The sequence below is a fragment of the Citrobacter sp. EC_71 genome (genome assembly GCF_019584005.1).
Classification (GTDB): domain Bacteria; phylum Pseudomonadota; class Gammaproteobacteria; order Enterobacterales; family Enterobacteriaceae; genus Citrobacter; species Citrobacter werkmanii.
The window spans coordinates 1-57,671 of the sequence record NZ_VDAY01000009.1; the positions used below are offsets into that span (position 1 = coordinate 1).

Annotated in this window: 54 protein-coding genes, 1 tRNA gene and 1 pseudogene (1 of these 56 running past the window's edge); 20 read left to right on the forward strand and 36 right to left on the reverse strand. The window is 49.6% G+C overall.

Annotation, left to right across the window (positions count from 1 at the left end; all coding sequences use genetic code 11):
• The coding region (locus FHD02_RS24395; RefSeq protein ID WP_039391442.1) for a hypothetical protein at positions 1-92 on the forward strand (92 nt) is incomplete at its 5' end.
• A 285-nt stretch (positions 93-377) separates the two neighbouring features.
• Here FHD02_RS24395 and FHD02_RS11635 read toward each other — a convergent pair.
• From FHD02_RS11635 to uxuA, 5 genes are all read right to left on the reverse strand, one after another.
• On the reverse strand, positions 378-1,385 hold the full coding sequence (locus tag FHD02_RS11635) for a porin (protein WP_220393889.1): 1,008 nt from the start codon (positions 1,383-1,385) through the stop codon (positions 378-380).
• 188 nt (positions 1,386-1,573) lie between these two features.
• Positions 1,574-1,786, reverse strand: coding sequence for a hypothetical protein (locus FHD02_RS11640; protein ID WP_370602398.1), 213 nt, complete (start codon positions 1,784-1,786; stop codon positions 1,574-1,576).
• A 627-nt stretch (positions 1,787-2,413) separates the two neighbouring features.
• Positions 2,414-3,187, reverse strand: coding sequence for a Uxu operon transcriptional regulator (gene uxuR / locus FHD02_RS11645; RefSeq protein WP_137361737.1), 774 nt, complete (start codon positions 3,185-3,187; stop codon positions 2,414-2,416).
• A 133-nt stretch (positions 3,188-3,320) separates the two neighbouring features.
• Positions 3,321-4,796 (reverse strand): fructuronate reductase, encoded by a 1,476-nt coding sequence (locus FHD02_RS11650; protein ID WP_220393890.1) that lies wholly within the window; start codon positions 4,794-4,796, stop codon positions 3,321-3,323.
• An 80-nt stretch (positions 4,797-4,876) separates the two neighbouring features.
• Positions 4,877-6,061 carry a mannonate dehydratase gene (uxuA, locus tag FHD02_RS11655; RefSeq protein ID WP_137361735.1) on the reverse strand — a complete coding sequence of 395 codons (1,185 nt, stop codon included), beginning with the start codon at positions 6,059-6,061 and terminating at the stop codon, positions 4,877-4,879.
• A gap of 261 nt (positions 6,062-6,322) precedes the next feature.
• Here uxuA and gntP point away from each other — a divergent pair, with 261 nt between their 5' ends.
• On the forward strand, positions 6,323-7,666 hold the full coding sequence (gene gntP, locus FHD02_RS11660; protein ID WP_038636883.1) for a gluconate permease GntP: 1,344 nt from the start codon (positions 6,323-6,325) through the stop codon (positions 7,664-7,666).
• Between the two features lie 49 nt (positions 7,667-7,715).
• Here gntP and FHD02_RS11665 read toward each other — a convergent pair whose 3' ends face one another.
• The 3 genes from FHD02_RS11665 to FHD02_RS11675 are packed head-to-tail and all read right to left on the reverse strand — an operon-like array spanning position 7,716 to position 10,561.
• Positions 7,716-8,411, reverse strand: coding sequence for a lactate utilization protein C (locus FHD02_RS11665; protein ID WP_137371428.1), 696 nt, complete (start codon positions 8,409-8,411; stop codon positions 7,716-7,718).
• Positions 8,404-9,831, reverse strand: coding sequence for a LutB/LldF family L-lactate oxidation iron-sulfur protein (locus FHD02_RS11670; protein WP_079225573.1), 1,428 nt, complete (start codon positions 9,829-9,831; stop codon positions 8,404-8,406). Before FHD02_RS11670 ends, FHD02_RS11665 begins: the two co-directional genes overlap by 8 nt.
• Positions 9,832-9,841: 10 nt before the next feature.
• Positions 9,842-10,561, reverse strand: a complete 720-nt coding sequence (locus FHD02_RS11675) for a (Fe-S)-binding protein (protein WP_042312620.1) — start codon at positions 10,559-10,561, stop codon at positions 9,842-9,844.
• A 580-nt stretch (positions 10,562-11,141) separates the two neighbouring features.
• Between FHD02_RS11675 and FHD02_RS11680 the strand changes: the two genes are divergently transcribed.
• A complete protein-coding gene (locus FHD02_RS11680; protein WP_137361091.1) occupies positions 11,142-12,695 on the forward strand; it encodes an L-lactate permease in 1,554 nt (517 codons plus the stop codon).
• Between the two features lie 443 nt (positions 12,696-13,138).
• On the opposite strand, the gene FHD02_RS11685 is transcribed toward FHD02_RS11680, so the two are convergent.
• Positions 13,139-14,404, reverse strand: a complete 1,266-nt coding sequence (locus tag FHD02_RS11685) for an aromatic amino acid transporter (RefSeq protein WP_220393891.1) — start codon at positions 14,402-14,404, stop codon at positions 13,139-13,141.
• A gap of 189 nt (positions 14,405-14,593) precedes the next feature.
• The gene (locus tag FHD02_RS11690; RefSeq protein WP_038636869.1) at positions 14,594-15,964 is read right to left on the reverse strand and encodes a tyrosine phenol-lyase; all 1,371 of its coding nucleotides are present in this window, start codon (positions 15,962-15,964) and stop codon (positions 14,594-14,596) included.
• Between the two features lie 776 nt (positions 15,965-16,740).
• Here FHD02_RS11690 and symE point away from each other — a divergent pair.
• Complete coding sequence (gene symE, locus FHD02_RS11695; RefSeq protein ID WP_220393892.1) at positions 16,741-17,103, forward strand: endoribonuclease SymE; 363 nt, start codon at positions 16,741-16,743, stop codon at positions 17,101-17,103.
• A gap of 46 nt (positions 17,104-17,149) precedes the next feature.
• Here the strand turns inward: symE and FHD02_RS11700 are convergent, their stop codons facing one another.
• Entirely contained in the window at positions 17,150-17,785 is a 636-nt protein-coding gene (locus FHD02_RS11700; protein ID WP_079225577.1) for an HNH endonuclease, read from the reverse strand.
• A gap of 139 nt (positions 17,786-17,924) precedes the next feature.
• Between FHD02_RS11700 and FHD02_RS11705 the strand changes: the two genes are divergently transcribed.
• Positions 17,925-18,797 carry a phosphorothioated DNA-binding restriction endonuclease gene (locus tag FHD02_RS11705; protein ID WP_220393893.1) on the forward strand — a complete coding sequence of 291 codons (873 nt, stop codon included), beginning with the start codon at positions 17,925-17,927 and terminating at the stop codon, positions 18,795-18,797.
• A 128-nt stretch (positions 18,798-18,925) separates the two neighbouring features.
• On the opposite strand, the gene FHD02_RS11710 is transcribed toward FHD02_RS11705, so the two are convergent.
• The 14 genes and pseudogenes from FHD02_RS11710 to FHD02_RS11775 all read right to left on the reverse strand — a co-directional run bounded on the left by FHD02_RS11710 (position 18,926) and on the right by FHD02_RS11775 (position 28,362).
• Complete coding sequence (locus tag FHD02_RS11710) at positions 18,926-19,723, reverse strand: helix-turn-helix transcriptional regulator (RefSeq protein WP_219989955.1); 798 nt, start codon at positions 19,721-19,723, stop codon at positions 18,926-18,928.
• 114 nt (positions 19,724-19,837) lie between these two features.
• Positions 19,838-20,113: a type II toxin-antitoxin system RelE/ParE family toxin gene (locus FHD02_RS11715; protein WP_063929073.1), complete on the reverse strand. Its 276-nt coding sequence runs from the start codon at positions 20,111-20,113 to the stop codon at positions 19,838-19,840.
• Between the two features lie 3 nt (positions 20,114-20,116).
• Positions 20,117-20,365: a CopG family ribbon-helix-helix protein gene (locus FHD02_RS11720; protein WP_063929075.1), complete on the reverse strand. Its 249-nt coding sequence runs from the start codon at positions 20,363-20,365 to the stop codon at positions 20,117-20,119.
• Positions 20,366-20,441: 76 nt separating this feature from the next.
• The gene (locus tag FHD02_RS11725) at positions 20,442-21,275 is read right to left on the reverse strand and encodes a DUF4942 domain-containing protein (protein WP_063929077.1); all 834 of its coding nucleotides are present in this window, start codon (positions 21,273-21,275) and stop codon (positions 20,442-20,444) included.
• A gap of 114 nt (positions 21,276-21,389) precedes the next feature.
• Positions 21,390-21,731, reverse strand: a complete 342-nt coding sequence (locus FHD02_RS11730) for a TA system toxin CbtA family protein (protein ID WP_126814560.1) — start codon at positions 21,729-21,731, stop codon at positions 21,390-21,392.
• 35 nt (positions 21,732-21,766) lie between these two features.
• Positions 21,767-22,111, reverse strand: a pseudogene (locus FHD02_RS11735) (type IV toxin-antitoxin system YeeU family antitoxin).
• A gap of 23 nt (positions 22,112-22,134) precedes the next feature.
• Positions 22,135-22,356 (reverse strand): DUF987 family protein, encoded by a 222-nt coding sequence (locus tag FHD02_RS11740; protein WP_063929081.1) that lies wholly within the window; start codon positions 22,354-22,356, stop codon positions 22,135-22,137.
• A gap of 10 nt (positions 22,357-22,366) precedes the next feature.
• Positions 22,367-22,840 (reverse strand): DNA repair protein RadC, encoded by a 474-nt coding sequence (radC, locus tag FHD02_RS11745; protein WP_063929083.1) that lies wholly within the window; start codon positions 22,838-22,840, stop codon positions 22,367-22,369.
• Positions 22,841-22,908: 68 nt separating this feature from the next.
• Positions 22,909-23,730 (reverse strand): DUF932 domain-containing protein, encoded by an 822-nt coding sequence (locus FHD02_RS11750; RefSeq protein WP_063929084.1) that lies wholly within the window; start codon positions 23,728-23,730, stop codon positions 22,909-22,911.
• Between the two features lie 71 nt (positions 23,731-23,801).
• Entirely contained in the window at positions 23,802-24,251 is a 450-nt protein-coding gene (locus FHD02_RS11755) for a hypothetical protein (RefSeq protein WP_063929086.1), read from the reverse strand.
• A gap of 231 nt (positions 24,252-24,482) precedes the next feature.
• Positions 24,483-25,286, reverse strand: coding sequence for a hypothetical protein (locus tag FHD02_RS11760; RefSeq protein WP_085381269.1), 804 nt, complete (start codon positions 25,284-25,286; stop codon positions 24,483-24,485).
• 19 nt (positions 25,287-25,305) lie between these two features.
• Entirely contained in the window at positions 25,306-25,740 is a 435-nt protein-coding gene (locus FHD02_RS11765) for a hypothetical protein (protein WP_197385323.1), read from the reverse strand.
• Positions 25,741-26,032: 292 nt separating this feature from the next.
• Positions 26,033-26,956, reverse strand: coding sequence for an IS5 family transposase (locus tag FHD02_RS11770; protein ID WP_197385324.1), 924 nt, complete (start codon positions 26,954-26,956; stop codon positions 26,033-26,035).
• Positions 26,957-27,207: 251 nt separating this feature from the next.
• A complete protein-coding gene (locus FHD02_RS11775; RefSeq protein ID WP_243456998.1) occupies positions 27,208-28,362 on the reverse strand; it encodes a hypothetical protein in 1,155 nt (384 codons plus the stop codon).
• 369 nt (positions 28,363-28,731) lie between these two features.
• Between FHD02_RS11775 and FHD02_RS11780 the strand changes: the two genes are divergently transcribed.
• From FHD02_RS11780 to FHD02_RS11790, 3 genes are all read left to right on the forward strand, one after another.
• Complete coding sequence (locus FHD02_RS11780) at positions 28,732-28,938, forward strand: AlpA family transcriptional regulator (protein ID WP_063929094.1); 207 nt, start codon at positions 28,732-28,734, stop codon at positions 28,936-28,938.
• Between the two features lie 250 nt (positions 28,939-29,188).
• Entirely contained in the window at positions 29,189-30,232 is a 1,044-nt protein-coding gene (locus FHD02_RS11785; protein WP_234673761.1) for an inovirus-type Gp2 protein, read from the forward strand.
• A gap of 83 nt (positions 30,233-30,315) precedes the next feature.
• Positions 30,316-30,723, forward strand: coding sequence for a putative zinc ribbon protein (locus FHD02_RS11790; protein ID WP_074171981.1), 408 nt, complete (start codon positions 30,316-30,318; stop codon positions 30,721-30,723).
• Positions 30,724-30,793: 70 nt separating this feature from the next.
• Here the strand turns inward: FHD02_RS11790 and FHD02_RS11795 are convergent, their stop codons facing one another.
• Positions 30,794-31,777 (reverse strand): toll/interleukin-1 receptor domain-containing protein, encoded by a 984-nt coding sequence (locus tag FHD02_RS11795; RefSeq protein WP_197385326.1) that lies wholly within the window; start codon positions 31,775-31,777, stop codon positions 30,794-30,796.
• Positions 31,778-32,002: 225 nt separating this feature from the next.
• Here FHD02_RS11795 and FHD02_RS11800 point away from each other — a divergent pair, with 225 nt between their 5' ends.
• The 3 genes from FHD02_RS11800 to FHD02_RS11810 all read left to right on the forward strand — a co-directional run bounded on the left by FHD02_RS11800 (position 32,003) and on the right by FHD02_RS11810 (position 38,271).
• Positions 32,003-35,416 carry a DEAD/DEAH box helicase family protein gene (locus tag FHD02_RS11800; RefSeq protein ID WP_197385327.1) on the forward strand — a complete coding sequence of 1,138 codons (3,414 nt, stop codon included), beginning with the start codon at positions 32,003-32,005 and terminating at the stop codon, positions 35,414-35,416.
• Positions 35,417-35,479: 63 nt separating this feature from the next.
• Complete coding sequence (locus FHD02_RS11805) at positions 35,480-37,114, forward strand: class I SAM-dependent DNA methyltransferase (RefSeq protein WP_197385328.1); 1,635 nt, start codon at positions 35,480-35,482, stop codon at positions 37,112-37,114.
• The gene (locus tag FHD02_RS11810; RefSeq protein WP_054625930.1) at positions 37,111-38,271 is read left to right on the forward strand and encodes a restriction endonuclease subunit S; all 1,161 of its coding nucleotides are present in this window, start codon (positions 37,111-37,113) and stop codon (positions 38,269-38,271) included. The genes FHD02_RS11805 and FHD02_RS11810 overlap by 4 nt, the downstream gene beginning before the upstream one ends.
• Positions 38,272-38,327: 56 nt before the next feature.
• On the opposite strand, the gene FHD02_RS11815 is transcribed toward FHD02_RS11810, so the two are convergent.
• The 3 genes from FHD02_RS11815 to FHD02_RS11825 all read right to left on the reverse strand — a co-directional run bounded on the left by FHD02_RS11815 (position 38,328) and on the right by FHD02_RS11825 (position 41,867).
• Positions 38,328-39,917: an SIR2 family protein gene (locus FHD02_RS11815; RefSeq protein WP_054625931.1), complete on the reverse strand. Its 1,590-nt coding sequence runs from the start codon at positions 39,915-39,917 to the stop codon at positions 38,328-38,330.
• A gap of 393 nt (positions 39,918-40,310) precedes the next feature.
• Positions 40,311-41,582 carry an integrase arm-type DNA-binding domain-containing protein gene (locus tag FHD02_RS11820; protein WP_054625932.1) on the reverse strand — a complete coding sequence of 424 codons (1,272 nt, stop codon included), beginning with the start codon at positions 41,580-41,582 and terminating at the stop codon, positions 40,311-40,313.
• Between the two features lie 200 nt (positions 41,583-41,782).
• Positions 41,783-41,867 (reverse strand) — tRNA-Leu (locus FHD02_RS11825).
• A 220-nt stretch (positions 41,868-42,087) separates the two neighbouring features.
• On the opposite strand from FHD02_RS11825, the gene FHD02_RS11830 reads away from it, so the two are divergent.
• On the forward strand, positions 42,088-43,107 hold the full coding sequence (locus FHD02_RS11830) for an NAD(P)-dependent alcohol dehydrogenase (protein WP_137360174.1): 1,020 nt from the start codon (positions 42,088-42,090) through the stop codon (positions 43,105-43,107).
• A gap of 136 nt (positions 43,108-43,243) precedes the next feature.
• The gene (locus tag FHD02_RS11835) at positions 43,244-44,746 is read left to right on the forward strand and encodes a helicase HerA-like C-terminal domain-containing protein (RefSeq protein ID WP_220393894.1); all 1,503 of its coding nucleotides are present in this window, start codon (positions 43,244-43,246) and stop codon (positions 44,744-44,746) included.
• A gap of 40 nt (positions 44,747-44,786) precedes the next feature.
• On the opposite strand, the gene lptG is transcribed toward FHD02_RS11835, so the two are convergent.
• The 3 genes from lptG to FHD02_RS11850 form a co-directional block, all read right to left on the reverse strand.
• Positions 44,787-45,869 carry an LPS export ABC transporter permease LptG gene (gene lptG, locus FHD02_RS11840; RefSeq protein WP_042312673.1) on the reverse strand — a complete coding sequence of 361 codons (1,083 nt, stop codon included), beginning with the start codon at positions 45,867-45,869 and terminating at the stop codon, positions 44,787-44,789.
• Positions 45,869-46,969 carry an LPS export ABC transporter permease LptF gene (gene lptF, locus FHD02_RS11845; RefSeq protein WP_042312675.1) on the reverse strand — a complete coding sequence of 367 codons (1,101 nt, stop codon included), beginning with the start codon at positions 46,967-46,969 and terminating at the stop codon, positions 45,869-45,871. The genes lptG and lptF overlap by 1 nt, the downstream gene beginning before the upstream one ends.
• A gap of 62 nt (positions 46,970-47,031) precedes the next feature.
• On the reverse strand, positions 47,032-47,082 hold the full coding sequence (locus FHD02_RS11850) for a hypothetical protein (RefSeq protein ID WP_212723231.1): 51 nt from the start codon (positions 47,080-47,082) through the stop codon (positions 47,032-47,034).
• A 153-nt stretch (positions 47,083-47,235) separates the two neighbouring features.
• Here FHD02_RS11850 and pepA point away from each other — a divergent pair, with 153 nt between their 5' ends.
• From pepA to FHD02_RS11870, 4 genes are all read left to right on the forward strand, one after another.
• Positions 47,236-48,747, forward strand: coding sequence for a leucyl aminopeptidase (pepA, locus tag FHD02_RS11855; protein WP_038636783.1), 1,512 nt, complete (start codon positions 47,236-47,238; stop codon positions 48,745-48,747).
• A 136-nt stretch (positions 48,748-48,883) separates the two neighbouring features.
• A complete protein-coding gene (gene holC / locus FHD02_RS11860) occupies positions 48,884-49,327 on the forward strand; it encodes a DNA polymerase III subunit chi (protein WP_170972899.1) in 444 nt (147 codons plus the stop codon).
• Complete coding sequence (locus FHD02_RS11865; RefSeq protein ID WP_220393895.1) at positions 49,327-52,182, forward strand: valine--tRNA ligase; 2,856 nt, start codon at positions 49,327-49,329, stop codon at positions 52,180-52,182. The genes holC and FHD02_RS11865 overlap by 1 nt, the downstream gene beginning before the upstream one ends.
• A gap of 169 nt (positions 52,183-52,351) precedes the next feature.
• Positions 52,352-52,855, forward strand: a complete 504-nt coding sequence (locus tag FHD02_RS11870; RefSeq protein WP_042312683.1) for a GNAT family N-acetyltransferase — start codon at positions 52,352-52,354, stop codon at positions 52,853-52,855.
• A gap of 26 nt (positions 52,856-52,881) precedes the next feature.
• Here FHD02_RS11870 and FHD02_RS11875 read toward each other — a convergent pair whose 3' ends face one another.
• The 3 genes from FHD02_RS11875 to rraB all read right to left on the reverse strand — a co-directional run bounded on the left by FHD02_RS11875 (position 52,882) and on the right by rraB (position 55,116).
• Positions 52,882-53,712, reverse strand: a complete 831-nt coding sequence (locus FHD02_RS11875) for a hypothetical protein (RefSeq protein WP_042312685.1) — start codon at positions 53,710-53,712, stop codon at positions 52,882-52,884.
• 168 nt (positions 53,713-53,880) lie between these two features.
• Positions 53,881-54,639 carry a tRNA isopentenyl-2-thiomethyl-A-37 hydroxylase MiaE gene (gene miaE, locus FHD02_RS11880; protein ID WP_042312687.1) on the reverse strand — a complete coding sequence of 253 codons (759 nt, stop codon included), beginning with the start codon at positions 54,637-54,639 and terminating at the stop codon, positions 53,881-53,883.
• A gap of 51 nt (positions 54,640-54,690) precedes the next feature.
• The gene (rraB, locus tag FHD02_RS11885) at positions 54,691-55,116 is read right to left on the reverse strand and encodes a ribonuclease E inhibitor RraB (RefSeq protein ID WP_042312689.1); all 426 of its coding nucleotides are present in this window, start codon (positions 55,114-55,116) and stop codon (positions 54,691-54,693) included.
• A gap of 98 nt (positions 55,117-55,214) precedes the next feature.
• Between rraB and FHD02_RS24865 the strand changes: the two genes are divergently transcribed.
• Positions 55,215-55,310, forward strand: a complete 96-nt coding sequence (locus tag FHD02_RS24865; RefSeq protein ID WP_371415456.1) for a hypothetical protein — start codon at positions 55,215-55,217, stop codon at positions 55,308-55,310.
• Positions 55,280-56,287 (forward strand): ornithine carbamoyltransferase, encoded by a 1,008-nt coding sequence (gene argF / locus FHD02_RS11890; RefSeq protein ID WP_220393896.1) that lies wholly within the window; start codon positions 55,280-55,282, stop codon positions 56,285-56,287. Before FHD02_RS24865 ends, argF begins: the two co-directional genes overlap by 31 nt.
• A 104-nt stretch (positions 56,288-56,391) precedes the next feature.
• Here argF and FHD02_RS11895 read toward each other — a convergent pair whose 3' ends face one another.
• The gene (locus FHD02_RS11895) at positions 56,392-56,844 is read right to left on the reverse strand and encodes a YhcH/YjgK/YiaL family protein (RefSeq protein ID WP_137360178.1); all 453 of its coding nucleotides are present in this window, start codon (positions 56,842-56,844) and stop codon (positions 56,392-56,394) included.
• 672 nt (positions 56,845-57,516) lie between these two features.
• Between FHD02_RS11895 and arcA the strand changes: the two genes are divergently transcribed.
• On the forward strand, positions 57,517-57,671 hold the 5' portion of the coding sequence (gene arcA / locus FHD02_RS11900) for an arginine deiminase (RefSeq protein WP_038636756.1). The gene runs 1,066 nt beyond the window's last position; only the first 155 of its 1,221 coding nucleotides appear in the window; its start codon is at positions 57,517-57,519; its stop codon lies beyond the right edge, outside the window.

A 57,671-nucleotide genomic window follows, 5' to 3' on the forward strand; every position in this document is an offset into this window, starting at 1 on the left:
GCTCAATGTGGCAGTTACTGAAAAAGGTCCGCCATTTTATGGAAACCGCCAGCCCATTCCCCGGAGGAAAACATGGCCAGGCAAAAGTGTAGCGGTATTAGGCGCAGCTATTTAGTCCGTTATTTAATGTCAACATTTAATAAATGCATAAATAACCAACAATATACTCATCAGGAAATTTATAAACTCACTTTAAAATGCGTAAAAATGGACATGTTAATTCAACATCAACACCATCTTCAGAAAACACATATATTCTGGTTTAAAAAAATCGCCCACTTTAATAATCCTGATCGGTTTAATTTGATCCATTAAAAGCAGGCAGATGTAAAAAAGGCGTCTTACAAAAGACGCCTTTTACATATTATCACAACAAATTAGAACTGATAGGTCAGACCCGCAACAACCTGGTTGTCGCCGTCAGCGCCATCAAGCAGGTTAATTTTATAACCTACATCAGCAACCATATTTTTGTTGAAGTAGTAGTCCGTACCCAGCGCCACATATTCGGTCAGGTCATTATTATTGTTGTCACGCGTATGGACATAAGCCACGTTCGGACGCAGACCAAAATCAAACACATACGCAGCCATTGCTTCAAAGTGCTCAGCTTTGTCCGCATCCTGAATCAGGTTGTGGGACTCACCATACATCGTCGCTACGTAGATGGCGTTAGCATCATACTTCAGGCCAGCACCCCAGAACTCTGCGTTTTCGCCATCCCAACCATTCTGTTTCTGCTGAGCAGTCACTGAACTGGTGGTGTAGGCCGCAATCGCAGACACGCCGGAATCGGCGATATTATCGTAGCCCAGGGAGAAGCCGTAGCCATTGCCATACTGTTTCGTTGGATCCTTATCGGTATCATCCTGACCCTGATATTGCGCGCCAAGGCTCAGGCCATCAACGGCACCAAACAGATTTTTGGTGCGGAGTGTTGCAACGCCAGAAGTGCGTGTAGTAAGGAAGCGGTCAGTATTTTCATAGGAGTCACCGCCGAACTCTGAAAGAGTGTCAGTGTAAGCTCCCACGTCGTAAGCGATACCGTAGTTACGACCGTAGTCAAAGCTAACGTCATGGCCATAATCCAGACCAGCAAACGCCAGACGTGTATTAACACCATTCTGAGAACCTTCTGCTTTAGCGGCATCAAACTGACTTTCAAACTGACCATAGCCAGTCAGTTGATCGTTGATTTGAGTCTCACCGCGAAAACCCAGACGTGCGTAGGTGCCGTCAGCATCGGTGCCGTCAGTCCAGGAGTGGACCGCTTTCACTTTGCCGTACAAATCAAGTTTGTTGCCATCTTTATTATAAATTTCCGCTGCATGAGCGGAAGTGATGCCTAATGCCATCACTGCTAATACCACTGCTGACTTTTTCATATTTTTACTCACTTTTAATTGTGAATTTTGCTATCAACTTTGTTATGAAGGCAGAAAGTCCTCATAAAAAAGCCCCCTGAATACCAAGGGGAGAAATCAAAAACACACCAATAAAGGCAATAATGAAGTGGCAATAAATAATTCACTACTCAGATTTCATTCAAAATCCGGAATAAGGTCAGCCAGGTTTACTCTTGATTCTCGCCCTGGTTAATAGAGCGATGTAGCATTAACGCCTCAGCGATAATATCTTGTTTACTTTTTCGCGTTTCAAATGCCAGCGTTCGGACATATTCCCACAGAGAATTATCAACACGGGCACTTAAAAGAACCATATCTTTAGATCGGGTACCCCTGGCTTTTCGGATATCGGGATAATCTCGAGAAGGCATCGTCATCATCTCCTGAACGCAATAAGACGCTTATGGCGATGAAATATGCAGTCAGTGTAAAAACATGTCAACGGTAAAAAACATTCACAATCGTAATAAAACTGTTAATAAAGCGAGGTAAAATGGAACGATATTTCAAGTGAAAGATAACTTGTTTATAGAATAATGTGTAATTTTAACTTTACATATATTCATTTTTATTCATTTGATTAAAAACGCATGAGCATTGACACGAATTATTACACTCAATCAAAACATCATTGCAGCCAATAAGTTACATACCGTTATTAATGTCTACTTTTATGCGAACTGCTTGTTTTTATGTACTGTTATGCAAAGCGGTTCTACCCAAACCACTGCCGGAATCACTTTGATTCTCACTTAATGCTGACCTGTTTTGTCTAAAAATAAGCACGAAAAGGTAAAAATAAGGTAAATAACCCATTTTTTCGCATGCAAAATTAAGTTGTTTTTAATTGATATAAATCAATTTACGTCGTGTAAAGACGGCGAAAAAATCCCGGCTGAGGCGCCAGACAAAATTTTTTATGTCCAATTCAGCACGATAAAAGGGGAATAATCACGAGGGAAAGTACCACACGGACCGAAGCTGTCCGTGTGGCTGAAGAAGCAAAATCAGGCGTTAACTTTATCCAGCGGCCAGGACTCGAACAGATAGCCATCAAAGTCGATATCATCGACATTTGAAAATTCCAACAGCCGTTGTTTGACGTTTTCCAGATGCTGCCACATTGCCAGCTTCGCCGCGCGGGCGTCCTTTTTAATTAACGCCGCCAGGATCTGCTTGTGGTCGACCATCCACTCTTTACGGTAATGAGTATCATCGAGGTGGCTATGAAGCTGGATCCACATCGGGTTGTTCTCACGCCACTGCCATGACTGGCGAAATAACTCCACCAGCATGCTGTTATGCGTGGCTTCAGCAATCGCCAGATGAAACTGCATGTCACCGCTTTCTGATCCATTCGGTTCGCTGGAGGCCAGCTCACGCTCTTCCAGTTGCAACGCCTGACGCATTTTCACGATATCTTCGCGAGTGGCCTGCAGCGCAGCAAATTCAGCGATGTTGCTTTCCAGCAACTGGCGTGCCTGCAGCAGTTCAAACGGACCGGCATCGTTGCAGTGATTTGCATCGGTACTGTCGATACTCTGCGCATCCGCATTGTCGAGCACGTAGATTCCGGCACCGCGACGCACGTCCACCAGTCCTTTAATTTCCAGCATGATTAATGCTTCGCGTACCACCGTGCGAGTGACATTAAGCATCTCAGCAATTTCACGCTCCGGCGGTAAACGCTCACCGGGCTGGTACGGCGTCTGGACAATCAGATCGCGGATCATGGCACCCACTTCCTGGTAGGGTCTTTGTTGAGAAGTGTTCGATTTCATCGTGTTATGTCCGTCAGAAGCGTGTAATCAGATACGGTGAATAGGTATCGAACTATAGCATTTGCGGCAGGTCAAAAACAGAAAACGGGTCAACCAAATCAGTATTTTGATTGACCCGTCATAGTTCGGGGAATTAAGCGTCAGCGCTTAGCGCGGCAACACACTCACGCGCGCCCAGCTCACACAGTTGTTGATACATGGCGATAACCGTCTCAACAAAGTCGGCGTTTTCCGCTAAATCATGGCCAAAAATACCGCTCAGCCCCAGCAGCGCCGTCACGCGTTCAGCCCTCTGGTACTGTTGGTTAATACGCTGGAATTCAGCCAGCATTGGGTCAACAACATCAATGGCCTGCCCCTGCTCATCCACGCCGTGGGTATAACGCATCCAGCCCGCAACGCCAAGCGCCAGGTGACGCCAGTCGCTGCCGTTTTGCAAATGCATACGTACCGGATCCAGCAGGCGCTGCGGCAGTTTCTGGCTGCCATCCATCGCAATCTGCCAGGTGCGGTGGCGCAGAGACGGGTTGCTAAAACGCTCGATCAGCAGCGTCGCGTAGGCGTTGAGATCGGTGCCTTCCGGCATCGCCAGCGTCGGCGCCTGTTCCTGCATCATCAGTGCAAACGCCGCTTTGCGGTACGCGGGATTCGTCATGGTATCGGCGATAGTTTCATACCCACCAAGATAGCCCAGATACGCGAGGAAAGAGTGGCTACCGTTAAGCATGCGCAATTTCATCATTTCAAACGGCACCACATCGGCAACGAATTGCGCGCCGACTTTATCCCAGTCCGGACGACCGTTGACGAAATTGTCTTCAATCACCCACTGACGGAACGGCTCACAGGCGATAGCACACGGATCGTAAACGCCCAGCTGGTCGGCAATTTCCTGCAACGTTTCTGGCGTCGCTGCCGGCACAATGCGGTCTACCATGGTGCATGGGAAGGTGGCGTTAGCTGCAATCCACTCCGCTAACTGCGGGTCGCGCGCCTGCGCCAGGCCCAGCACCGCGACTTTCGCCACATGACCATTTTCACGCACGTTATCGCAGGACATCACGGTAAAGGCCGCCAGCCCCTGCTCGCGACGCAGATGCAACGCCTGTACGATGTACCCAATCGCCGATTTCGGCGCGGTTGGGTTTGCCAGATCGTGCTTAATCAGTGGGTTATTGAGATCTAACTGGCCGCTGGCAGCGTCGGTGCAGTACCCTTTTTCCGTGACCGTCAGCGAGACAATCGCCGTCTGCGGGCGCGCCATGGCCTGTAAAATACCGTCGCAACCGTCAAGATCCGGGTGCAGCGCTTCTTTCATCGAGCCAATCACTTTCAGCACGGTGTTGTCCGCGCCCTTTTCCGCCACGGTATACCGCAGTTGCTGCTTGCGCAGATTTTCAATCAGTACGCAGTCGTTACCCGGCATCAGGTTAACTTCACAGATACCCCAATCGCTGTCGGTGGTTTCTAAGAGATGGTGGGTGTACAGCGCCTGATGCGCGCGGTGAAAAGCACCGCATCCCAGGTGAACAATACGGGATTGCAGGCGAGAACTGTCCCACGCCGGACGCGCAACCGGCAGGTTGCTACTGGCAATTGTCGTTGTCATCGTGAACTCCAGAAGCCGTTGGAATACCAACGGAAGAGAAAAGGAAAAAGCCGGTCAGACAGGTGACCGGCAAATCTGCTTTAACGGCTGAAGAAAGCGCGCTGGATAGCCATTTCAACACCGCGTACTTCCGCCAGCCCCTTCAGGCGACCAATCGCGGAGTAGCCGGGGTTGGTTTTCTTTTTCAGATCGTCAAGCATCTGGTGACCATGATCCGGCCGCATGGGGATCAGATCCTCTTTACCCTCAGCTTTACGACGTTGCTCTTCTTCGACGATCGCTTTCACCACTTCGTACATGTCAACGTCGCCGTTAAGATGCGCCGCTTCATGGAAGGTTTTCGGGTTATCTTCACGTAGCGTGGAGCGCAAATGGGTGAAGTAAATGCGCGGACCAAACTGTTTGATCATGTCAACCAGATCGTTGTCCGCACGGACACCGTAGGAGCCAGTGCACATGGTAAAACCGTTCGCCATGCTGCTGACCGTATCTACCATCCACTGCATATCTTCCACGGTGGAAACAATACGCGGCAGGCCGAGGATCGGGCGCGGCGGATCGTCCGGGTGTACCGCCATACGCACACCCACTTCTTCTGCCACCGGAATGATCGCTTTCAGGAAGACGGCAAAATTCTCGCGCAGCGCGGCTTTATCGATATCTTTGTAACGCTCAAGATGCTGACGGAACTGATCGAGGGTATAGCCTTCTTCCGCACCAGGCAGACCGGCGATGATGTTGCGGGTCAGACGCGCTTTGTCTTCCTCGCTCATGGTGGTGAAGCGTTCATTGGCCTGAGCAATCTCTTCGGCGGTGTAGTCTGCTTCCGCGCCCGGACGTTTGAGGATATGCAGCTCGAAGGCGGCAAATTCAATCTGGTCAAAGCGCAACGCTTTGGAGCCGTCCGGCAGGACGTATTCCAGATCGGTACGGGTCCAGTCGAGAACCGGCATAAAGTTGTAGCACACCGTGCGAATGCCGCACTGGGCCAGGTTACGCAGGCTCTGCTGGTAATTGGCGATCCACTGTTGATAGTTGCCAGAACGGGTTTTAATGTCTTCGTGGATCGGCACACTTTCGACGACCGACCAGACCAGGCCCGCCTGCTCAACAATCGCTTTGCGCTTTAGGATCTCATCAACCGTCCACACTTCCCCGTTCGGGATATGGTGCAAGGCGGTGACAACGCCCGTGGCACCCGCCTGACGCACATCCGCTAAGGTGACCGGATCGTTAGGGCCATACCAGCGCCATGTCTGTTCCATGTTTTATTCCTCGTTTACATTATGGACTCGACGATATGGCGCATAAATTCCTCCTTTTGGTATTACATGTCAACCTAAACGACAAAATTGGTTAACCAAATCACACTGAAAGGTGTTGAAATCCTATGTATGGCGCAAAAACACACGGTAAATATGTAAACATGTAACGTAATGTGACATCTATCGCATCAATGGTTAACCAATATATGTAACATCTCAACCAAAATCATAATGGTTCAACCAAAAGAAGGTAGACGTTTTATGCACGTTCTCAATATTCTGTGGGTCGTATTTGGCATCGGTCTGATGCTGGTACTTAATCTAAGATTCAAAATAAACTCGATGGTCGCCCTGCTGCTGGCGGCGCTCTCGGTCGGTATGCTGGCGGGTATGGATTTAATGGAGCTGCTGCACACCATGAAATCCGGTTTCGGCAGTACGCTGGGAGAGCTGGCGATTATCGTGGTGTTCGGGGCGGTCATCGGTAAGCTGATGGTTGATTCCGGGGCGGCGCATCAGATTGCCCATACGCTACTGGCGCGCCTCGGCCTGCGCTATGTGCAGCTGTCGGTGATCATTATTGGTCTGATCTTCGGTCTGGCGATGTTCTATGAAGTGGCGTTTATTATGCTGGCGCCGCTGGTGATCGTCATTGCTGCGGAAGCGAAGATCCCCTTCCTCAAGCTGGCGATTCCCGCCGTTGCCGCCGCGACCACCGCTCACTCCCTGTTCCCACCGCAGCCTGGCCCGGTGGCGCTGGTTAACGCCTACGGCGCTGACATGGGCATGGTCTACATCTACGGTATTCTGGTGACCATTCCGAGCGTGATCTGCGCCGGACTTATCCTGCCGAAATTCCTCGGCAACCTCGATCGTCCGACGCCGTCATTCATGAAAGCCGACGTCCCGGTTGACCAGAACAATCTGCCGTCATTCGGCGTGTCTATTCTGGTGCCGCTGATCCCTGCGATCATCATGATCTCCACCACCATCGCCAATATCTGGCTGGTAAAAGGGACACAAGCGTGGGAAGTGGTCAACTTCCTCGGCTCTTCACCGATTGCGATGTTCATCGCCATGATTGTTGCCTTCGTGCTGTTTGGTACCGCGCGTGGTCACGATATGCAATGGGTCATGAACGCCTTTGAAAACGCGGTGAAAAGTATCGCTATGGTGATCCTGATCATCGGCGCGGGCGGCGTACTGAAGCAGACCATCATCGATACCGGCATTGGCGACACCATCGGTATGCTGATGTCGCACGGCAATATTTCTCCGTACATCATGGCGTGGTTGATAACCGTGCTGATTCGTCTGGCAACCGGCCAGGGCGTGGTCTCAGCCATGACGGCGGCGGGAATTATCAGCGCAGCCATCCTCGACCCGGCAACCGGTCAACTGGTGGGCGTCGATCCGGCGCTACTGGTGCTGGCAACGGCGGCAGGCTCCAACACCCTGACCCACATCAACGATGCCTCGTTCTGGCTGTTCAAAGGCTACTTTGACCTGTCGGTGAAGGATACGCTGAAAACCTGGGGTCTGCTGGAACTGGTGAACTCCGTGGTGGGCCTGATAATCGTGTTGATCATCAGCATGATTGCATAACGTCTGTCCCGCTCTGGCCAGTAGCGCCAGAGCGGTTTTCCATCCCGTCTTAGCAATCCTCAATAATCAGATACACCGCCTTCACCGGGCCATGCACCCCAACCACCTTGATAAGCTCAATATCCGCCGTCGAACTGGGTCCACTGATAATGTTAATGCACGACGGCATACGCTCACCGGCCTGCGCTTTCTGATGCAGTTTTTCTGCCAGTTGCGCCACGCGTGGCAGGATGGTGCTTTTACGCAGCACGAAAATCGATGACTCCGGCAACAGGCTCAGGGAACGCCCACGCTCCGGCGCAGAAAACAGCACCACGCCGCCGGACTCAGTCAGGCCATACTCGGCATAGACCACGCCGACTTTAGCCTGCTCGGCCTGGGTAATATTTTCGCTACCGCGCGCCGGGTCCCAGACCATGGCGTTGCATGCCTGCTGTAAGCGTTCGGTAATGCCCAGTTCCACCAGCCGACTGTCGCCGCTCAGTACCACCGGTTGCGACCCCAGCTCCTCACACAGACGGAGCGCCGCGTCTGCCGCCTGATCCTCGCGGGTCAGTTCGCAGCGGGCCAGCATCACCTCGCTGGCAAACTGGATAAACGCCTCGCAGCGCTGCTCGGGGCTCAGTTCGGTCAGGCGCTCGTTGGCATAGTTGTTAACCGGCGCGGCATCCGCTTGTGGCTCGAAACGCAGCTGACGACCCAACGCCTGGGCGACGGTGTTTAAAAATGCGGTACGGTTATCCATTTTTTTTCTCCTGCGCCTGATGTTTCTTAAACCAACTGCGGAAACTCTCGCCGTCAGCATCAGGCAGATCGCGCGCCTCCATCCAGTCACCAATCGCGCCAACCTTAAGCGGCGTTTTACCGCCATTGATAAACCAGCTTGCCGCGTGGGCCCCGGCCATCATGCCGACCTTCCACAGCCCTGGATGGCTGTTGGCATAAGCGAACATTTTGATCGCCCGTCGCTCGGCTTTCGGGGTAATGCCCTCCTCGGCCATCACCCGGCGATGACGCAGGATCAGTTTTGACAGAGGGATCCGCACCGGACAGACGCTGTCACAGGCCGTGCACAGTGAACAGGCATACGGCAGGTCTTTAAAATCTTTATAGCCGCCGAGCAGCGGAGAGATCACCGCGCCGATGGGGCCTGGATAGATAGAGCCATAGCCGTGCCCGCCGATATGACGATACGCCGGACAGGTGTTCATACAGGCCCCGCACCGGATACAGCGCAGCACATCACGAAACTCTGAACCCAGCACCTGCGAGCGCCCGTTATCGACAATCACCAGATGAAATTCTTCCGGTCCGTCAACGTTATCCGCCTCACGCGGGCCGGTCAGCCAGGTGTTGTAGCCCGTCAGGCGTGCGCCCACGGCGCTGCGCGCCAGCATCGTGATCAGCACATCCACATCGGCAAACGTCGGTGCGATACGCTCCATACCCATTACCGCAATATGCGTTTTCGGCAGCGTGGTGCACATGCGCGCGTTACCTTCGTTGGTCACCAGACACACCGAGCCGGTTTCCGCCACGGCAAAGTTGCAACCGGTAATACCGATTTCGGCACTCAGGAAATCCTCGCGGATCTTCTGGCGAATGAATAAGGTCATGGCTTCCGGCGTTTCCGGGCCGTCGTAGCCCAGACGTTCGTGCAGCACACGGCGGATCTGATAGCGATCTTTATGAATAGCTGGGACCACTACGTGCGAAGGCGGATCCTGATCCAATTGCAGGATGTACTCGCCGAGATCGGTTTCGATCACCTGAATTCCGGCATCCTGCAGCACATGGTTAACGCCGATCTCTTCGGTCACCATCGACTTGGACTTCACCACTTTCTTCGCATTTTTATTCTGCGCGACCTGCAGAATGTAGCGGGTGGCCTCTTCTTTGGTTTTGGCGAAATAGACGTGCCCGCCGTTTTGCGTCACTTTCTCGGAGAGTTGATACAAGTAAGCATCGAGATTGCTCAGAACGTGATCGCGGATCTGGCTGGCACGATCGCGCCAGTCTTCCCAGTGGCCTAACTCATCGACCATTTTCTGTCGATTCGCGCCGATACGCTCCTGCGCATTGGCCACGGCTTTGCGCATGATCGGGTCTTCAATCTGCTGACGAATGCGCAGTTTAAATTCTACATCGCTGGTTTTTATCGACATTTACTTTCCCTCAGCGGCTCATCAGCACTTCAGCAATATGCATCACTTTGACCGGCTGACCTTCCCGTTGCAGTCGACCGCCAATGTTCAGCAGGCAGCTGACGTCTGCGCCAATCAAATATTCCGGCTTCGCATCCATCAGGTGGAAAACTTTCTCTTTCACCATCTCGCCGGATATTTCAGCCATCTTGACCGAGAACGTCCCGCCAAAGCCGCAGCAGGTGTCCTGATCGGCAAACGTCAGCAGTTCCAGCCCGCGCACGTTTTTCAACAGTGTGAGCGGCTCTTCCTTCACCCCCAGCTTGCGGGTCAGGCTACAGGAGGGGTGATATACGGCACGGCCATGCAGACTGGCGCCGACATCCACCACGCCGAGTTTGTTGACGATAAAAGAGGTAAGATCCTGCATACGCGCGGCAACGTTCTCAGCACGGATCGCCCACTCAGGTTCATCGGCCAGATAGGTCGGGTAGCTTTTTACCGCATAGGTGCAGGAGCCTGCCGGAGAGATAATCGGATCGTCGTTATCTTCCAGCGCGGCGATCAGGTTTTTCATCCCGGGGATCGCTTCTTTGATGTAACCGCTGTTGATGGCTGGCTGACCGCAACACCCTTGCTTCTCGGGGAAATTCACGCGACAACCCAGTTTTTCCAGCAGCAATACGGAGTCTCGTGCCATCCGTGATTTCAGTGCGTCACCAATGCAGGTAACAAAGAAATTTACATTCACAATAACTACTCCATTGCTTCATTTCTGTTTATTGCGCTTGATATTGCTATATCAAGCAAAGGTTCAATCGTCTTTCACACCCAGTTTTTCGGTTTGCTCGTTTTACTAATACCTGGGTTCATAATGATGCTCAGATCGTTTTCCTTTGATGGCGACTCTCCATTTCTTATATCAGGACAATCGCAAATGTCTGCATTTTCATTTGTATGACAAAACAAAATAATCCCCTAATCGACTCGGACATGCAATACCCAGGTTTATTTATTTCGGCATCGCTCACATTTTTATATTTAAAATCACAGCATTATTAACACCTTAACAATAGTTTCAGGGGATAACTATTCTCGTCACTACCATTATCAAAGAGGTTGTTAAATAACTACTTATGGGTATTCAGCTTGATCTTAAGTATATTTACACGGCGCTAATTCTTAATTAAAAGATTACAATAGTTACAAAACCACAAATCATAATTACTTTATCCACTGAAGCGATTCAGTTTACAGCTTTTATTAATTCAGCAAGGTAGCCTCCCCGCCATAAATATAAATCAGGTTTAATGAACCAATCGGGAATAGCAATGAACGAATATTTTATGTTTGCCCTGGCACTCTCTCCGTTACTACTAATGGTATTTTTAATATTAAAATTGAAAATGCCCATCCATTATTCTGTGCTAATCTCTTTAGTATTCACCGCCGCGCTATCGGCACTATTCTGGGAAATGCCCGTACAGAATTTGAAAGCCGCGATAGGCTATGGCGCACTGAAGGGATTATGGCCGATCGTGATTGTGATCCTCGGCGCTATCTTCAGTTATAACGTCATGCAGGCGACCAAAGCGCTGGATATTCTGCGCGACATTCTCGCCAGCATTAGCGAAGATAAGCGTATTCAGGTGCTGCTGATTTCATGGTGCTTTGGCGGATTTCTTGAAGCCGCGGCAGGTTATGGCACGGCGGTCGCCATCCCGATCGGCATTCTTATTGCGCTCGGATTCAACCCGCTGAAGGCGGCGATCGCCTCTCTGGTGGCAAATACCGTTCCCACCGCATTCGGCGCGGTCGGGATCCCGGTTTCTATTCTGGCGGAACAGGTTAATCTGCCGGTTTATACCTTAGGCGGAACCATTATTTTGCAGCTGGCGCTGTTTAATATCCTGCTGCCGTTTGTCATTGTCTGCATAATTGGCGGTGGCCTGAAAGCCATTCGCGGCGTATTTCTGATCACGCTGATGTGTGGCATCACCACGCTGGTTCCGCAATATTTTGTCGCTATCCATCTTGGCGCGGAACTGCCCGCCTTTGCCGGGAGCCTGGTCAGCCTGCTTGCCGTCGCGATGGTCAGCCGCCTGCGCAAAGGGAAAACCGATCCCGAATGGCGCATTGAGGTCAGCCATACCCGCGAAACCACGCCGCGCTCGGCAAAAGTGTTGTTCCGCGTGGGCTCTATCTATCTGTTTATTTTTGTCTTTATCCTGCTGTGTTCGCCGCTGTTCCCGACGATAAAAGCTGTGGCGTCACAACTGGCCTCGGTACTGCATTTCACGCTCGCCGACGGCAAAACGCTGGCGCTGAAAGTTGAATGGGTGACCACGCCGGGGATGCTGATCATCTTTGCGACCATTATCGGCGGTTTTATTCAGGGAGCATCGGCACGTGGGATGCTGGAAGTGTTTATCAAAACTATTTTCCAGCTTAAAAATTCCATTGTGGCGATTATGGCGATCGTCGCGCTGGCCACGGTGATGGATCTCAGTGGGATTATCTCCACGCTGGCCCAGTCGATTGTTGATTTGACCGGCAGCTCATATGTTTTCCTCGCCCCGGTGATTGGCGCGCTGGGCACATTTGTCACCGGCAGCGATACCAACTCGAACATTCTGTTCGGTAAACTGCAAACCATTGCCGCCAGTAAGCTGCATATCGATCCCAACTGGCTGGCGGCGGCCAACACCTCCGGCGCAACGGGCGGAAAAATGATTTCACCACAGAGCATCGCCATCGCAGTTTCGGCCACCAAAATGGACGGTCAGGCCAACCAGATAATGTCTGGCACCATGAAATACTGCTGCGCCTACATTGTGATCCTCGGCCTGAAAGTCGGTCTCTTTTATTACTGGTTTATGGCGTAACCCGTTGTCAACCCCGCCAAATTCGCGGCAATCGTATTTGACGAAGCGGTGACCATAAAGGTTTACACCGCCCCGGGATCGGAACGAGGTGACAGGCTTTACGATTTGTCGGCGCTGACTAAAATAGCGCCGATGTTTCAAATCGAGGATTGTTGTTATGTTGTTCTGGAAAAAGATGGTGAAGAAGTTCGACGCCTTTTCTGCGTTGATCCCACCACGCTACTTCCGCGTGTAATGCCTGATGGCGATTCGCTTATCAGGCCTGCGTTTCACGCTCATTTGTCGGCCGGATAAGGCGCAAGCGCCGCATCCGGCAACTAGCCCCCTTTCACTTGCGCAGCCCGCACGCCCTTAACACCCTGACCCACAGACGAAGCCACGCAAAACGGTAAACCAGCGGATGCTGAAATCGTAGCAATGTCATAAACATAACGCCTCCTGCGCTAGCGAAACGTTGGCAGCAGACCAAATACGTCCAGAACCACCGTCAGATAGACAACCGCCCCACAAATAATCACCAGATTGAGCACGGTGTTATTACACGGCGCGGTATAGCTGGCGGTCGGAAAACGTTTCCGCGCGGCCTTCACCAGGAACGGCGGCAGGATCACGCTCCAGATGGTAAAGGCCAGACCGGCGTAGCCAATCGCGTGCACAAAACCGTTTGGGAAGAAGAAGCACACGGCGGCTGGCGGGAAGTAGGTAACCAGCGCGGTTTTCAGGCGGCCCATGCCGTCATCCGGGAAGTGAAACAGGTCGGCGATATAATCGAACAAGCCAAGCGTCGCCGCCAGCAGAGAACTGGCTACTGCGAAGTTGCCGAAGAAGGTCAGGATCAGATCCATATACCGGCTGGTGAACAGCTCGCTGATGGCCTCGACAAACACATCGATATTGCCGCCTTTGGCGATAATTGGCGGGAATGCGGAACGGCTGATGTTACCCATCGTGACACCCAGCCAGAAGATATACAGTAGCAGGGCAAACAGCGTACCGATGATAATCGAACGCGTGATATTTGGGACTCCACTCTTGCCATAGAGCTTGACCAGGCTCGGCACGTTACCGTGAAAACCAAACGAGATAATGCAAAACGGCAGCGTCATCAGGATATACGGCAGATACTGCGAATTAGGCAGCGCCACCGCTACGCTGTCGACAAGTTTTGCCACTTCGATATGGCCTACCAGTCCGGAGAAGGTGGCAAAGAACGCTACAAACTTACCGATAATCAGCACGGTAGTGATGCGTCCAACCAGCAATGAGCTGTACCAGGCAATTGCCCCAACCAGCATACTGACGATAATCACCGAGATATTTGCCGGAAAACGTACACCACTGTATTTGAATACGGTTTGCGCCATCACTGCCGATGAACCGGAGATATAGGCATAGGTCAGAATATACAGCACAAAACCGAAAGCGATACCGACCACGATATTCCACTTACGGCCTAATAAATCCTGGGTAAAGGTATTAAAACTGGCACCAGCGCCATAATGCAGGTTAACTTCAACCAGCATCAGGCCGGTTAATAACATCATGATGGCAATAAAAAGAAGAATAACCGACGCACCGGGGAACCATACGCCGGCCATCGCAATCGGCAGGGAAAACATTCCGCCACCCACTACGGTCGCGATAACCAACATGGTTCCGCTAATCAGTCCGGGGGTACTACTCTGTCGCTCAATGGCATTAATATCCATGATAAATGTTCCTGTAGACTATTCGTTATAATTACAGCTGTCATTTGTACATCATGCGGATAATAAAAATGTCGGAGTCAGGGTTTACTTTTTATAGTTATGTCACGGTAACGGACACCGCAAAGGCTTCCTGTTCATGGAAAAAGAAGACAAAAAAGCCCCATCGCCAGATGGGGCCATAATAATTATTTAGATATAATCAAAGCGTGCGGTAAAGAAACGCAACTGCTTCGGCTCGTAAATAAACTTCAGCCCGCGAATATCTTCTTTGTGCTGGTAAAGTTTAATAATACCGTCAGCCACCACATCCATATGCGCGTAGGTATAAACGCGGCGTGGAATCGTCAGACGCACGGTTTCCAGTTTCGGTCTGTGGTGTTCGCCGGTCACGTTATTACGGCCCGCAGAGATAATACCGCGCTCCATACTACGTACACCAGTTTCCACATAGATGCTGGCAGCCAGGCTTTGCGCCGGGAACTCGTCCTGCGTCAGGTGCTCGCAGAAGCGACGCGCATCGAGGAATACCGCGTGACCACCCACCGGTTCAACAATCGGTACGCCAGCAGCTTTCAGCTTGTCGCCCAGGTAGCGAACCTGCTTCACGCGGTGCTCAATGTACTCATACTGCATGGCTTCGCGCAGGCCAATCGCCATGGCTTCCATATCGCGTCCGGCCAGGCCGCCGTAGGATGGCATCCCTTCGTAGACCACGACTAACTCTTTGGCAGCAGAGAACATTTCGTCATCATTCATGCACAGGAAACCGCCGATATTCACCAGACAGTCTTTTTTACCACTCATGGTACAACCGTCGGCGTAGCTGAACATCTCATGCACGATCTCTGCAATGCTCTTGTTCTCAAAGCCCTGCTCTTGCTCTTTGATAAAGTAGGCGTTTTCTACGCAGCGGGTAGCGTCGTAGAATACTTTAATGCCGTGTGCTTTTGTCAGTTCACGTACCGCACGCATGTTTGCCATCGATACCGGCTGCCCGCCCGCGAGGTTAACCGTCACCGCCAGGCAGATATAGGCAATATTCTCGGCGCCTTTTTCGTCAATCAGCTTTTGTAATTTTTTAAGATCGATATCACCTTTAAACGCAATATTCAGACCGGCATCGTGCGCTTCGTCACGAACAATATCAACAAATACCGCACCATTTTTTTCCTGGTGATAACGGGTAGTGGTGAAATACATATTCCCGGCAACATATTGCCCTGGTTTAATTGCCAACTGCGATAACAGGTTTTCAGCACCGCGTCCCTGGTGAGTCGGAACAATATGTTTAAAGCCAAACAGTTCCTGAACCGTTCTTTCCAGATGATAGAAGTTTTCGCTGCCCGCGTACGCTTCATCACCCATCATCATTCCGGCCCACTGCTTGTCGCTCATTGCGTTGGTGCCACTGTCGGTCAGCAGGTCAATATAAATATCTTTCGAATTTAACAGGAAAGTATTGTAACCCGCTTCCTGCATTTTCTTAAGGCGTTCATCACGCGGGATCATAGATACAGTTTCAACGCTTTTAATACGGAAGGGTTCTGCCGGATAATTCATTTTGTTTCTCCAGTAACAGTGGTCATGTACGTATTAATGTGAAGTAAAGCATACCTGGTTCATCAATAAAGTCTGATGAAATATAACTATTCGCCTCCTGCGTCAGGGGGTGAAATAATGTGCAGGCACTATGCAAGATTTAATTGATTATGGAAATAGTCCGAGCAACATTAATCACTGGCAATAATTCAAAAAGCTGTAAATGTGAGTGATGCAAATCACACGTCATTTTTTTAACTATTCATATTCAACAAGTTTTTTTTGCATGTTGTTTTGTCGTTCGCTGTTGAGCGTTATCTGCGACCAGAAATACTGAAAACTTTACTTTCCAGGCTGTTCTCATTTTGTATTGGTGAATGAGTACACCCCATTTTGTGAGAGTCGGATCACTTCGCGGGTCACTATTTGTGATTCACATCACTAAAAGTGTAAAGCAAAGTGTACAAATCAGTGTTGTTTCAGAGTTTGCTATTTGCTTCAGTGAGTTAGATCGCATTTTTGGCCAGATGCCTACAGGCGTTGTTTTCTGGAGCATGGGGATATTCAGGAGTGTGAAAGATAATGAGTAAGTACGATGAATAATACCGGATTTATTGGGATGAAGGCGTTTTCTATTTATTCCGAAAGCGTGCTATTCGCGCTTATTTCATCTTATTTACATCTGGACTTCGCCCAAGATACTGGGGTAATTTACAGGGGTTTTATTAGCGCGATGCGAAGGTGCGCCAACACCTGCGCATCGCTAATCACAGTAACTATTAAAGGGAATAGTCACCATGACTGATACGCATTGTATTGCAGTTTCATTTGATCCAGAAGTGCACGCCGCAGATAACCGTTACCTGAAAGTGGGTTATGCGAGCCGTTATCCTGATTACAGCCGTTTGCCGGTGAAGTACGTCCAGTTTCCATCCATAGTGATGAAGGGCCTGTGGCTGAAAGCCGCCGGATTCGACACCGGCACCAGCGTCGATGTACGCGTAATGCAAGGCTGCATCGTGCTCACCGCCCGCGCCGCCGAACCCGAAGAGTCAGAACTGATGAAATCCCTGCGCGCCGTGGAAAAGCTCTCCGCGCGCAAGCAAAAGCAGGTACTGGAGTTTATCGGGGTGATTGCGGGGAAAGGGTCGAAGGGGTGAGAGTGTGATTGTCATTGAGGCGCCTGCGGGCGCCTTTATTGAGCTTTCAGCACAGCATATTTTTCAGTTCTTCTGGGGTATACGGCGGCATGCGCCGGTGCAACATAGCATGACAATTTGGACACACGGGGATCAGGTCATTGATGGGATCAAGGCGGTAGTCTTCTTTAATTACCGATAGAGGGACCAGGTGATGAACATGGATAAACCCTTCGGCAATCTTACCGTAGACCTTTGACATATCGATGCCACACACTTTGCACTGATAGCCGTGGTGGCGAAGCGCTGCCTGTCGGGCATTGCGGTCGCGCTCATAGCGATTCACAGTCACCAGAGTCGCTGCCCCTTCTATATATTCAGTTTGCGCCTCAAGTTCTTCAGGGAAGATCGTGTCGCTCACCGCAGCAGCACGATTTTTATCCTGAACAATATGAAAACCTTGCTCAGTCAATAATCTGACGCATTTCGAACTGATACCGCCGGAGAAATCCTGCGGGGTAAACGCTTTGCCCGTCAAAAGCGTCGCCGCAATTCCAGCAATAGCTTTTGATGGATAGCGACGCCCCTGAAATTCCAGCTCATAAAGCCGCGCCTCTTTGAAACGATGCGAGAAGCCCGAGTCATAGGCGTGAATGGCCTTGATGATGTACTCGCGCGGCAGCGTGTCAGGTAGTTCATTCATGGGTCAGGTTCCTTAACTAAAGGCTTTCTGAAATAACGGCATTCGATAAAGTGACGTCGATAGTGTATCGGCCTCACTCCTCTTGATCAGGTGATATTTTGCGAGCATCATCGCAATTATTTACCTGATAATGAAATCAATGAGTTCCAGTAAAACCCTGCAACAGGCAATTGCCGACATCACCATCTGGCGTAAAGGCGAGCAGCGCGCGCCGCACAAGCCCCTGCTGCTGCTTCATGTGCTGGCGGGTTATCAGCAGGGTCACGGTCGCCTGTTTGACTACGGTACGGAAGTTCGCGACCCGTTGCATAGCCTGCTGGAACGATTTGGACCACAGCGTGCGCAGTACCGCCCGGATATGCCCTTCTGGCGCTTACAGGGAGATGGATTCTGGGAGCTACAAAACGCCGAGCATTGTTCAACATCCGGCAGCAGCAAACAGCCCCCTGCCGGCGAACTGGTGACGCATAACGTTGCCGGTGGCTTTGATGAACAACATTTTGCCTTGCTGAAAAAGAGCAAGAATCTCATTAATGCCCTGGCCCAGCAAATCCTCGAGGCGCACTTCACCGAAAGCATTCAGGAAGAGATCGCGGATGAACTGGGATTTGATATCCTGCAAATCCGCAAACAGCGGGACCCGTTGTTCCGCCAGCAGGTTCTGCGTGCCTATAATTATGAGTGCGCCATTTGTGGCTTCAATATGCGCCACGACAGCACCTCTGTCGCCCTGGAAGCTGCCCATATCAAATGGAAACAGCACGGCGGCCCGTGCGAGATTTCAAACGGCCTGGCGCTGTGCGCAATCCACCATAAAGCCTTTGATAAAGGTTCGATTGGGCTGGATGAGAGTATGCGGGTACGGGTGTCACCCGCAGTGAATGGCAGCGGCATGGTGGGCAGACTGTTCTGGGATTTCGACGGTAAATCGATAGCGCTGCCGATGATGCGCGAGAATTATCCAAAAGATGGGTTTGTGGAGTGGCACAGGAAAGAGGTATTTAGAGGGTGAGTGCGAAGGCCGCACCGCGATTTCAACCTCAACAATATGAAATCAATGGATTTTTAAAAATGCGAAGTTACTTTGTATACTCACATGTATACTCAGTACCATTTCTTAAGAAATCAATTCATTCAATACTACTCATCATCGTCTTCCACTGGTTCCAGCACATCAAGCGCAACTCGCACCATAGCGATAGAACCAATACGGATAAAAGCGTCTTCACCATCCTCGTCGGTTATCATAAAACGATCCGTGGTTTCAGGCTCACAATCCAGCGTGTCAAAAAAAGCATTCAACTGTCCGATATCATCCGTCTCTTCGTTTTGCGGCGCATCTGGCTCAACACTCAGTGGAATCACTGGTCCGCCGTTTACCAGCGTGATATGGACATTAAAATAATCGTCTTCGTAGGCATCATCCTCTTCGTCAACGATTGGCCGCAGACCATCAGAAAGGAACTGATGAAATACCACTTCACGCATATTTAACGCATAACGATACTCGGAAGAATCAAAAACGAAGAAGCGTTCTATGTTTGGGGTGTTTTTTTCCTGAAAATAATAATAAAACCTCCGCTTATCCGCTGCTGAAATGGGCAACAGCAAATAGTCCTGCTGCCCCTGTAGCCAAATTTTTACGGTCCAGAGACCGCTATCCATTTCAATGCCGCTTGTGGCTATAGCCTCAAGATCTTCATCAGTTTTACGACGCTTTTTGCGGAAGTCGTTTATCAACCGATCACTTTCCGGGAACACTACGTTTAGAGGCTTATCCAGAGCATTGCATATTGCCTGTGCGAGACCCAGCTTTGCAGCAACCTTCCCGGTTTCGATACGCTGAATTTGTTGCTGGCTGGTGCCGACCATAAACGCCAGCTCGCGCTGGGTGATAGATAGCAGGGTACGGAGTTGTTTGATGTTGTTCTGTAACATGGCATCCATCCTTCAGAAGGAGTAGAAAGTGCCATTAAAACACAAAATCGAGTATAAACACATAACCGTGTTTATACTCACTAATCAACACTCATGGACTAAAAGAAAATCTTTTCATCGTTCTTCTTTGGTATGCCAGAGATCCACGATATAGATGTCATTATCGCGAAGTTCGTAGTGAACCTCGTAATCATCGAATAATACTTTTCGGACCTCACGAGGTTCATACCGAGTCTGCTGTACGCCAATAGCCGGATGCGCTGTAAGACCAGCACAGCTAGTAATCAGGCGATCCAAAACGTCATCGGCGTGCAGGCGGCTGTACTGAAGGGCAAAACGATAGATACGTTCCAGGTCATCCTGAGCTTTAAGCGTCCAGTAAATTTCCATTTATCAGGATTTCTTTAAGCGATTAGCAAAATCCACCATGTCCGTGTGGCTCATTACACGACCGGCATCCACATCCGCAAGACCGGCTTGGATGCTCTGGTGACGCCGTTCTCTTTCGGCCAGCATACTGGTCAACGCTTCCTTAATAATCCAGCTTTTAGAACGATCTAACTCAATTGCCAGATTCTCAACAGCAGCGGCCAATTCAATCGGTATCTGTGCGCTGATGGTTTGTTTAGTAAGCGAACCCATAGGGATTACCTCGTTTAATAACATTTAATAACTCCTATTAATATTAGCATAGAGGTGCCTATAAAAACATCACATCTCATTTCGCAGGTAACATCCCCGGAAAGTGCTTCGCCACGATATCATTCATCTTATCCACCAGATCCAGTCGCTTGAATGTGATATGCCCACTGCCCTTCTGAAAGTAGCGAATAGTGAACAACTCATCTTCGAAAATTTGCTGATGCGGATTATCGCGCACAAAATCCATAAACCGGATGGAGACATCATGTCGGTTATCGGGAATGGTTTTACCATCCAGCAGGTAGAGCATTCGCTCCAAATCGGCTAATTGGTCGCGCCGCCAGCCCCAGTTCAGACTGAAGCCCCATCTGTCATGCTTCACCAGATTGTTGACGATAATCTTCTTACCGAAGTAACAGGGATTATTGGTTTTGTAGTCCCAGCTTAACCCTTTAAATACATTGATAATCCCACGTTCGAAAACATCCTGTTTATTGTGGTGGAGTTGTTCAAAGGTACTTAGGATGTTGGCTTCACTGATGGCCGGAAGATCGCCCTCTTCGAGGTTTCTAGCCCACTGGCTGCGGGCTTCGGCATCCATCAGAGTCAACATCCCGGACTTCAGCATGAGATCGCGCCAGATACTGCGATCGATATTTCGGGTGATCACCGGCATGGCTTTGTCGGTTGGTTGCATCAGCCAGCAGTCAAAGGAATGTCCCTGTCGCATCGCCCAATGCTCCGCCACATCACCACCGATGCTGGAAGTTAGCCGTGAGATATCATCAAGCTTATGGATCAGGATTTCTATCAGGCTCAGCGCAGCATCACGCCCTGTGACGATGCGTTCTATACTGGTTGAGCAAATTAGCTCATTATGATCGGTTAAAACTTCAGCTTCTGTTTGCATGATATTTTGTCCGTAAAAAGCAAACACGCCCGCCGGGAGTGGCAGGCGCATTATGCAATGAGTAAATAAGGAAGACAGATCGGGAATTTAATTCGAGAAGGAGGCTCGCAAGATTCAGCGTGTCGAAAGATTATGGCCTTGTCGTAACAACCCCATTGCCTGTCGCGCCCGCAAGATGTCTACAGCCCGCAGATAAGGCGATTGTTCCTGCCAGCTAAATCCCCTGCGATCGATACGAATCAGTTCGTACTTTTCCACCAGAAAGTTAACGGCATCAGCCAGTGTGATACCGGCGTTAATATGTTCCTGAATGACTGTTTCATCGCAGAATGGCGTGTCGCTCAGGGTCAGGCCATAGTGCTGCGCAAGTAGACGGGTAAGTAACATCTGCCAGACGGCCACAGGCGACGGGCATGGCTTCGCCACCCGCTGATTTATTGCAGGAGAGGTGTTCATGATGTTGTTCTCGTAGAAGTGGAAGTTAAAATCGGTCAGCGTTGAGTGGGGTAAATGGTGATGTAAACGTAGCCACAGGAGCCGAGCGTATCGGCTTCACAGGTAATCTCTTCGCATACAGCGTGACGCAGCGCTGGTGTCGGGGATTAAGTTTTCCACTTGTGAGCATGAGTTCCATTTGCTTCACCAGCAAAAGGAACGGCCTGATTGAGATGGTGTAAATCTGCTTTGCTGAACTGACCAATTATGCTGGCCCGATCGGCGAGGTAATGCAGGCGGTTGCCTTCCTGCACCAGACGGGCCCCGAAATGTGGTGTGATGTCGCATTTCAGTCCCCATCGCAGCATATCCACTACTTCGTTGGCTGTGCCTTCTTTCATATTTGTGTTCCTTTTACTGACGGTTAATTGAAGCTAATGCAGCGCAGGATGATATGAGGTCCCTGACGGTCCTGTCGGCGCTCAGCAAAAACAGCCAGCACACCGCGAATATCCTGCACTTCCCGACCGTAGTAATGGCAGACGCTGCCGGACCAGCGATATTTGCCAGTACAGAAGCGAGACAACCGGGATTCAGAATGCTGGCGGTATATCGCCATTGCCTGACGTTTGCTTATGATTTTCATCAATATTCTCCTACAGCCAGCCTCTTTCCGCGAACGACAACGCATCACCATCACCGATGATGAAATGATCCAGCACCCGGATATCCACCAGAGTCAGTGCATTCACTATCCGGGAAGTAATCGTTCGGTCTGCTTTACTGGCATCCGTTATTCCCGATGGATGGTTATGAGCGAGGATCACCGCTGCCGCGTTGTGGCGTAGTGCAGATTTCACAATTTCACGGGGATGGACTTCGGTGTGGTTAATCGTGCCAAGGAATAGCGTTTCATGTTCCAGCAGACGATGCTGGTTATCGAGATAGAGCACGACAAAAACCTCACGTTCCTGCCGTCCCAGATGCAGTTGCAGCCAGCTTTTCGTACAACTCGTGTCAAGGAACTGCTCGCCAGGCTGGCGCTGGTATTTCTCCAGCAGTCGCATAGCGCGACGGATAATACGTTGCTCATTCGCTGGAAAAGCCGGAGGTAATATCAGTTCAGACATGGAAAATCCTTAAAATAAAAAGCCCCATAGCAACAAGCTACAGGGCTATAAACGAGATGAGTTGTGGTTCATGAGGCGAGTTGCAGCATATTCTCTGCCATCACCCACAGCGCACGATTTAGCTTTACATCGCCATCGATCCCCTTAATAGCGCGGGTATGTGTGCGTCCTCCTTTCGCATTGCGCCCGTACAGACCACCTTTAATCAGGTTTTCCTGAATGCGCTGATAGGTTGTCCAGAGGTCACCGGACTCATCCTGCCAGCGACGGGGACCCAGTAGCTGAGATTCCGTCACCGGCTGATGCTCTTCGCCAAAACGATACGTCAGCGCGGCTTTTGCCAGCGCCGCCTGTGCTGGTGGAGGTAGCATGAGTGATTGCATGGCATCGCGCTTTTCTTCCACGCGGTCAAATATCCCCAGCACTTCGTAAGCCCCTTCAATGACCTTCTCTACTACGTTGCCTTTATGCGGGACACGCACCTCCCCGAACGACTCGCCGCAAATCAACCCATTTTGGCAAACAGATCTGAATAAACCCGGCAGCATTTGATATGAACTGGAGCCGTCATGGCTGTTAAGCAGGATGATTTCTGGCACTTGTTTGCCAGTAATCTGGCCTTCGCGACGTAGGCGCAACATGTGCTTTGTATGCTCACGTTTGCTTTCATCGCGAACGCGAGTCTGGCAGGCAAAGAACGGGCGAAATCCCTCATGCTGGAGATTATCCAGCAGGGTAATGGTCGGTATGTAGGTGTAACGTTCACTTCTGGACTCGTGCTTGTCTTCACTGAAGACGCTGGGCACATAGTGCGCCAGTTCCTCGCGGGTTAACGGGCGATCACGGCGCACATGATTGGTCGCACCAAAACGGCTGGCTAAACGGGTCATAGGCGACTCCTTTAACAAATGGGCATAAAAAAGCCACCCCGAAGGATGGCCTGGATTGAAAGGCTGGATTATTAAGGTGAAACAGAAGGGTGTATCTGCGATGCAGTCTTTTCTGAATCTGGTATCGGCAATGCAGATAGTTCGGCAGGACTAAGCTTTCCCGCGCGGTAAAGTTGCAGTTTCACCAGAATCGGCGCTTTTTGCGACTGAAGGTAATTCAGGCACCATTCCCGCTTCAGGACGATCCTGACCGGGGCAGGCAAAAGCTCATATGCTTTGCTGAAAACAACTTCAACAAAAGCATCATCACTAAGTTTATCCTCGGCAATATTCAGCAAGCCATTGATGACAATATTCTCCAGTAACAGTCTGTATTTGTCAGCGCCACTTACCGGAGGTTTAGCCGTGCTTTCCGGTAAACGTTCAGAAGATATATCTTGGTTTTCGGCAGATGCTTTCCTGCGTGGGAAATTCAGCTTTTCTGTAAGGCTGCGAAGTTTTCCTGTGCTATTTTCAGACATCGTATTTTTATCCTGTGACCTCCGCTTCTTGCCATCAGGCAAGTACGGCGAGTTTTTTTATCGCTTTTATCAGGCTAAAGGTGGTCAAACCTGCCCCCAGAGCCCTGACCGTGACCGAATGGCTTCGCATCAACGTAATCCCCGTTACGCACAGGACAAGTTGCCACGTACAATCAGGCCATGGGAGCATGTTCGTAACCACTTCGCTTTGACTATGCACGGAACACACCTCTACTTATAGCCATTAGGAAGCCATTGGCCCTGTTTGCGAATATCCGTAATAATGCCTCCCTCTTTGACAGAAATGGTACGCCAGCCGGGTTCTTTGCTGGATGCATTCCCATAGGTGTACCCGACAGTCATTGTCAGGTTTTCGCCTGAAGTTGTGGTGAGATCAGCCTCATACTTAGCTTCGGTATTTTGTTTGCGAATAAAACGCACGGTGTTGATTGCAGAACAGCGAATACTGCTTTTCGCATATTCAAAGGAATTGTTAGCCATTTGGCATCCGTCGTTTTTAATTTCATCCGTCAGGTTTGCAGAAGCATTAAAGTTCTTAGGTGCAGGGGCAAATTTAGCCATGTCGTTTCGCATAGTCGGTGGATCTGTCTGAAGCACAAGATAAACAGGACAATCTGATTTGCCTACTTCACACGCTTTTGCCACGTAATCACGTACTGGCCATCCAGCATTACCGAAATATTCCGCACCACTTTCATCTTTGCATTGTGACCAGGTAGCTTTTTTCCCCATCATAATGCCGTCTACCAGCACACAGGTGACGGCTTTTACAGGCTCACCATCCCACCGGACTGCATCAAAGGGCTGAATGCCTGTATGGTTCACGTCAAGCGTGTAGGCCTGTGGATTCCTGGCTAGTCGATCATTCGCCTGTTTTAGTTGGCTACTGCCTTCTTGGGTCAGGAAAAATGTATAACGTTCGGGATGTATATCTCCGTGAATTGTCAATGCAGAAGATATAGATGGAATAAGCAGAGCGACTGAACTGAGCGATAAAACAATTAATTTATGCATTATATTTCCCTTTGATTAATTAGTGATTAATACAGTCCTGCCATGAGGTATCAGCCAGCGCTTCATTCAGCCCTTTAGCACTGAATTTTTTAGAGATAGCTGAATTCATAGAGGTTATTTTTATTACGTCTTTTTCACCCGCAGATTTGAGTGCAGCAAAGGCTGTTTCATCCAGAGAATGATTTGTACCGTTAACGCTGATACCCGGTTCTGCAAGTCCTGTCAGGGAAGAAACGCGATAGTCTTCTGCGGGAACGCTATAAACAACAGCTAACTTTCCGCTTGTACAGGTCAGTGTGAGCACTTCACCTGAGTTGTTTTGGGTATTGATTTCAAACTCCATTGCACTGATGTTACCGAACCAGTTCCCCCATTGCTGGTCCTGGATAACGGCGTGTGCAGTGGTACTGAATAAAGCAGCGCTGAAAAGCAAGGTAGAGGTAGTCTTCAACATAGTTGTTCCTTACCGAGTGTTTTATAAAAGAAAAATGGCCTTCAGTTGTACAAAAGGCCATCTGATCGTATGCATTTGTGAGGGGGTGGGATAATCGTTAATACAGATCAGTTTCAAGAAATTGATCGTTAATACCTATGACCAAAACGATCAATCAATCAATATTGATAGTTTATATCTATTAAGATTACGAGTATCGATCGGTGTGACAGATCGGTGAGTTAGAACCACTTCGGGGCTTTGTTGAATAAATCAGAGTCAGCCGACAGGATGGCTACCGCTGGCACACCTGTTATGCGATCCGGACGCTGTCCGGCATACCCAACAACGTCATTCTGTTCAGCGCTTTGACCATTGCCATCGCTTCACCCACCTGCGCGTCATAGCCCCGCAGGCTCAGATGCCCGCCCAGCAAGGTTTTGATACGGAACATCGCCGTTTCCGCCACTGAACGACGGTGATAGCCCACTTTCTTTTTCCAGACCTCATTGCTGCCGCTCAGATGCTGATTCGCCACCGCGTGGTTACGCTCATGGTACTTATCAGGCCAGTATTGCGCACCGCTTCGCGGCGGGATAAGCGGCCTGATTTTTTTCCTCAGCAACGTATCATGACAGTAGCGAGTATCATAAGCGCCGTCAGCCGAGGCTACCCTGATTTTCCGCTGGGTCTGGCTCATCAGCCCCGGCAGAGCCTGCGCATCCGTCGTTCCGCTGAGCGATAAATCGGCACAGATAATCTCATGCGTCGCACTGTCTGCGGCAAGATGAAGCTTGCGCCATACCCTGCGTCTGTCAGCCCCGTGCAGCCTGACTTTCCATTCGCCTTCGCCGAAGACTTTCAGGCCTGTACTGTCGATGACGAGGTGCGAAATTTCACCACGGGTTGGCGTTTTTATGCTGATACTGACGCTTTTTGCCCGTTTGCTGACCAGAGAGTAGTCCGGACTGCGCAACGGCAGAAACATCATATTAAAAATGGAGTCAACGAAGCCCTGTAGTGCCCGGAGCGGCAGGTTGAACACGCGCTTCATCATCAGGACCGTGGTAATAGCCATATCGGTGTAGTGAAGCGGTCGGCCACGACCTTCAGGCTGTGCACTCTCAGTCCATGCAGCAATGGCAGACTCATCAAGCCAGAGCGTCAGCGAACCGCGCTGCCTGAGCGCCTTGTTGTAGGCTGACCAGTTGGTGATTTTAAACTTTTGCTTTGCCATGGGGATCCGATGCTGAGACGACTGTAGTGATCAGATCCGCCAATCTCCTGAAAGTTCGATTTATTCAACAAAGCCCCACTTCGGTGGAGATATGACGTATTGATTCATTCTGATGATATAGAATTGAAAAAATCTGGGGTTCAATTTTCTAATCCTTTGTGGCTAAAGTTAGTGGTGAATATCAGACCAATATATTAATGAAATAAATTAATCTGGCATGAAAATAAAAATATTCACCACTTTTCTTTTAGTCAGAAAAAAGGCCAGCCATTGCTACTTAAATCTAGAGGAGTATCGCTATCCTTTTCTGATGATAGTTCTGAGTTTCTGGTTTTGATGTTCTTCATTATCTCATGTGCTTTCTCTCTCATGAGCTCTTTATCAGTTTTAGCTATTTCTTTTTCAGTATTATCAGTAGAATCGGATGGAGTGTCATTGCCGTCAAGTTCTCTTTTCGTTAACTTTAAGATTTTGTTCTTATTTTTCTTTTTTGCTTTACGAAAGGATGTTAATTCCCAGGCTTTTTTAAATCTGGGTATAAATTTTTTATCATAATAGTACATGGAAATGTAAATGCAACGTAGTGCCAGATATTTCTCAGTCGTTGTTGATGGTCTAAAGAGGCTGAGGAAATGAGGTTGATGAATATATCCTTCAATGCTCGATTTATATATTTCATCAAGAACTGCTTGTGAAACCTGTCCTGTCTCGTCAGTCTTACTCTTTTCAATTAATTTTTCTTGTGCTCTTTTTATCGAACCATTGATATAATTTATTTTATCTTTGGAGATATAGTCCCATGCCCAGTTTATTTTTCCCTTGTCACTTTTCTTCAACGGCAATATATCTGCTAACTGAGAATGTCTGTCCCACGCATCCCTTATACTTAACATAATGGATAACTTAGATGAAAGATCCATTGGTGATCTATCAAAGAAATCCTCTATACACTCAATGCGCTCACGGTGACTTACTGGATGTTCAATTCTAATAAAACGACGATAAGGTGTTCTGGTATAAATAGAAAATGAGTCATTCCCACCAACGTTTGCCAAAGAACTATTTTTTTTACTAAAAACCCTGATATATGCCCATGCAAAATAACAGGCATCATTGCTACGTTTAAACCAACCAAACTCTTTTATTGGTAATAATGCTTCTTTCGCCTTTTTAAATCTATAGGCGTATGAGAATAACTCGTCTGAATTCTTATAAAGAATCCGAAAAGCCTCGTTTATTGCCAGCGCTGCTAAATTACAGTCTTCACCATATATGTGATTCAGGTGGTATGTTTTCATTTCCTTTGTTTGCCGGTAATTTTCAATAGCAACATCGTTTCCTACCATCCATAAAAACAATCTTACATCACGTTTTGTTTTTATATCTATCCACATTTTTCCATTCAAGATTAGCTATCCTTTTACATTCAACTTTATATGATCTTAAAAGGATACTTCACAGTGAAAATCATAGCAATATTCATAGTTAAAAACATAGTGTAAAACGTAGGTGTAAAACCTCATGTAGAGCTTGTTATAAGGCATTTTTCACATGAAAAATGACACTTTCATTGACGTGAAATCATAAGCAAAAAACCACACGCTATGCAAACCCGCCAGCAGAGGAATCCCGGAGGTTGTCAGGGCATGCTTTATATAGAGACTTAAAGCCTTAACAAAGCACTGAGTGGATGGATAGTAAAGGCGTACATATACGATCTATGACATGAAAGGATGCCGCCCGGTGTCCTCCTGATACATTCCCGGAGTCCTCTCATGAGTACGATTGATATTCACAGCGACCAGATGGTTGATATGGCATTTATTGTTCGTTTTACTGGTATGACTGACAAATGGTTTTATAAATTGATTCAGGAAGGAAAGTTTCCAAAGCCAATTAAAATGGGACGCAGTTCTCGCTGGCTGGAAAGTGAAGTAGTTCTGTGGTTTAAAGATAAAATTAACGAATCCCGCATTGAGTAAATTTACTCTTTTATCCTGAAATAATAATCACTAACTTTATACATACCTTTTAGTCTGTCAGGGCTTACTCTTCTTGGGTGAATGTCTTATTTAAATTAAGGTTCTTATTTTATTGGTGTTATCATTATTCACCCATCATTCATATCACCAGTAAAGTAACAGGAAGATTCCAGTGTGTATAAGTACGCTTTAATCCTTAAAGCCACAATACATATCGATGTATTGTGGCTATATTACGAATGTGAAAAAGATGAGTAAAACAGAGGATATCTTCCAGAACTGTGCTGAGATTCATAACGAAAACAATTCAATAATAATGTCCGTAACAGACAACAGCATTAATATTGAAAAACTCCATCACACTTATGCGTTACTGAAAAAGATAATACGTAAAAAAACCTTCCCCTTTAGCATCTTGCTTAATAAATCAGGATACAAGCAAACCAGTCGAACTAATGAGGTTCTGGAGGTTATGCATCTGCTTGACCAGATACCTGATATGTTCCTGCAGTTTCGTAAACTTCATCCACTAATCACCCGTTTCCAGCAAGTACGTAAGCGGTATGATTTTTATTGCAGAATTTACAATGGTGCAATGATTAATTCAGATTCAACTAATACCGCTATCATGCTGAATAAGCTGGTCAGTGAATATCGTGACGAGGTGAGTAAATCTGACTTTAAACAAGACCTCAGAAAATACCAACGAAATTCAATGAAGAATCTGAAAGGCGTGACGAATTATATTCAGCATCTCTTTAACCAACATGCAAGGCTGCTGGTAATACGTCTGGACCTAGCCTGGGGGAAAACGCATTCGAGCAGCATTACTCCTGAGATAGCGAAACAACATCGTCAACAACTACTGCGTAACATGAAACGAAACCGGATATTCAGGCACGTTCTGGGCACGGTATGGAAACTGGAATACGGGCCTGACAGAGGCTTCCATTACCATACCTTATTCTTCCTTGATGGCAATAAATCCCGCAGTGGGATCAATATCTGCGAGCAGTTTGGAGAGTATTGGGTTTCGGCTATTACAGAAGGGAAAGGCACGTACTTCAACTGTAATGCCAGACCTGAACGTTATGAGAAACCTGGCGTCGGGATGGTTAAGTATGACGACATCCTGAAGCAAGAAGGGCTAAAGCGTGCTGTGGAGTATCTGACCAAAATAGATACCTTTGCGCGCCTGGCGTTACCTGGCAACGTGAGAACCTTTGGGCGGAGCGAAATTAAAACATGCTCTCCGAAGGGCAAACGTGGCAGGAAACGCACTCAGCCATCGTAACCCCCTTCAAATCAAAATATTCTGCACTACCGCATGACGCCTGTGTTTCTCGCAGGCATTTTTCATTCATCCCGGAGTTAATTATGTATAAACCTGTCTATGCGCCTTTTGCCGTTACGTATCATGGCGAATGGGTCGAACCGGAAACAGCGGCACAAGAAGATTACGATATCCTGTTCTGCGAATTCTGTAGACTGAAAATCAGCGTTGTTATTGACGAACTTACCGGTGTAAAAAGCTTTGTTCATACGCCACTATGTCTGGAAACTGCAAAGCTTCTTGCAACCTGCCCCTACAGCAAACCAGTAAGCAAGTTCGCAGTAGGGCAGAAAACAGAGTTCGGCCCTTTACAACCAGCAAAATTCCGTCAACTTCCCTGTAAAACGACGAAACAAAACTGGCTCTGCTGCTGGTGCCATATCTGTTGGAATGGTGAAAAGATATGTCCGCAATGTGGTGAATGGATTTATGCACTTGAAGATAATCATTAAAAAATGGTCATTTTTAAACAGCAAATGCTCAAAAGGGCGTTACGAACCATGGAATAACGCCCCGGCTATGTTAACGTGCCCGCTGTTTTATCGGCTCAAAAAACATATCCCATAGATGCTCAGCCATACCTTCGTTAGTGAGCAAGGTCTCCCTTGAGTAGCCAGCACTATAGACTCCCATTGATGGGCGGAAACCGAGGATCTGACCGTTGTTGTCAATGGTTAAGATTTCATTGTAGGCATTTCCAATTACGCCATCCTGGCTATAACCGATATCGCCCATACCCATATTGCGCCCGCTATTACGCCAGATTGCGCATTGACCGACTTTGCTCCCGCCCATGTAGACCGCACAAGTGAAGGCGTCTGCATCACGCTGGTGAAAATCGACCTCTAACCCGGCATGGCGTTTTTTGAGTTCAGTCAGCGATCCTTCAAAGTAACGGGCGACATATTCAAAACCATCACGGCAGGCACGATCCTTATCAAGGTCGGTAAAACACTTTGGCAGCGAAAGATTGCTGGAGCGTGGTGTAAAAACGTTATCCGTTGCCTGAAGCATTGGGTTTACTGACGCAGGAGAGGAAACATAAGCACTCTGCTGTGGTTTCTTCGCTTCCATATTAGCAATGGCGCGGGAGACTGCGTTGACGACCTGAACGTAGCCTTCATCATGGCTGGCAAACTTGGTTATGGGTTTACCATCAACGGTCGCCGCCATAATGCTGCCGAACGGTAGCTGATGCCAGGCACATTCTCTTAAGATCACCGGAATGACCACCGCCTCGCCCCGTTTATGCCGTTCCAGAGCGTTGGTCATTTCTACCTGATAGCAATAATCAGAAGCGATGAAATCACTGCTAATTAACAACAGGATGATATCTGCCTGCGAAAAGTAGTGGTCTATTTGGTTCTCGAACTCTTGCCCTGGAACGATGCGGCGATCGTGCCATGTGCTGATCTTGCCCATGCGCTTCAGGGGGGAAAGATGCTTCTCAAGCTCATTGCGTAGGGCTTCATCTGCATGGGAGTATGAAAAAACGAGAGTGGTCATAAAGGTGAAATGCTCCTGAACCGTTACTGTATTTAGGGCTATTCTGTGCTCACGGTATAAAAAAATCACGCTATTGACTGTGATTATTAGATGCTTGATCTCTTTAAAGTTGTAACGGTAGCCAATTCATAGCCCCCATATGCCATCAGTCTCACTTCATCAGCCAAATTAGTGTGATATTCTTTCAAGAAATGCTGTTGTATCCATGACATAAGGCGATGATTGATGGAGCAGTCTCTCAATTTTGAAATGTTGCGCAGCCAGTGGCCGGAACTGGCAGAACTCGCGTGTATGGCGGAATGCTATGTTCACTCCGATCCGGAAAGCTGTCTGGTCAAGCTGCGCAACTACACCGAATTGATGGTGCGTTGGTTATACCGTCAGGAACGGCTGCCTGAAGGCATCAAAGCAAATCTGTATGATTTAATGAACGCAGATGTCTTCACCAGCATGATGCCGGAAGCCATCATCATGAAAATGGATGCACTGCGTATACACGGTAACCGCGCCGCGCACGGCGGACGTATCAAAGCTAAAGATACTTACTGGCTGTTAAAGGAAGCGTATTTACTGGGAGTTTGGCTGTATGTTCGTTACGCCCACGGTAATGTTGATAACTGCCCCAAATTTTCTCTTCCTCCGTTAACACAATCTTCAGGTCGTGCAGATGAAAAACGTCTGGAAGATGCAATCAGGGCTCAAGATGAAAGCCGTGAGCGCGAACTGGCGTTACAACGCGCACTACAGCAGGAGCTGGAAAAGGCCGAACACCTCACTCAGCGCCTGAACGAAGCCAGGGCGCGTAACCAGCATGTTGCCGATATCCTCTCTATTGATGAAGCGGAAACCCGCCGCCGTCTGATTGATTCTCGCCTGCTTGCTGCTGACTGGAATGTAGGTGAAGAACTTAAGAATACCGATCAGGTTACGCAGGAACACCCGGTTAAAGAACAACCTACTACAACTGGCGACGGTTATGCGGATTATGTCTTGTGGGATGAGGCGCACAAACCGCTGGCGGTAGTGGAAGCAAAAAAAACCAGCGTCAACGCCGAGCAGGGGAGAATTCAGGCCCGGTTGTATGCGGACTGGCTGGAGAAAGAATATGGTCAGCGTCCGGTCATTTTCTACACCAACGGCTACGATATCTGGCTGTGGGACGACCATAAAACTCATGGTTATCCTCCGCGTCGAGTATTCGGCTTCTACAGCAAGGAAAGCCTGCAATATCTTATTCAGCAGCGTGAAACCCGTCTGCCGCTGAACAGTGTGCCGCATGTTAAAGATAACGAAGGTAAGGCCGTTGCCGGACGTTTGTATCAGCTTGAAACCATTGCCCGCGTCAGCGAACGGTTTACCAATAAATATCGTCAGTCATTAATCGTTCAGGCCACTGGCACTGGTAAAACCCGTGTAGCGATTGCACTGAGCAAACTGATGATTGATACCCGTTGGGTAAAACGCGTTCTGTTCCTTTGCGACCGTAAAGAGCTGCGCAAACAGGCGGCGAATGCTTTCAATCAATTCACCAATGAGCCGCTGTATGTGGTCGGGAAATCGAAAAAAGCAGATAGGCAAAACGCTAGGATCTACATTGCCACTTATCCCGGCATGATGAAAATCATGGACCATTTTGATGTCGGTTATTTCGATCTGATCATCGCCGATGAATCCCATCGTTCTATCTACAACGTATACGGCGATCTGTTTAAGTATTTTGATGCCCTCCAGATTGGCCTAACGGCCACGCCAATCGACATGGTGAGCAAAACCACTTTCGGCCTGTTTGGTTGTGAAGGACGTATACCTACCGCCAACTACAGCCTAGAAGATGCCATCGCCGATAACAATCTGGTTCCCTATGAGGTTGTCACACACACCACTGAATTCCTGCGCGAAGGTATCAAACGGGAGAAATTAAGCGACGCACAAATCCGTGAGCTGGAAGAACAGGGTATCGATCCCAATACGCTGGAATTTGATGGCAAGGCGCTGGATGAGGCAATTTACAACAAAGACACCAACCGCTATATCCTGCGTAACCTGATGGAAAATGGCCTGAAAGATCGGGACGGCCAACTCCCCGGTAAAACCATCATTTTTGCCCGTAACCACAAACACGCGCTGTTGCTAAATGAGTTGTTCGACGACATGTACCCGCAGTTTGCCGGACGCTTCTGCCAGGTCATCGACAACTACGATCCCCGCGCCGAGCAACTGATTGACGATTTTAAAGGGCTGGATGAAAGCACCAACAAAGAGCTGACCATCGCTATCTCTGTAGATATGCTCGACACTGGTATTGATGTCCCGGAGATTGTGAATCTGGTCTTTGCCAAACCAGTCAAATCGAAAGTGAAGTTCTGGCAGATGATTGGCCGTGGCACGCGCCTCTGTTCGGGACTCTACGGCTACGATGAAAACGGCAAACCGCTGGATAAACAGAAATTCCGCATCTTCGATCACTGGGGCAACTTTGAGTATCACGAGCTGCATACCGAAGAGGCCGAAGTCACAGCGACAAAATCGCTGGCGCAAAAACGCTTCGAAGCGTGGGTTATGCTGGGGGCCGCTGCGCAGCGTAAGTTCGACAAACAGGCGGTGGATTTAGTCGCTCACCAACTCCGCGAGCAAATCAACGCGCTGGATGAAAAGTCGATTGCTGTGCAGGAAAAGTGGCAGCAAAAAGCGCAGTACAGCGATGAAAAAGTGCTGCGCCAGCTTTCCCCGAAAACACAGCAGGATCTGCTATCTGTCCTGGCCCCTCTGATGCAGTGGCTGGACGTTCGCGGGCAAAGCGATGCCATGCGCTTTGATATGGATATTCTGGCGGCGCAAACTGCCCGTTATACCAACCCGGAAGAACTGGATGTGCTCTGGCCGGTCATCATCGAGAAAGTGGAACGTCTGCCGCCGCATCTGACTCAGGTGCAGCAACAGGGACAACGGATTAATCAACTTCGTGATTTAGGCTGGTGGAAGCAAGCCAGCCTGGAAGAGCTGGAGGATATCCGCATTCATCTGCGCGGTATAATGCACCTGATGGAGAAAGATGCGACGCCAAAATTTGGTTCGATACAGGTGGATATTACCGAAGATGCGAACCTGATCCAGACGGAGACCCGCAAAACCAACATCCGCTCAATTGATTTCAAACTGTATCGTCAGCAGGTTCAGGGAGCGCTGGAGCCGCTGTTCCAGCAAAATCCGGTGCTGAAGAAAATCCGCAATGGCGAGCCGGTGACGCAAAGCGAGCTGGATGAACTGGCTAAGCTGGTGCTGATCCAGAACCCTAACGTTGATATCCGGGCGCTGAAAGAGTTCTACCCGCAAGCGACCGCCAGCCTGGATAAACTTTTGCGTACCATTATCGGGATGGACAGCGATGCGGTTGAAGTGCGCTTTGCCCAGTTCGCCGCTGACAACAGCCTGACCAGCCAGCAACTGCGCTTCCTGTCATTGCTGAAAAACCACATCCGCGATTACGGCACCATTGAAATGCGACAGCTCTTTGAACAGCCGTTTACGCATATCCACAACGAAGGCGTTACTGGCGTATTCCCGGATCTAGAGCAGATCGCCCGCTTGCAGAAGATAGTTGAAGAGTTAGGTGTTGTGACCGACGCAGCGACGGTATAATACGTGCATGACAAGCCCCGACAACGGGGCTTTTGTATTTATAACAGGGTATAGACGTTAACAATGATTACCGGTGACTTAAAAAGTAAAATCGACGGACTATGGGAAGATTTCTGGGTGGGTGGCATCACTAACCCGCTGACCGTAATCGAACAAATCACTTACCTGATGTACTCCCGGATGCTGGATACCCAGGAACAACGAGACGAGAAGCGTAAACAAATCGCGGGTATTGATTTTAAACCTCGCTTTACGCCTGAACAGCAAGAGTTCCGCTTCAGTCACTACAGCAACCTCGGCTCGGATGAAATGATGGAAGTAGTGCGCGACGGCGTATTCCAGCACTTCCGTCAGCTCGGCCAGGCCGATGCGTCGAAGGTGACGCTACTGGGCAACTTTATGAAAGATGCTCGTCTGGAGATCGTCAAACCGTCACTACTGACTAAAGCCGTGGAAGTGATCAAAAATCTGCCGCTGGATCGCGGTGACACCAAAGGCGATCTTTACGAATACCTGTTAAGCAAGCTGACCACTGCCGGGATCAACGGTCAGTTCCGCACGCCACGTCACATTATCCGCACAATGGTTGAAATGATGGAGCCAAACCCGGCACGTGGTGAAACGATCTGCGATCCGGCCTGTGGTACGGGCGGTTTTCTGGCAACCAGTTATGAGTACCTGCTGGAGAAATTCAGTTCACTGGAGTCCATTCATACCGAGATTGGCACCAACGAACGCGGCGAATTAGAAGAACAAAAAATCTTTACCGGCGATCTGCTGACGCCGTGGCGTGACCATGTGGATAACAAAATGTTCCACGGTTACGACTTTGATACCACCATGCTGCGTATTGCCGCCATGAACCTGATTATGCACGGCGTGGAAGAGCCGGATATTCACTATCAGGACACCATGAGCCAAAGCTTCAGCACCAATTTCCCGCAGGCCAGTAAAAACGCATTCAACCTAATTCTGGCGAACCCGCCGTTTACTGGTTCTCTGGATGAGGAAGATATTGACGCAACGCTGTCGGCAATGGTGAAAACCAAAAAAACCGAGTTACTATTCCTGGCTCGTATTCTGCAAATGTTAAAAGTAGGCGGGCGCAGTGCAACCATCGTTCCGCAGGGCGTGCTGTTTGGCTCCAGTAAGGCGCACCAGTCGCTGCGTAAAACGTTGGTGGAAGATAACCAATTGGAAGCGGTGATCAACCTGCCTTCCGGTGTATTCAAGCCTTATGCGGGCGTAGCGACGGCGATCCTGATCTTTACCAAAGGCGGCCAGACGGATGATGTCTGGTTCTACGATTTACAAAATGATGGCTATAGCCTGGATGACAAGCGTAATCCGATAAAAGACAACGATTTGCCGCACTTACTAGCAAGCTGGAAGCATTACCGTACTTTGCGCGGGCTACCGGTTGATAACTTTATGGGAGAGAAATCAGCTTCATTGCTGAAACAACAGTATCCGGAAGGGATTGATGCTGGTATTAATTTTAAAGATCGCACCCAAGCGGCGTTTGTGGTGCCGAAAGAGGATATTGCGGCGCAGAAATACGATCTCTCTATTAATCGTTATAAAGAGGTGGTATATCAGGCGGAGGAATATGAAGATCCGAAAGTGATACTGAAACGGTTAAAAGATCTGGAAAATGAGATTCTGGCGGATCTGAATGAGCTGGAGGGAATGCTGTGATTTCTATTTCAGATTTGGTAGAAAAAGTAGAAAAGATCAATCCAAATAATAAATATGGTTCTTGGAAATATATAGATATTGCTTCTGTAGATAGGTTTCAGAAAAAAATAGTATTAGAGAGTGTCTCAGACATTACACCTGACTCTGCACCTAGTAGAGCAAGGCAACTGGTTTTTGCTGGTGATATCATCATTTCAACTGTTAGGCCGAATCTCAATACCGTTGCTATTATCCCTAAAGAATTGGATGGAGCAATTGCATCAACAGGGTTTTGCGTTTTACGTCCTAATAAGTTAAAAGTTGATACAAAATATCTTTTTCATTATGTAAAATCAGAAGCTTTTGTTAATAGTTTAGTTAAACTAGCTACAGGAGCTAATTATCCCGCAGTTTCAGATAAGATAATTAAAGAACAACAGTTAAAGGCAATATCATTATGCGAACAAAAAGAAATTGCGGCTACTCTTGATAAGGCTGAGAACATCCTCCATAAACGTGAGCAGGCGATCAAATTAGCTGATGATTTTTTGCGTGCTAATTTTCTTAAGCTGTTTGGCGATCCCATTAGCAATCCAAAAAATTGGGAATTGAGAAAATTAGGTGAGATCGCCGATTGTCAGCTTGGGAAAATGTTATCAAAAAAATCAAAAACTGGATTATCGCCAAAAAAATATTTAAGAAATGCCAACATCAGGTGGAGAAAAATAGATGTTAGCGATCTTCTTGAAATGGATTTCAATGAAAAAGAATTATCTAAATTTGAACTCAAGCAGGGAGATCTACTTGTTTGCGAGGGAGGTGAGATAGGCCGGTGTGCAATTTGGGATAATCAAATCCAAGACTGTTACTACCAGAAAGCTCTGCATAGAGTGCGTCCTGACTATAATGTCCTTACATCTGTATATTTGCAAGAGTATTTTTATTCAATGGCTAAAGGAAATGCATTTTCTGAATTCGTTTCAGAAGTAACTTTCAGCCACTTGACTGCCGAAAAGCTTAAGAATTTACTTATACCAATACCGGAAATATCAATTCAGAGAAAATTTGAAATGATATATAATAAATTAAATACATTAATTTACGACAAATATAGTGATGAAATCTCACTGACTTTGCTGTCTAATGCTATTAACAAAAAATTAATTAATCATTTATAAGAAAAAATATATTAATTTTTATTGTAGGTGTCGTTAATTTATACGACACCTTATTCTTAAATCCTATTGCTATTTTTTATATAATCGTACACGCAGACTAATCGACAAAAATTACTGGACAAAGTTTGGGCGCTCATTGCTTCATCAATATGTTTTTTCAAAATTTTCAGAAGTTCTTCTATATCACGCTTGATTAAACCCGGTTCCATATATGGCATCATTCTTAAAAAGAAACCGAAATCATAAGCAAGATATAACTCATTTACACCAATTCTAACTTCAGGAACGGTTTCAGAACGTCGTTTATCCCATCCTTGGGATTGAAAACTTACTGGAGTAATTTTTAATCGTGATAGTACTCCACCTGAGAGTTCTGTTTCATTAATTATACTCCCATCGTGATTAATTAAATTAGCGTGATTTAAGAAGTGAAAAACAGGAATGCGCGCATTGCCTTTGCATATATTTGGCAGAACATCATTAACAACACATTCCCAATCATAATGTCCATTTTCAAAAACAACTTCCCGGATAAGATCTACACGTTCCAGTCCAACCAATCCTTTAGCTGCCATCGATTCCGATTTTTTTACCATCGAAATAGCACCATATCCCACAACAAACTCCGTTGTACTGACCCCTTCTTCAATTTTCTCTGAATCTCTCACATATAATTTTCCTTTCGGATCATCAGTTAAGACTAACTCATAAAGCTCATCTTTTATCATTCGAAATAAATGTGCTGGAATCCTTTTTTTAGTTTCACTCAGCACCTCAAATATTTCTTTATAAGATGGTGCCTGAACATATTTTACTGGTATTTTTTTATGAATAACAGAGTCACTAATGTCAGCCTCTCCAAGTTCAGGTTTCCATTCAACAAACAATAATTTATTCTGTAAAAAATCCAAACTGGCATCAGGAAAACAACTAACTATATCTTCCAGGATTTCAGCTATATGTTCATCTGTTAAAGAGTAGCCTAAGAAAATAACAGGCCTCTCTATAAACATAGTTAATAACTTAGATGATAGGTAAGGGTTTTTCTTTCTATATTTATCATAGTCACTTGATGTTAAAATCAATGAGTTAGGCTCAGTGCAGCAACCATGTATTTTATATATTTCAGCAATACCGTGGCTCCTGCCAGTAATCAATCCATCCTGACCTATAAAGGTTGTAAATTTCGGGAAAAGGCTTTCTAGAAAAACATCCCAGTTTGTGGTAATAACCCCATCAATATTTGCTTTCGCAAAAAGAGAAATTTCGTGTTTTAACTCATCATTATCTATAATATTTTTATGTGCATTCTCAATATATTTAGATATTGACAATTTCAAAGGAGACTGTTCGTTAATGAAAGTTTTCTCCTGTTCTTTTTCACTTAATGCTAATTGTCCTTCTTCAGTATCCCACCATTTCTCAGCGTATGCCGACACCAATAATTGTGCATATTCGGGTAAATCACCATTAGATTTTGTTTTTAATTTTATATGATTTTCCCCAATCGCCTCAGCAAAATGCTTCAAAAGGTCTTGCCAACATGGCACACCAAGGTAACGACGAGACACTCCGGAGCCAACAAATAACACTGGGGATGCTTCGAACTGCTTAAAATGCTCTTCGAGTTTTTTCTTAAAATTCATACTGATACTCTCTTTACAAGAAATCAAACCCCTTTATACCGATAACATTAAGGTATTGCTTCTTTCATCACCAGTACATTTATCAATTTTACGCAAGAAATCTAATCATTTATATTCAAGTAGTTATCAGATTAAAACTTGAGGAACAGCATTTCACTCCTGATGGTAGCCGAATTGTTGTACTTTCATTACGAAGGGCCCAATCAAGAGCCCATTCCCGTTTTCTCAGTAATCGTGACTTTAGATTTAGGCTTACATGGCGCATTCCTGCCGCTTAGGCCCAATGGAAAGTGTTGCCTCAGTGAAAACTCGGCTATTTGACCCTACCGACCAACTCCTCATTTGATAAGTCAGCAGCTTTAATTTAGGCTCGAATGTCCACTTTCAAACAACTCAATCTCCATTACCCCGGTTGATCTTCGCATAGTCAAACGGCGTAACCCCCTTCTCCCTGTTCGCATCCAGAAAATCAGCCCACCACTGCAACATCAGCTTGCGTTCGTCCAGATGTTCCGCTTTATGGATATACGCCGCCCGCACCGAATTGCGTTCCATATGGCTCATCTGACGTTCGACCGCATCCTTCGACCATAGCCCTGACTCAATTAACGAACTACAAGCCATTGTACGGAAGCCGTGGCCGCAAACCTCAACTTTAGTGTCATAGCCCATCCCCCGCAGAGCACTGTTTACGGTGTTTTCACTCATTGGCTTACGCGGATCGTGATCGCCAATAAAAATCAGCTCATGCTTATCACCACAAAACTGTTTTATCTGCTTCAGGATCGCCAGTGCCTGCTTTGAAAGCGGCACCAGATGCGGTGTACGCATCTTTGATCCCCGCTGAGAATGTTTCACGCCGGGAATAGGCTCTCGCTCAGGCGGGATGGTCCACATTGACGTTTCAAAATCGATCTCTGACCAACGAGCAAAACGCAGCTCACTGGAACGAATAAAAATAAGCAGAGTGAGTTCCGTTGCCCAGCGGGTTAGCGGCCTGCCGGTATAGCCGTCTATTTTCTCAAGTAACTCAGGGATGCGCTTTAACTCCAGTGCCGGACGATGCTGCCGATTACTGGAAGCTACCGCCCCCGCCATCTCCTGCGCCGGGTTGTAATCAATTAACCCGCTTTGCACTGCATAACGCATGATGGCCGTGGTGCGCTGTTGAAGACGGGAAGCCACCTCAAGACGTCCAGATACCTCTACGGCTTTGATGGGAATCAACAAATCGCGGGTACCCAGTTCAGCAATATTGCGAGTACCAATTGCCGGGAAGATATTGTCCTCAAGGCTCCTTTTTACGCGATTAGCATGATCTTCCGACCATTTCTGATTGGTAGTGAGCCACTCTCTGGCAACCTTCTCGAAAGTAATAATCTCTTTCGCCTGCTCTTCTTTCACAGCACGTTTATGCTCACGAGGATCGATACCAGCAGCTACCAGCTTTCTGGCCTCTTCCCTTTTCTTCCTGGCATCAGCCAGCGAAACATCCGGGTAAACGCCGAACGCCATCAAATGCTGTTTACCACCGAAGCGAAAGCGGAAACGCCAATATTTTGAGCCATTGGGGTGAATCAGCAAAAACATGCCATCACCATCAACAAGTGAATACTCTTTTTCCTCAGATTTAGCAGAACGAACCTTAGTATCTGTCAGTGCCATAGCGGCTATCCTTCCATAGTACTGCCGTGAGTATATAAGCAATATCGAACCAGCATATATACTCGGTTCTATACTCACAAGCATGTTGATGTGGGGTAACTCAGATTGACTTCAGTTGAGGTGAAAATCGTGGAAAGTCTTGTGCTACGCGGATTTCAGGCATAAAAAAAGACCTCAGTTGAGGTCCATTTACATGCTTTTGGTGCCGAAGGCCGGACTCGAACCGGCACGTATTTCTACGGTTGATTTTGAATCAACTGCGTCTACCGATTTCGCCACTCCGGCACGGAAGGGATGCGGAAAACGTTGTGGATTATACCTGTCATGCGCCACCATGCAAGCACCAGCATGTGTCTGGCTCGCTAAGTGTTGAAAATTTCAGCATTACCTTTCTTAGCTGTAACCATCATCACAGTTTGCCACCTCCTTAATCCCCCCTTCTGCGAAGCGTCCGGTTTCCCCATGCTCTACACTTCCAGTTCAACACCACACTGAGGGAAACACGATGTCGATGATAAAAAGCTACGCCGTAAAAGCGGCGGGCAGCGAACTCGAACTCTATGAATATGATGCGGGCGAGCTTAAGCCGGAAGATGTCGAGGTACAGGTCGATTACTGCGGTATCTGCCATTCCGATTTGTCGATGATCGACAACGAATGGGGGTTCTCTCAGTATCCGCTGGTTGCCGGGCATGAGGTGATTGGTCGCGTGGCGGCGCTCGGCAGCGCGGCGCAGAATAAGGGTCTGAAAGTTGGTCAGCGCGTCGGCGTTGGCTGGACGGCACGCAGTTGCGGGCATTGCGACGCCTGTATCAGCGGTAATCAGATTAACTGCCTGCAAGGTTCCGTTCCCACGATTCTCAATCGCGGTGGCTTTGCCGAGAAGCTGCGGGCCGACTGGCAGTGGGTGATCCCGCTGCCGGAGAGCATCGATCTGGCGGCAGCTGGCCCATTGCTGTGCGGCGGCATCACGGTGTTCAAACCGCTACTGATGCACCACATCACTGCCATCAGCCGCGTCGGGGTGATCGGCATAGGCGGCCTGGGGCATATAGCCATTAAGCTGTTACACGCGATGGGCTGCGAGGTGACCGCGTTCAGCTCTAATCCGGCGAAAGAGCAGGAGGTGCTGGCGATGGGAGCGGATAAGGTGGTCAACAGCCGCGATCCGGATGCGCTAAAAGCGCTGGCAGGCCAGTTCGATCTCATCATTAACACGGTTAACGTCGACCTCGACTGGCAGCCCTATTTTGAAGCGCTGGCCTACGGCGGTAACTTCCATACCGTCGGCGCGGTGCTGAAGCCGCTGCCGGTGCCGGCGTTCACTTTGATAGCCGGCGATCGCAGCATCTCTGGTTCGGCGACAGGTACGCCGTTCGAACTGCGCAAGCTGATGAAGTTCGCCGGGCGCAGCAAGGTATCGCCGACCACCGAACTGTACCCAATGTCGAAAATTAACGAAGCTATCCAGCACGTGCGCGACGGCAAGGCCCGCTACCGCGTGGTGCTGAAAGCCGACTTCTGATTATCTCTGCCGGGGGGAGTAAACCTCCCGGTTATTCCCGCCACTTTGGAATTCTCCTCGCAATCTCCACAATTTGGCGGTGAAGAGTGCGTCACGGTTGCCTATACTCCAGGCAGGATAAATGGAGGAAATCTCAATGAGCGCACCCCTGCTAATCGCCCGCACGCCGGACACCGAACTGTTTTTACTCCCAGGCATGGCCAACCGTCACGGGCTGATTACCGGCGCGACCGGGACCGGTAAAACCGTCACGCTACAGAAACTGGCCGAATCGCTGTCTGAGATTGGCGTGCCGGTATTTATGGCCGACGTAAAAGGTGACTTAACCGGCGTAGCGCAGGAAGGACAAGCCTCTGAAAAGCTGCTCGCCCGCCTGAAAAACATCGGCATTACCGACTGGCAACCGCATGCTAATCCGGTCACGGTGTGGGATATCTTCGGCGAAAAAGGCCACCCGGTGCGGGCCACGGTGTCTGACCTCGGGCCGCTGCTGCTGGCGCGTCTGCTGAACCTCAACGATGTGCAGTCCGGCGTACTGGATATTATCTTCCGTATTGCCGATGACCAGGGTCTGTTGCTGCTGGATTTCAAAGATCTGCGGGCCATTACGCAGTACATTGGCGATAACGCTAAATCGTTCCAGAACCAGTACGGCAACATCAGTAGCGCCTCGGTGGGCGCTATCCAGCGCGGACTGTTGTCACTGGAACAACAGGGAGCGGCGCACTTCTTTGGCGAACCGATGCTGGATATCAAAGACTGGATGCGAACCGATGCCAGCGGTAAAGGGATGATCAACATCCTCAGCGCCGAAAAGCTGTACCAGATGCCCAAACTGTACGCCGCCAGCCTGTTGTGGATGCTCTCCGAGCTGTATGAACAATTACCGGAAGCCGGCGATCTGGAAAAACCGAAGCTGGTGTTCTTCTTCGATGAAGCCCACCTGCTGTTCAACGACGCTCCGCAGGTGCTGCTGGATAAAATTGGACAGGTGATCCGCCTGATCCGCTCGAAAGGGGTCGGAGTGTGGTTCGTTTCGCAAAACCCGTCCGATATTCCGGACAACGTACTCGGCCAGTTGGGGAACCGCGTGCAACATGCCCTGCGCGCCTTCACGCCGAAAGATCAGAAAGCGGTGAAAACCGCAGCGCAAACTATGCGCGCCAACCCAGCCTTTGATACGGAAAAAGCCATTCAGGAGCTGGGCACCGGCGAAGCGCTAATTTCCTTCCTCGATGCCAAAGGTAGCCCGTCAGTGGTGGAACGGGCGATGGTGATTGCGCCGTGCTCGCGCATGGGACCGGTAACCGACGACGAGCGCAACGGGCTGATTAATCACTCCTCGTTGTACGGAAAATATGAGGAAGAGGTCGACCGTGAGTCCGCCTATGAGCGTTTACAGCAAGGCGTACAGGCCAGCACCGAGCAGCAAAATACGCCTCCCGCCAACGGTAAAGCGATCGACGTGGATGGCGGTATTCTCGGGGGGTTGAAAGATATTCTGTTTGGCAGCACCGGACCACGCGGCGGTAAGCGCGATGGCGTAGTACAGAGCGTGGCGAAAAGCGCGGCGCGACAGGTCACTAATCAGATAATTCGCGGCATGTTGGGAAGTTTGATGGGCAGCAGAAAACGCTAGCAGTGAAACTGCCCCTCCCGCACTACGGGAGGGGCGGATATTATGACTTACGCAGCATCAGCCACAGGCTTATCAGGAAGAAGCTGGCGCTAGGCAGCAGCGCGCCGATAATCGGCGGAATGCCGTACACCAGCGTTAATGGGCCAAAGATTTGGTCCAGCACATAGAACACAAAACCGAAGCTAATCCCTGTCACCACGCGCACGCCCATCGGGACGCTACGCAGCGGGCCAAAGATAAACGACAGCGCCATCAGCATCATGACCGCCACTGATAGCGGCTGGAAGACTTTGCTCCACATATTGAGCTGGTAGCGTCCGGCGTCCTGGCCGCTCGACTTCAGGTACTTCACGTAGTTATGCAGACCGCTAATCGAGAGCGCATCAGGGTCCAGCGCGACGACGCCGAGCTTGTCCGGCGTAAGGTTGGTTTTCCAGGTCCCGCTAACCATCTGCGAACCGGTGATTTGCTTTGGATTGGTCAGGTTAGATTCATCCACCTGCGACAGACGCCAGACCTTCTGCTCCGGGTCAAACGTCGCGCTCGCAGCATAGCGAACGGACTGCAAACGACGCTTATCGTTAAAGGAGTAGATGCTAATCCCGCCTAATTCGGCGTCGCCTTTCACCCGCTCGATGTAGACAAAGCTGTCACCATCTTTCGCCCACAGACCCTGCTGGGTAGAGAGCAGCGAGCCACCGTACATCTGCTGCGCACGGTAGTTACGCGCCATCTGTTCGCCCTGCGGCGCCACCCATTCACCGATGGCCATCGTCAACAGCACCAGCGGAATCGCGGTTTTCATCACCGACAGCGCCACCTGCATACGGGTAAAGCCGGAAGCCTGCATCACCACCAGTTCACTACGCTGAGCCAACATGCCCAGCCCCAACAACGCGCCGAGCAGCGCCGCCATCGGGAAGAAAATCTGGATATCTTTTGGTGCGCTGAGCAGGGTATACAGCCCGGCGCCCATCGCATCGTAGCTCCCCTGCCCGGCTTTTTTCAGCTGGTCGACAAACTTGATGATCCCGGAGAGCGACACCAGCATGAACAACGTCATCATGATGGTGGTGAAAATGGTTTTACCGATATAGCGGTCAAGTACACCAAAGGGCTGCATTATACCGCTCCTTTACGCATAAAACGGGCACGCAAGCGGCGCATCGGCACCGTATCCCAAAGGTTAAGTACAATCGCCAGCGCCAGATACGCCAGGTTAACCGCCCACATCCAGAACACCGGATCCAGCTTACCTTTGCCGCCATTCGACTTCAGCGATGTCTGGACCAGGAAGAACAGCAAATAGAGCAGCATTGCGGGCAGCATCGACAGTACGCGCCCCTGACGTGGGTTCACCACGCTCAGCGGTACGACCATCAGCGCCATCATAAATACAGTGAATACTAATGTGATACGCCAGGTCAGCTCCGCGCGGGCACGATCGTTGTCGGTCGTCCACAGCGTACGCATATCCATCTGGTCGGTATCGTTTGGATCCAGCGCCACGGCCTGATGGCCAATAATCGCCTGATAATCCTGGAAGTCAGTGATGCGGAAATCACGCAGCAGCGCGGTCCCTTCAAAGCGCGTACCCTGGTTCAGCGTCACGACCTGGGAGCCATCGCGCATCTGGGTAAGATGTCCGGAATCAGCCACCACCACCGAAGGACGGGCATTACCTTTCGGGCGGATTTGCGCGAGGAACACATCTTTGAAGTTGCTGCCATCAACGCTTTCGATAAACAGCACCGAACCGCCGTTAGTCGCCTGCTGGAATTGCCCCTGAGCAAGCGCAGCCATGCCGGGGTTAGCTTTCGCTTCCGCCAGCACTTCGTCCTGATGCCTGGAGGACCATGGTCCGGCCCACATCACGTTAACCGCCGCAATAATACTGGTAAACAACGCCAGCACCATCGCCGCTTTCACGAGCACAGCCTTGCTCAGCCCACAGGCGTGCATGACCGTAATTTCACTTTCGGTATACAGTTTGCCCAGCGTCATCAGCAGCCCGAGGAACAGGCTTAAGGGCAAGATAAGTTGCGCCATTTCTGGCACGCCCAGCCCCAGCAGCGAGAGCACCAGATTCGCCGGGATATCACCGTCAACCGCCGCACCAAGGATCCTGACTAACTTTTGACAAAAGAAGATCAAAAGCAGGATGAATAGGATCGCAAGTTGGCTTTTGAGCGTTTCCCGAACCAGATATCTTATGATTATCACTTTAAATACGCCCGTAAAAACCCGTCTTTTGCCGGAATTTAGCTTGTTTCATGGCTTAAACGTCATTTATTCTCTTGAGTCGTCGAAATCGTCGCTAAGATCATTATACTCAACGGATCCACCTCTCAGAAATTGTTCTGACGTGCCAATGCCGTAATAACGTTAAGATTAACACGAAGTCACCGCAACAGCGGGAATGAGTTACGAAAGCTTGCAATTCTATCCGTAGCCACCGCCGTTGTCTTTAAGATTCAGGAGCGTAGTGCATGGAGTTCAGTGTAAAAAGCGGTAGCCCGGAGAAACAGCGGAGTGCCTGCATCGTCGTGGGCGTCTTTGAACCACGCCGCCTCTCTCCGATTGCAGAGCAGCTCGACAAGATCAGCGATGGGTACATCAGCGCACTGCTGCGTCGTGGCGAACTGGAAGGCAAACCAGGTCAAACCCTGTTGCTGCACCATGTTCCTAACGTCCTGTCTGAGCGAATTCTCCTCATCGGTTGTGGTAAAGAGCGTGAGCTTGATGAACGTCAGTATAAGCAGGTCATTCAGAAAACTATAAATACCCTGAATGATACAGGCTCAATGGAAGCCGTCTGCTTCCTGACTGAGCTACACGTTAAAGGTCGCAATAACTACTGGAAAGTACGTCAAGCCGTTGAGACGGCACAGGAAACGCTGTACAGCTTTGATCAGTTGAAGACTAACAAAAGCGAACCACGTCGTCCGCTGCGTAAAATGGTCTTTAACGTACCGACCCGCCGCGAATTGACCAGCGGTGAACGTGCCATTCAGCACGGCCTGGCGATTGCCGCCGGGATCAAAGCGGCAAAAGATCTCGGCAACATGCCGCCGAATATCTGTAACGCCGCCTACCTGGCCTCTCAGGCGCGTCAGTTGGCTGATAGCTATAGCAAAAATGTTGTCACCCGCGTCATCGGTGAGCAGCAGATGAAAGAGCTGGGCATGCACTCCTATCTTGCGGTCGGCAATGGTTCGCAAAACGAGTCGCTGATGTCGGTGATTGAGTATAAAGGTGTCGAATCCGAAGACGTACGCCCGATCGTGTTGGTGGGTAAAGGGTTAACCTTTGACTCCGGCGGTATCTCCATCAAACCTGCCGAAGGCATGGATGAGATGAAATACGATATGTGCGGCGCGGCAGCTGTGTATGGCGTGATGCGCATGGTGGCAGAGCTACAGTTGCCAATCAACGTCGTCGGCGTACTGGCGGGCTGTGAAAACATGCCGGGTGGTCGCGCGTATCGCCCGGGCGATGTGCTGACGACCATGTCTGGTCAAACCGTTGAAGTGCTGAACACCGATGCTGAAGGCCGTCTGGTGCTGTGCGACGTGTTAACCTACGTCGAGCGTTTTGAACCGGAAGCGGTCATTGACGTGGCAACGCTGACCGGCGCGTGCGTGATTGCCCTGGGCCATCACATCACCGGCCTGATGTCGAACCACAATCCGCTGGCGCACGAGCTTATTGGCGCGTCTGAGCAGGCGGGCGACCGCGCGTGGCGTCTGCCGTTGGGTGATGAATTCCAGGAACAACTGGAGTCCAACTTTGCGGATATGGCTAACATCGGCGGCCGTCCTGGTGGTGCTATCACCGCGGGCTGCTTCCTGTCGCGCTTTACCCGTAAATATAACTGGGCGCACCTGGATATCGCGGGTACCGCATGGCGTTCCGGTAAAGCCAAAGGCGCCACCGGTCGTCCGGTAGCGCTGCTGTCGCAGTTCCTGCTTAATCGCGCCGGATTTAACGGCGACGAGTAAGTTTGAGATTACCCCGTAGGCCGGATAAGCGCCGCGCCATCCGGCAAAATGCCTGATGACGGCGCTAATGCGCCTTATCAGGCCTACGGGGTGCATCATGGCAACGCATTTAAATTCACCACAAGAAGCCCCATATATGAAGAATGCGACGTTCTATCTTCTGGATAATGACACTACCGTTGATGGCTTAAGCGCCGTCGAGCTACTGGTGTGTGAAATTGCCGCAGAACGTTGGCGTGCTGGCAAGCGCGTGCTGATCGCCTGCGAAAACGAAAAGCAGGCCTTTCGCCTTGATGAAGCCCTGTGGGCAAGACCGGCAGAAAGCTTCGTGCCGCATAATCTGGCGGGTGAAGGTCCCAGAGGCGGCGCACCGGTAGAGATTGCCTGGCCGGAAAAACGCAACAGCAGCCCGCGCGACCTGCTCATCAGTTTACGCGTTGGCTTTGCAGATTTTGCCACCGCTTTCACAGAAGTGATAGACTTCGTCCCTTACGAAGATTCTTTGAAACAATCGGCACGCGATCGCTACAAAGCTTACCGCGTGGCTGGTTTTAACCTGAATACGGCAACCTGGAAATAATGGAAAAGACATATAACCCACAAGATATCGAACAGCCGCTTTACGAGCACTGGGAAAAGCAGGGCTATTTCAAACCTAACGGCGATGAAAGCAAAGAGTCCTTCTGCATCATGATCCCGCCGCCGAACGTCACCGGCAGTTTGCATATGGGTCATGCTTTCCAGCAAACCATCATGGACACCATGATTCGCTACCAGCGCATGCAGGGCAAAAACACTCTGTGGCAGGCCGGTACCGACCACGCGGGTATCGCTACCCAGATGGTGGTTGAGCGTAAGATTGCCGCTGAAGAAGGTAAAACTCGTCACGACTACGGTCGCGATGCGTTCATCGACAAAATCTGGCAGTGGAAAGCGGAATCCGGCGGCACCATTACCCGTCAGATGCGCCGTCTCGGCAACTCCGTTGACTGGGAGCGCGAGCGCTTCACCATGGACGAAGGTCTTTCCAATGCCGTGAAAGAAGTCTTCGTTCGCCTGTACAAAGAAGACCTGATTTACCGCGGCAAGCGCCTGGTGAACTGGGACCCGAAACTGCGCACCGCCATCTCTGACCTGGAAGTGGAAAACCGCGAGTCCAAAGGCTCGATGTGGCACATCCGCTATCCGCTGGCCGACGGCGCGAAAACCGCAGATGGTAAAGATTATCTGGTCGTCGCCACTACCCGTCCGGAAACCATTCTCGGCGATACTGGCGTGGCTGTGAACCCGGAAGATCCGCGTTATAAAGATCTGATCGGCAAATTCGTGATGCTGCCGCTGGTTGACCGCCGTATTCCAATCGTTGGCGACGAACACGCCGATATGGAAAAAGGCACCGGCTGCGTGAAGATCACCCCGGCGCACGACTTTAACGACTACGAAGTCGGGAAACGTCACGCCCTGCCGATGATCAACATTCTGACCTTTGACGGCGACATCCGCGAAACCGCGGAAGTGTACGACACCAAAGGCGAAGAGTCTGACGTTTACTCCAACGCGATTCCGGCTGAATTCCAGAAGCTGGAACGCTTTGCTGCCCGTAAAGCGATCGTCGCTGCCGTTGACGCCCTGGGCCTGCTGGAAGAAATTAAACCGCACGACCTGACCGTCCCTTATGGCGACCGTGGCGGCGTGGTTATCGAACCGATGCTGACCGACCAGTGGTACGTGCGTGCTGACGTGCTGGCGAAACCAGCGGTTGAAGCCGTTGAAAACGGCAGCATTCAGTTCGTGCCGAAGCAGTACGAAAACATGTACTTCTCCTGGATGCGCGATATTCAGGACTGGTGTATCTCCCGTCAGCTGTGGTGGGGTCACCGTATCCCGGCATGGTACGACAACGACGGCAACGTCTACGTTGGCCGTACAGAAGACGAAGTGCGTCAGGAAAACAACCTCGGCGCCGACGTTGCGCTTCGTCAGGACGAAGACGTTCTCGATACCTGGTTCTCCTCCGCGCTGTGGACTTTCTCCACCCTCGGCTGGCCGGAAAACACCGACGCCCTGCGTCAGTTCCACCCGACCAGCGTGATGGTTTCCGGCTTCGACATCATCTTCTTCTGGATTGCCCGCATGATCATGATGACCATGCACTTCATCAAAGATGAAAACGGCAAGCCGCAGGTTCCGTTCCATACCGTCTACATGACCGGTCTGATTCGCGACGACGAAGGCCAGAAGATGTCCAAATCCAAGGGTAACGTTATTGACCCGCTGGATATGGTCGACGGCATCTCCCTGCCGGAGCTGCTGGAAAAACGTACCGGCAACATGATGCAGCCGCAACTGGCTGAGAAGATTGCCAAGCGTACCGAGAAGCAGTTCCCGAACGGCATCGAGCCGCACGGCACCGACGCCCTGCGCTTTACCCTGGCGGCGCTGGCTTCGACCGGCCGCGATATCAACTGGGATATGAAGCGTCTGGAAGGTTACCGTAACTTCTGTAACAAGCTGTGGAACGCCAGCCGCTTTGTGCTGATGAACACTGAAGAGCAGGATTGCGGCTTCAACGGCGGCGAAATGACCCTGTCGCTGGCGGACCGCTGGATCCTGGCTGAATTCAACCAGACCGTGAAAGCGTACCGCGAAGCGCTGGATAACTTCCGCTTCGACATCGCCGCGGGCATTCTGTATGAATTCACCTGGAACCAGTTCTGCGACTGGTATCTGGAACTGACCAAGCCGGTAATGACCGGGGGTTCCGAGTCTGAACTGCGCGGTACCCGCAATACGCTGGTTACCGTGCTGGAAGGTCTGCTGCGCCTGGCGCACCCGATCATCCCGTTCATCACCGAAACCATCTGGCAGCGCGTGAAGGTCATTTGCGGTATTACCGCCGATACCATCATGCTGCAGCCGTTCCCGGAATATAACGCCGCGCAGGTTGATGAAGCCGCGCTGGCTGATACCGAATGGCTGAAGCAGGCGATCGTTGCCGTGCGTAACATTCGTGCGGAAATGAACATCGCCCCGGGTAAACCGCTGGAGCTGCTGCTGCGTGGTTGCAGCAAAGATGCGGAGCGTCGTGTGAACGACAACCGCAGCTTCCTGCTGAACCTGGCGCGTCTGGAAAGCATCACCGTGCTGCCTGCCGATAACAAAGGTCCGGTTTCCGTGACCAAAATCATCGACGGCGCTGAACTGTTGATCCCAATGGCTGGCCTCATCAACAAAGAAGATGAGCTGGCGCGTCTGGCGAAAGAAGTGGCGAAAATCGAAGGTGAGATTGCCCGTATCGAAGGCAAACTCTCCAACGAAGGTTTCGTCGCTCGCGCACCGGAAGCGGTGATCGCCAAAGAGCGTGAGAAGTTAGACGGTTACGCAGAAGCCAAAGCGAAGCTGATTGAGCAGCAGGCGGTCATCGCCGCGCTGTAATCATCGAGCCCGTAGGTCGGATAAGCGTAGCGCATCCGACACTACTGACGATTAAAAAGCCTCTGGCGTCCTCGCTCAGAGGCTTTTTATTGAATTATCCTCGCTTGCGCTTCCCCTCACCGCAGTGGTATTAACTGCATATGTTCCACATTTATGTCATGAGTTCGCTATGAGTGTCACTACCCCTGCCTTTGCGACGCTGCGTCGTCTTACCGCCGACGATAACGCCGCCATCGCCCGCGTTATTCGCCAGGTTTCCGCCGAATACGGGCTTACCGCTGATAAAGGCTATACCGTCGCCGACCCTAATCTGGATGAGCTGTTCCAGGTTTACAGCCAGCCGGGCGCGGCCTATTGGGTCGTTGAGCAGAATGGTCAGGTGGTGGGCGGCGGCGGCGTCGCGCCGTTAGGCTGTAGCGAGCCGGACATTTGCGAGCTGCAGAAGATGTATTTCCTGTCGAGCGTACGCGGCCAGGGGCTGGCGAAAAAGCTGGCGCTGATGGCGCTGGATCACGCCCGTGAGCAGGGTTTTAAGCAGTGCTATCTGGAAACGACCGCGTTTCTGACCGAGGCTATTCGCCTGTATGAACATTTAGGCTTTGAGCATATCAGCGAAGCGCTGGGCTGCACCGGGCACGTGGATTGTGAAGTACGGATGTTAAAGCCCCTCTGACCTTACGCTGAGGGGCTATGGCAACCTTACTGCATCTCAGCTGAAAGCATCAGACGAATCACGCCGGCCGAACGCGCGGTCGGCAGCTTCAACACCTGTGACCAGAGATCCTGCACTATCTCACAGGCAATCTTCTCTTTGCCGACAGCTTTAGTCGGATCGGCCATGATTTGAATATCCGGTCCATAGCGCTGTACTAGTCCTGGACTTATTGCTTGCAGATCCTGCAACGCCAGCTGTTTCTCTTCTGCCGTGACCGTATGTTTGTTCGGACCATAGGCAGCACGCATCATACTCATATCACTCGCCATACGACGGTTCATGATCTCATGCGGAACCAGACGTGCCGGGTTAATCCCCCCTTTTACTGCCGGAAACAGGAAGCGGAAGCATTCGTCATCACCTATTTTGGCCACGGCGGCGATCTGCTCAAGATTAATTTTCATATATTCAATGACATTGGCATCAGGAGCTTGCTGCAATCGTGCCATCTGCAACTGAAGAATCTGCGGCTGTATCGCGTCGATAACCTGCTGTTCGCTGCTCCCCGCTTTCTTCATCTGCGCTGCCTGGCTGATAATTTTTTGTGTCAGCGCGGGCTCCTGTTCCTTAATCACCTGAAACGCCGGATTAGAGAGCATCGCCTTTTCAAACTGCTGCTCTTCGGTCAGACCATAATCCGGGTTTTCACGTGGGATCAGGTAGTGCACATCAAACAGATTCCACGCAATAATCGCCACCACAAAGACCACCGCGCCTGAGATCTTGCCCAGCCAGCCTTTTTTACGAAACATGCCAACGACGATGGCAATCACCACCCCGATATAGCCCGCTAACCATACGTGTGCCCAGTTCATTAACCATCCTTATGCAAAACAATCTCTGGTAAGGGGATATATTTCCCCCTTCGTGTGTTTTGATTATTACGGCAGCGGCGAGCGATTTCCAGCCACCAGATTTTGCTAGCGGAAATGGGGGAAGAGGTAATACGCGCGATGATTGAACACCGCACGTCACGGAAAGAATCAAGCCGGTACGCCGCTGTGAAAGCGGAACTCGTCGTCAGGAGAGGTAATCAGCGCGGCTTCGACTTCGCCAAAAAATCGCACCCGGTCGCTGATATCATCAGCAGAAACCTGCTGCGCCAGCGCCAGATAATCCTGATAGTGCCGCGCCTCGGATCGCAGCAGCGACAGATAAAACGCCTGCAAATCAGCCTCCAGATACGGTGCCAGCGCGGCAAAACGTTCACAGGAGCGGGCTTCGATATACGCCCCGCAAATCAGCTTGTCGATCAGCGTCAGCGGCTCGTGGGTGCGTACCTCTTTGAGCATGCCTTTGGCGTAACGGCTGGCGGTAATTTTGATGTAAGGAATATTGCGGCTCATCATCGCCTCGCGTACCTGCGAGAAGTGATGTAGCTCTTCTTTAATCAGCAACACCATGCTGTCAATAAGCTTTCGTCCCCACGGGTCGTCGGTCTGCGGCATGACGCTTTTGCTTATCTGTTTATTCAGCGCGATAAAATCCGGCTCATCCCCTTCTCTGAAAGCAAACGCTTCATAGGGTTTCAGCCAGTCCAACAGCGCCTGCGATCCCTGTTTATCCGCGACATACTTACGCACCAGCAGCATTGCCGTTTGCGCCGCTTTCAGTTCGCAGACGAGGTGATCGGTCAATAACAGCGGCAGATTCGCCGGGTCTCGCGCTTTATCAAGCCAGGCCTGGGGCGTTTTGCATTTCAGGAAGTTGTGGATCGGGGAGAGTATTTGCGGGTAATCCATACGTTGTCCTTGGCCTGCGGCAGCCTGTGCTACCGCAGGTCAGCAGATGACTTAGTGACGCACGCCGTCATCATCTTCGTCGACGAGGTCTTCATCGTCGCCGTCTTCACCTTCTTCGCCGTTCGGGTCTTCAAAATAAGTGCCCCAACCGTCGTATTCCACTTCAAATTTTTCAGCCAGGTTCATCAGTTGCTCAACCTGCGCGTCAATCAGCTCGGCATTCAGGGCGCATTCGCTGAGGATGTCACAGCAAATAACCGTGTCGCCTTCTTCCACTTCCAGCTCTTCCGGCTCGGTCACTTCATAACCCAGCTTGAAGGCTTCTACTGCCGCTTTTTCCAGGGTTTCAAAGTCGTCCGCGGAAAGGTGATGCTCAATGGTGTACAGCGCGTCTGGATCGCTGCCATCTTCGAGTAACTCTTCAATAATCAAGCGTGTTTCTTCACGCTGCTCTTCCAGTAGTTCCGGGTTTGCCATGGCTCGTTCCTCATAATGTCCTGCCGATACTCTTATTGTCACATACCGCTGTCATTGCCTCCACCTTTCCAGGAAAGATTTGTTAAACAAGGTTGCAAATGAATAAACATACATATAAATTGAATTTTAATTCAATAAATGGCTTAAGCCATGTGAGGAAACCATGTCTACGTTTTATCAGAAGCACTTTTTGAAATTGCTCGATTTCACCTCTGCTGAACTCACGTCACTGCTCAAGCTCGCCGCACAGCTCAAGGCAGATAAGAAAAACGGCACAGAGGTGGCTCAACTCACCGGTAAAAATATCGCGCTCATCTTCGAAAAAGACTCGACTCGTACTCGTTGCTCTTTCGAAGTTGCCGCATACGATCAGGGCGCTCGAGTGACATATCTCGGGCCAAGCGGCAGCCAGATTGGACATAAAGAGTCGATTAAAGATACTGCCCGCGTGCTTGGCCGTATGTACGACGGTATTCAGTATCGGGGTCACGGTCAGGAAGTGGTGGAAACGCTGGCGGAATATGCCGGTGTGCCGGTGTGGAATGGATTAACTAACGAGTTTCATCCCACCCAGTTACTGGCGGATCTGTTAACTATGCAGGAACACCTGCCGGGTAAAGCATTTAATGAGATGACGCTGGTCTATACCGGCGATGCCCGTAACAATATGGGCAATTCAATGCTGGAAGCCGCCGCGTTAACCGGGTTAGATCTGCGTCTGGTTGCACCGCAGGCCTGCTGGCCGGAAGAGAGTCTGGTGGCAGAATGCAAAGCGCTGGCACAGAAAAACGGTGGCAATATTACGCTGACCGAAGATATCGCCACGGGCGTAAAAGGTGCAGACTTCATCTACACCGACGTATGGGTGTCAATGGGCGAAGCGAAAGAGAAGTGGGCCGAGCGTATTGCACTGCTGCGCAAATATCAGGTAAACAGCACGATGATGGCGCTCACCGGCAATCCGCAGGTGAAATTTCTGCACTGCCTGCCCGCGTTCCATGACGATCAAACCACGCTTGGCAAACAAATGGAGCAACAGTACGGTTTGCACGGCGGGATGGAAGTGACCGACGACGTCTTTGAGTCCCCCGCCAGCATCGTATTTGATCAGGCGGAAAACCGGATGCACACCATTAAAGCGGTAATGGTGGCGACGCTTTCCAAAAAATAACGTTGCATGATTGATTTGCCGGATGGCGATGCTCAGCATCTTACCCGGCCTACAACCGCGCTCCCGTAGGCCGGGCAAGGCGAAGCCGCCCCCGGCAAACACGCTTATTCCACCCGCATTTTCACCACCGCTTTGCGTACCAGCGCCGGAGCACCGACTGCGCACAGCGGTTTGTGCACTTCCCCCGGATAGAACACCACAAAGTCACCCTCGTTCAGCACCACCGTTTTCTCCTGTGCCCCTTCCGACAGGAAGGCAATATCTTTATCCGCCAGCCAGTCAGTTTCCGGCGCGCCCGCAGGCTGCGTACTAAAGGTCATGCCTTCCTGCCCTTTGAGCAGGATCTGAATATCCAGATAGCGGGCATGATATTCGGCACGGCGCTGTGCAAACGGCTCCGTCATATCTTCGGCAATCAGATAAAACAGGCGATCGCCATCGATGTCATGCTTACCCTTTTCCGTCGCATCCGTAACATGCGTTTTAATGTGCTCAATCGCCTGACGCAGCTCTTCCGGCAGCCAGGCACCCAGGTTGTGAATATTGCCGACAATCATCTCAAACTCCTTGATTAAAACATCGTTTCATTTTTGTTGTTATACGAAAAAACGGCCTGTCATACCACTCCTAATTACCGATATTTTGCGGCAACGCATGTTTATCGCTGATGATGTTAGATAGTTGTTAACCTCACGCATCAGGTTATGCATAAACACTGCATAACTCTTACCCCCTCATTTTTCTCTTTGCTGGTAACTTACTGGTTTTGAAAGTGTTATGATAAAACCAAGCAGTCGATCACAATTCACACCTCCCCCACTCGCTTTGTTCGCCACCATATTTATTTGGCAATAAACTGTCCCGTACAAATAATAGAATCACAGAACCGCATAAACATTCACCTCATAATAAAAAATACATAAAAATCAATCAATTATTAAGTGTATATATTTTTAAAAATGTACATAAAATTAACATAGATAAATAACAAGACATATTCATGCGTAGCAATTCAGTTATTGTATTTATTATTTTTTAAAATCTCAGAGCCATCTCATATATTAGGAAAGCAAATTCAAATATCGAACCGACTGTGAAACAAATCACGTTTCCGTATCAAATAAGATCTAAATATAGATTCTGAAATCAGCTGAAAAATCATGACTGCAATAAATTGCATTTGCAGCCATCTCCTCTTTATTTTTTAAAATCGTATTAAAGGAATAATGATGGAAAAGCATTATGTCGGTTCTGAAATCGGTCAATTACGTAGCGTGATGCTGCATCGCCCTAATCTCAGCTTAAAAAGGCTGACGCCATCCAACTGTCAGGAGCTGCTTTTTGATGATGTGCTTTCGGTAGAACGTGCAGGTGAAGAGCACGA

What these genes read in the sequence shown, in the direction of transcription:
- FHD02_RS11705 (WP_220393893.1), top strand. Translation starts at nt 17,925, where the DNA reads ATGAGTTCCAGTAAAACCCTGCAACAGGCAATTGCCGACATCACCATC.
- FHD02_RS11710 (WP_219989955.1), bottom strand. Translation starts at nt 19,723, where the DNA reads ATGTTACAGAACAACATCAAACAACTCCGTACCCTGCTATCTATCACC.
- symE (WP_220393892.1), top strand. Translation starts at nt 16,741, where the DNA reads ATGACTGATACGCATTGTATTGCAGTTTCATTTGATCCAGAAGTGCAC.
- uxuA (WP_137361735.1), bottom strand. Translation starts at nt 6,061, where the DNA reads ATGGAACAGACATGGCGCTGGTATGGCCCTAACGATCCGGTCACCTTA.
- FHD02_RS11790 (WP_074171981.1), top strand. Translation starts at nt 30,316, where the DNA reads ATGTATAAACCTGTCTATGCGCCTTTTGCCGTTACGTATCATGGCGAA.
- FHD02_RS11770 (WP_197385324.1), bottom strand. Translation starts at nt 26,956, where the DNA reads ATGGCAAAGCAAAAGTTTAAAATCACCAACTGGTCAGCCTACAACAAG.
- FHD02_RS11865 (WP_220393895.1), top strand. Translation starts at nt 49,327, where the DNA reads ATGGAAAAGACATATAACCCACAAGATATCGAACAGCCGCTTTACGAG.
- FHD02_RS11780 (WP_063929094.1), top strand. Translation starts at nt 28,732, where the DNA reads ATGAGTACGATTGATATTCACAGCGACCAGATGGTTGATATGGCATTT.
- FHD02_RS11680 (WP_137361091.1), top strand. Translation starts at nt 11,142, where the DNA reads ATGAACGAATATTTTATGTTTGCCCTGGCACTCTCTCCGTTACTACTA.
- pepA (WP_038636783.1), top strand. Translation starts at nt 47,236, where the DNA reads ATGGAGTTCAGTGTAAAAAGCGGTAGCCCGGAGAAACAGCGGAGTGCC.
- FHD02_RS11690 (WP_038636869.1), bottom strand. Translation starts at nt 15,964, where the DNA reads ATGAATTATCCGGCAGAACCCTTCCGTATTAAAAGCGTTGAAACTGTA.
- FHD02_RS11875 (WP_042312685.1), bottom strand. Translation starts at nt 53,712, where the DNA reads ATGAACTGGGCACACGTATGGTTAGCGGGCTATATCGGGGTGGTGATT.
- FHD02_RS24865 (WP_371415456.1), top strand. Translation starts at nt 55,215, where the DNA reads ATGAATAAACATACATATAAATTGAATTTTAATTCAATAAATGGCTTA.
- lptG (WP_042312673.1), bottom strand. Translation starts at nt 45,869, where the DNA reads ATGCAGCCCTTTGGTGTACTTGACCGCTATATCGGTAAAACCATTTTC.
- FHD02_RS11815 (WP_054625931.1), bottom strand. Translation starts at nt 39,917, where the DNA reads ATGAATTTTAAGAAAAAACTCGAAGAGCATTTTAAGCAGTTCGAAGCA.
- uxuR (WP_137361737.1), bottom strand. Translation starts at nt 3,187, where the DNA reads ATGAAATCGAACACTTCTCAACAAAGACCCTACCAGGAAGTGGGTGCC.
- FHD02_RS11715 (WP_063929073.1), bottom strand. Translation starts at nt 20,113, where the DNA reads ATGGAAATTTACTGGACGCTTAAAGCTCAGGATGACCTGGAACGTATC.
- gntP (WP_038636883.1), top strand. Translation starts at nt 6,323, where the DNA reads ATGCACGTTCTCAATATTCTGTGGGTCGTATTTGGCATCGGTCTGATG.
- FHD02_RS11830 (WP_137360174.1), top strand. Translation starts at nt 42,088, where the DNA reads ATGTCGATGATAAAAAGCTACGCCGTAAAAGCGGCGGGCAGCGAACTC.
- FHD02_RS11635 (WP_220393889.1), bottom strand. Translation starts at nt 1,385, where the DNA reads ATGAAAAAGTCAGCAGTGGTATTAGCAGTGATGGCATTAGGCATCACT.
- FHD02_RS11750 (WP_063929084.1), bottom strand. Translation starts at nt 23,730, where the DNA reads ATGACCCGTTTAGCCAGCCGTTTTGGTGCGACCAATCATGTGCGCCGT.
- FHD02_RS11725 (WP_063929077.1), bottom strand. Translation starts at nt 21,275, where the DNA reads ATGCAAACAGAAGCTGAAGTTTTAACCGATCATAATGAGCTAATTTGC.
- FHD02_RS11740 (WP_063929081.1), bottom strand. Translation starts at nt 22,356, where the DNA reads ATGAAAATCATAAGCAAACGTCAGGCAATGGCGATATACCGCCAGCAT.
- FHD02_RS11720 (WP_063929075.1), bottom strand. Translation starts at nt 20,365, where the DNA reads ATGGGTTCGCTTACTAAACAAACCATCAGCGCACAGATACCGATTGAA.
- FHD02_RS11895 (WP_137360178.1), bottom strand. Translation starts at nt 56,844, where the DNA reads ATGATTGTCGGCAATATTCACAACCTGGGTGCCTGGCTGCCGGAAGAG.
- FHD02_RS11700 (WP_079225577.1), bottom strand. Translation starts at nt 17,785, where the DNA reads ATGAATGAACTACCTGACACGCTGCCGCGCGAGTACATCATCAAGGCC.
- argF (WP_220393896.1), top strand. Translation starts at nt 55,280, where the DNA reads ATGTCTACGTTTTATCAGAAGCACTTTTTGAAATTGCTCGATTTCACC.
- FHD02_RS11795 (WP_197385326.1), bottom strand. Translation starts at nt 31,777, where the DNA reads ATGACCACTCTCGTTTTTTCATACTCCCATGCAGATGAAGCCCTACGC.
- rraB (WP_042312689.1), bottom strand. Translation starts at nt 55,116, where the DNA reads ATGGCAAACCCGGAACTACTGGAAGAGCAGCGTGAAGAAACACGCTTG.
- FHD02_RS11835 (WP_220393894.1), top strand. Translation starts at nt 43,244, where the DNA reads ATGAGCGCACCCCTGCTAATCGCCCGCACGCCGGACACCGAACTGTTT.
- FHD02_RS11760 (WP_085381269.1), bottom strand. Translation starts at nt 25,286, where the DNA reads ATGCATAAATTAATTGTTTTATCGCTCAGTTCAGTCGCTCTGCTTATT.
- FHD02_RS11800 (WP_197385327.1), top strand. Translation starts at nt 32,003, where the DNA reads ATGGAGCAGTCTCTCAATTTTGAAATGTTGCGCAGCCAGTGGCCGGAA.
- FHD02_RS11665 (WP_137371428.1), bottom strand. Translation starts at nt 8,411, where the DNA reads ATGGATAACCGTACCGCATTTTTAAACACCGTCGCCCAGGCGTTGGGT.
- radC (WP_063929083.1), bottom strand. Translation starts at nt 22,840, where the DNA reads ATGTCTGAACTGATATTACCTCCGGCTTTTCCAGCGAATGAGCAACGT.
- FHD02_RS11765 (WP_197385323.1), bottom strand. Translation starts at nt 25,740, where the DNA reads ATGTTGAAGACTACCTCTACCTTGCTTTTCAGCGCTGCTTTATTCAGT.
- FHD02_RS11730 (WP_126814560.1), bottom strand. Translation starts at nt 21,731, where the DNA reads ATGAACACCTCTCCTGCAATAAATCAGCGGGTGGCGAAGCCATGCCCG.
- FHD02_RS11870 (WP_042312683.1), top strand. Translation starts at nt 52,352, where the DNA reads ATGAGTGTCACTACCCCTGCCTTTGCGACGCTGCGTCGTCTTACCGCC.
- FHD02_RS11785 (WP_234673761.1), top strand. Translation starts at nt 29,189, where the DNA reads ATGAGTAAAACAGAGGATATCTTCCAGAACTGTGCTGAGATTCATAAC.
- FHD02_RS11805 (WP_197385328.1), top strand. Translation starts at nt 35,480, where the DNA reads ATGATTACCGGTGACTTAAAAAGTAAAATCGACGGACTATGGGAAGAT.
- FHD02_RS11670 (WP_079225573.1), bottom strand. Translation starts at nt 9,831, where the DNA reads ATGTCGATAAAAACCAGCGATGTAGAATTTAAACTGCGCATTCGTCAG.
- FHD02_RS11685 (WP_220393891.1), bottom strand. Translation starts at nt 14,404, where the DNA reads ATGGATATTAATGCCATTGAGCGACAGAGTAGTACCCCCGGACTGATT.
- FHD02_RS11640 (WP_370602398.1), bottom strand. Translation starts at nt 1,786, where the DNA reads ATGATGACGATGCCTTCTCGAGATTATCCCGATATCCGAAAAGCCAGG.
- FHD02_RS11820 (WP_054625932.1), bottom strand. Translation starts at nt 41,582, where the DNA reads ATGGCACTGACAGATACTAAGGTTCGTTCTGCTAAATCTGAGGAAAAA.
- FHD02_RS11650 (WP_220393890.1), bottom strand. Translation starts at nt 4,796, where the DNA reads ATGACAACGACAATTGCCAGTAGCAACCTGCCGGTTGCGCGTCCGGCG.
- holC (WP_170972899.1), top strand. Translation starts at nt 48,884, where the DNA reads ATGAAGAATGCGACGTTCTATCTTCTGGATAATGACACTACCGTTGAT.
- FHD02_RS11755 (WP_063929086.1), bottom strand. Translation starts at nt 24,251, where the DNA reads ATGTCTGAAAATAGCACAGGAAAACTTCGCAGCCTTACAGAAAAGCTG.
- miaE (WP_042312687.1), bottom strand. Translation starts at nt 54,639, where the DNA reads ATGGATTACCCGCAAATACTCTCCCCGATCCACAACTTCCTGAAATGC.